Below are 55,024 nucleotides of genomic sequence, written 5' to 3'. Positions count from 1 at the left end.
ACCGCCCCAGAAAATGATGCCGGCGATAAAGCCGCCCAGCGTCAGAAAGCCCAGGCTGTAGTAGAGGCTCGGACGACGCAGAATGCCCCAGTAATCCTTGAGCAAGGCGAACAGTGCTTTCATGTTGCCTCCTCAGCGTTTCTGCGCGGCGTTGGCGTCGTCTTGCAGTATTTTGTCGATGGTCTCGAAGCGGTTGCCCACCAAAGGGACAGCCTCTGTTTGCGGCACGTGGCATTGGTTGCAGAAGTATCGGCGCGGTGACACCGCCGCCAGCGGCTGGCCGTCGCGGTCCATGTAGTGGGTGATGCTGATCATCGTCGCCTGCGTCCGCGCGCTGTTGGCCCGGCTGTGACAGGACAGACACTTGTTGCCGTTCATGTCGATCTGATAACCGCGAATGCTGTGGGGGATGGTGGGCGGCTGATCCGGGTAGTTGCGTTCGCGCTTGAGGTCCTTGTTTTCTTCGTTGGCGATGGGCGGGGCCGGCAGGATCTGGGTCAGTGTTCCGCCGGGCCGACGCCCGTCCGGCCCGGGCGCATCGAGCGGGTAGTTGACCTCGGCGGCGATCACCACGCCCATCGCAGCGAGCAGGAGCAACGGCAGGATTCGAAAAGGCATGACGGTTCTCCTCAGGCCACGCTGACCAACTCGATTCGGATCGCGCATTTTTTGTAGTCGGTCTGCTTGGAGATCGGGTCGGTGGCATCGAGCGTGACCTTGTTGATCAGCTTGTTGGCATCAAAGAACGGTACAAAAACCAGCCCTTGGGGCGGTTTGTTGCGGCCGCGGGTTTCGATGCGCGCACGGATTTCACCGCGTCGACTGATCAACTTCACTTCACTGCCTCGGCGTGCCTTCAAGGCTTTGGCATCTTCGGGGTGCATGTAGACGAGTGCGTCAGGCACCGCTTTGTAAAGCTCCTCGACCCGTTGGGTCATGGTGCCGGTATGCCAGTGTTCGAGAACGCGGCCGGTGCTTAGCCAGAACGGGTAATCGGCGTCCGGCGCTTCGGCCGGCGGCTCGTAGGGGAGGGCGAAAATGATCGCCTTCTTGTCCGGGTAGCCATAAAACTGTACTTCGCTGCCTTTCTCCACATAGGGGTCCAGTCCCTCGCGGTAGCGCCAGCGGGTTTCCTTGCCGTCGACCACCGGCCAGCGCAGCCCGCGTTCGCTGTGGTAGCGGTCGAATGCGGCAAGGTCATGCCCGTGGCCACGTCCAAATTGGGCGTACTCCTCGAACAACCCTTTTTGCAGGTAGAAGCCAAACGCCTTGGCCTCATCGTTTTTGTAGCCCGCTTCCATTTGCTCGACGGGAAACTGGTCAACCTGGCCATTCTTGAACAGCACGTCGAACAGGGTCTTGCCCTTGTGCTCGGGAGACTGGGCGAGCAATTCGGCGGGCCAGGTTTCATCGGTGGTGAAGCGTTTGGAAAACTCCACCAACTGCCACAGGTCCGACTTGGCGTCGCCCGGCGCAGTCACCAACTGATGCCAGAATTGCGTACGCCGTTCGGCATTGCCAAACGCGCCTTCCTTCTCAACCCACATGGCGCTGGGCAGGATCAGGTCGGCGGCTTGGGCGGACACGGTGGGATAGACATCAGACACAATCACGAAATTGTCCGGGTTACGCCAACCCGGCAGGACTTCCTGCATGATGTTCGGCCCGGCGTGCATGTTGTTGCTGGCCTGGGTCCAGTAGACGTTGAGCACGCCGTCCTTGAGCATCCGACTCTGTTCCACTGCGTGAAAACCAGGCTTGGGCTGAATGGTACCGGCGGGCAGTTTCCAGATAGTTTCCGCGGTGGCGCGATGTTTGGGATTGGTCACCACCAGGTCGGCAGGCAAGCGGTGGGAGAATGTCCCGACTTCGCGTGCCGTTCCACAGGCCGACGGCTGACCGGTCAACGAGAAAGGGCTGTTGCCTGGCTCGCTGATTTTGCCGGTGAGCAGATGGATGTTGTAGATCAGGTTATTGGCCCAGACGCCGCGCGTGTGCTGGTTGAAACCCATGGTCCAGAACGACACGACCTTGCGTTTGGGGTCGGCATACAATTCGGCCAGGCTCTTGAGCCGTTCAGCCGATACCCCGGTCTCCTTGGCCGTGCGTTCCAGTGTGTAGGGTTTGACGAACGCGGCGAATTGCTCGAAGTCGATGTCTGTCCAGGTGTTGGCCTTGTCGGCATTCTTCGCCTGTTTTTCCCGTGGATCATCCGGGCGCAGTCCGTAGCCGATGTCATCGGCCCCCTTGGCGAAGCGGGTGTGCTTGCTGACGAAATCCTGATTCACCGCACCGCTTTCAATGATGTGATTGGCGATGTAGTTGAGAATCAGCAGATCGGTTTGCGGCTTGAACACCATCGGGATGTCGGCCAGTTCAAAACTGCGGTGCTCGAAGGTCGACAGCACGGCGACTTTCACGTGCGGGTAACTCAGGCGCCGGTCGGTGACCCGGCTCCACAGAATCGGATGCATCTCGGCCATGTTCGAGCCCCAGAGCACGAAGGCGTCGGTGGCTTCGATGTCGTCATAGCAACCCATCGGTTCATCCATACCGAAGGTGCGCATAAAGCCCATGACCGCCGAGGCCATGCAATGTCGCGCATTGGGGTCGATATTGTTGCTGCGAAAGCCTGCTTTCATCAGCTTGTTGGCGGCGTAGCCTTCCCACACGGTCCATTGCCCGGAACCGAACATGCCGACCGATTCGGGGCCTTTGCTCTTCAAGGCTTCCTTGAATTTCAGTTCCATGATGTCAAAGGCCTTCTCCCAACTGATCGGCTGGAATTCGCCCTGCTTGTCGTACTGGCCGTTCGTCATGCGCAAAAGCGGCTGGGTCAGGCGATCAACGCCGTACATGATCTTCGACAGAAAATAGCCCTTCACACAGTTCAGCCCGCGATTGACCTCTGCCTTGACGTCGCCATGGGTGGCGACCACCCGGTTATCCTTGGTCGCGACCATCACGCTGCAACCTGTACCGCAGAAGCGGCAGGGCGCCTTGTTCCAGTCCAGGGTGACCATGTCGGCTTCGGTCACCAGGTTACTGGCGGAGGTCACAATCGGCAGTCCGGCGGCGGCAGCTGCAATGGCGGCGGCCTGCGCCTTGACGAATGCTCGGCGGGTCATGCTCATCCGATGTCTCCTTCGGGTTCGAGGAGTTCGTGGTAGATCAGCGCGGCGTTGAGTACGCCCGGCAGGTTGTTGATTTGTTCGATGCGTTGGAGGATCTGGCTTTCGTGCACGGCCTCAAGGACCACCACCAGTTTTCCGGCGGGACTTTCCTGATGCAACTCCACGCCCTCCAGCAGGCGCAGGTTGGCGTTGACTGCGTCGAAATATTCAGGCCGGGCAAGTACTACAAGGCTGGCAATATGCAGGGCTTCGTCCATGTGCACGCTCCAATAGGCCTGAAGAAAAGGCTATTAGTTGGGTGGTCCAGGTGGGCCGTACACCATCTGAAAAAACCAAACGATAAAGCCGTAGCCGCCGACGATTGCAACCGACAGCAGCGGAAAGAGGAAAACGACAAGAAAGAGGAACAGCCGGGTTTCCTTGCGACGCCCGGGTTTGCGTTCTTCAGCCGATGGCATTAAGCAATCTCCAGCCTGACTTGCACTCAGACTAGATCACGACGTTTTAACAAGTTTCCTGATGCATACGTTTAACGACCGACGGTGATTCATTCAGGTCTGAGTGTCATAAACGGTTGTAACGCCTTACATCATTATTTCCGAAGTTACAAATGCCCTGCGTTTTGGGCCAAATGATCGAAAATCACCGAGGCGGTCTATACTCGGGATCGATTTGCCAACCAACCTGGCAGGGGGCGGCAACTGCTTTCCGGGAATTGGCGCTTCACACTTCGTGCCTATCAAACCAAGGGAATTACCGCATTACTTATGGCCAATAAACTCACTTCCAAAACTGCGATCGTGACCGGGTCGGCCCAAGGGATTGGGGCAGCGATTGCGCGACTCTTCGCGCAGGAGGGGTGCTTTGTCTACATCACGGATATCAACGACGAACCCGGCAGAGTCTTTGCAGATTCACTCGGTGAACACGCCAGCTATCTGCACCTTGATGTGCGGCGCGAAGAGGACTGGCAGCGAGTGACGGCGCAAATCCTGAACGAGCGCGGCAGGCTGGATGTCTTGGTGAACAACGCGGGTATCACCGGATTTGAGCAAGGCTTCGTGCCTCACGACCCGGAGCATGCGCGTCTGGAGGACTGGCACGCCGTGCATCAAACCAATCTCGATGGTGTATTCCTCGGTTGCAAGTACGCCATTCGCTCCATGCGACAGCACGGGGCAGGCTCCATTATCAACATCTCTTCTCGATCAGGCCTGGTCGGCATCCCGGGCGCCGCGGCCTATGCGTCGTCAAAAGGCGCCGTGCGAAACCACACAAAGACGGTGGCGCTTTACTGCGCCGAGCAAGGTCTGAATGTTCGGTGCAACTCGATTCATCCAGCGGCCATCCTCACGCCCATGTGGGAGCCCATGTTGGGCACCGGCGAAGATCGTCAAGAGCGAATGGCCGCACTGGTTCGAGATACTCCGCTCAGAAGGTTCGGGATGCCCGAAGAGGTTGCGGCGCTGGCACTGCTACTCGCCTCGGATGATGCAACCTATATGACAGGCAGTGAGTTCAACATCGATGGCGGCCTCTTGGCTGGCACGGCTGCGACGCCCACCGTAGTGGATGACAGCGCCGACTAGTTCAAAGGGATCATGGACCGACGCTCGTCATACGCCGCGGTAAGCCGGTGATAACAATAAGCGCGACGCCACACAGTTATTGTGCGGAAGTCGTGCACTCAAACGCCAATTCGGCACATCGCCCGGGACTTGGCGCAGACAATCCGCATGAGCTGACATTGAACCGGGGCCGCGGTCCGGCGAAGAAACCGCGGCGGCCGATCCATCAGGCACGGAGCAGACCTTTCTGTTTGGCGACATGCGTGGCCATTGCGTCCATCAGATCCGGGGACAGGCAGTCGTAGGGCTCCAGACCGATTGAGCGCAGGCGCTCGCGGATAGCCTTCATTTGCGCGGGCGGTGTGCCGGTTTCGATGATGGAGGAAACGAACGCCGCGAAGCCCGGCGCCGCCCATCCGCGCTGGGGCGAGAGCTCGGTGTGGACGAAGTCCAGGCCATAGAACGCATGGTCCTTGTTCTCGATGCGCCCGAAGAGGTGGGCGTGACATTGCTTGCAGGCGTGGCGCTGGATGGTGGCGGATTCGTCAACAATCGCCAGTTTTTCTTCGTGGGCCGTGACGCTGACCTTATCCCGAGGTACCACGGCGATGACGGCGAAAGTCGCGTTTTGTGGTTTCCAGCATTTGCTGCAGCCGCACGCGTGGTTATGCAGCGTCTGTGCGTCGATCTTGACCTCGACCTTGTCGGTCGCACACAGGCATTGCAGGGTGCCACCGGTGAAATTATCGGCGGCGGGTTGGATACCGTTGTCCAGTGAAGGGTGAAGTTTCAAGGTGCTCATGCTGGCGTCTCCTTTTCAGGGTGTCCCCAGATAAGAATAGCGGTTGCGCGTTACGACAGGCGCGACTCGCGTGTCGCGCTGCTCAAGCCGACGGCCGTCACACCGATGCGCGAGAACACCAGCCACGCAAAAAGCAGCACGCTGCAGCCAATCAGGATTGAGGCAACGCCAATCCATGGCTCGACTGACGGGAAGCCCTTGAGCCGCAGCGTCAGAGCACCGAGCATCACCGGGACGCCAACGTTGTACGTCCAGAACTGTGCGGCAGCAACGCGCCCTTCGGTAATCGGCGCGAGCGTCGAAGAATCACTCGTCGCCACCGCCTGGGCCGCTCGGGCGCTGGTTCGTCAGGCATTGGCGGAGGAAGAAGAGTTGCACCGAAAGCGCAATGCTGCGAGCTTGCGGTCTTCGCCTTCAAAATGATTCGGCTGGCCGGAGTGATGTGAACCCGGGCGCTGCCATAGGCCAACCCATACGCAGGAAAGCTGCCTCTGGCACGGGCGCCTGTATCTCCTAAATGAGTGGCCTCTGTGTCTATCGAAAGTATCACTGGGTGGGTACGGTCCGAAGACACTCTTTCATTGATGAGGTAATCATGGATCTAACGGCTGTTCCCTTTGGTACGACCGATTGGTCGACTGTCGAGCGTGTCGAATACGCTGGGCAGACCGGTACCGCCTGGTGGCGAACCTGCCAGTTTGGTTCGACGCGTGTGCGGATGGTTGAGTACAGCCCCGGCTATCTGGCCGATCACTGGTGTTGGAGAGGTCATATCCTGCTGTGCCTGGAAGGCGAGTTGCACACGGAACTGGAGGATGGTCGCCAGTTCACGCTCACCACCGGGATGAGCTATCAGGTGGGCAACGACGCCGAGGGGCATAGATCTTTCAGTGCCACGGGGGCCAAGTTGTTCATTGTGGATTAACGCTGGGGTTGATTCTTGCGGATAGAAATCGGTGGTGCGGCCTGCCCATCAGAACAATGGGCAGGCCCGTGCAACTCAGCTTTTAGCGCAACGAGCGGAAGGCTGCGCGCAGTTCCTTGGCGAACAATTCAGGCTGTTCCCAGGCCGCGAAATGGCCGCCCTTGTCCACTTCGTTGAAGTAGATCAGGTTGGGATAGGCGCGTTCGGTCCAGGTTTTTGGCGCCTGGTAGATTTCGCCAGGGAACACGGTCACTGCGACAGGGATCTTGATCTCCTGGGTCTTCTGTTCCACGGCATTGAAGTTGTTGGTGTTGTTTTCCCAGTACAGGCGTGCGGACGAGATCGCGCTGTTGGTCAGCCAGTAGAGGGAAATACCGTCGAGTATCTCGTCCTTGGTCAGGGATTTTTCCGCATCGCCACCGCTGTAGGTCCACTGGTTGAATTTGTCGAACATCCACGCGGCCAGGCCGACGGGTGAGTCCGATAAGCCGTAGCCGACCGTTTGTGGTCGGGTGCTCATCATGGCGCCGTACGCCGCATTTTTGCCGAAGAAGGTTTTCAGCGACTCATAGGCCGCGGTCTCCTTGGCCGACAGACCAGCGGGAGGCGGGGTGCCGTCGTTGATCGCCTTGGCGACATCGGCAGGCACGGTGGCCGGCATGTTCACGTGAATCCCCAGCAAGCCGGGCGGTGCCTGACGTCCCATGGCGTCGGCGATCACCGATCCCCAGTCACCACCTTGCGACACGTAGCGCTGGTAGCCCAGGCGCTTGACCAGCACATCCCACGCCACGCCGATGCGGTCGGGACCCCAGCCGCCGTCGGTGGGTCTCTGGGAGAAACCGTAGCCGGGCATCGAGGGAATGATCACGTCAAAGGCATCTTCGGCACGACCGCCGTAGGCCGTCGGGTCGGTCAGCGGTCCGATGGCTTTGGTCAGTTCAAGGATCGAACCGGGCCAGCCATGGGTGAGCAGCAGTGGCAGGGCGTTCGGATGTCTGGATTTGACGTGGATGAACTGGATGTCGAGGCCGTCGATGTTGGTTACGAACATTGGCAAGGCATTGAGTTGTTTTTCAACGTTGCGCCAGTCGTATTGCGTGCCCCAGTAGCCCACGAGTTCCTGCAGCTTTGCCAATTGCACGCCTTGGGATTGATCGTTGACCGTTTCGCGGTCGGGCCAGCGGGTCGCCAATACACGTTTGCGCAGATCGGCCACCGCGTCTTCAGGGATGTTGACCTTGAAAGGACGGATGGCGCTGTCCTTCTCGACGGTGACGGCGGCCGCAGGCGTTGTAGCGGCCCGAGCGTAAGAGGGCGAGACGAGGGCGACCAGTGCCAAGGCACCAGCGGTTGCTGAAACAGCTAACAGGCAGCGACGGAACGCCGTAAACGATAGTGCTGACATGGTCGTACTCCAGGGGGATTGGGGCGATAAAACAAGGACTACATTGGATTTCCTTACGGCGACGGCGTGTCGCTCAAGGGTTTTCGAAAGCGATGGGATTCGGCCTGGTCCAGGAAGGCATTGGCTTGCTGCACGAAATCGTTGGCGTACTGGAACAATGCGCCGTGCCCCGAACTGGGATAGATCAGCAATTTGGCGTTCGGAATATGCTGTTGCAGCGTGTAGGAATTCTCGGTGGGCACCATCACGTCCTTGCTGCCGTTGACTACCAGGGTCGGCTGGGTAATCCGGCTCAATTGCGAAAATGTGCCGTCACCGGGAACGCTCCATTTGCCCAGCGCCGCCCCTTGGGCCGCGATGACCTTCATTGAACTGAGCTTGTCGAGGCCTTCTGTGCGCTGGTGACGCCGGTCCCAGAATTCCCGGGCAGCCTGCTGGCTTGCCGGCGCCGGATCGAAAAACAGATAAGCGGTCTCCTCCTGCGTGGCGATCGATTCGCGCAACGCGATCCCGGGAACCCGGGGATCATGTCCCGAGACCCCGCCGCGCGGCGACGTTCCCGCCAGGATCAGCCGGCGCACCAGTTGCGGATGGCGCAACGCAACTTCCTGCGCCACCATGCCGCCGATCGAGAAGCCAAGCACGTCGACCTGCGTCAACCCGCGGGCGCGGGCAAAGGCGGCGACGTGATCGGCCATGGCTTCAAACGAATCGGGTGTTTCGCCGCTGCTGAGGCCCACGCCGGCATTGTCGAACAGGTAGACCGGCCGTTGCTGTGCCAGGCCATCGGTCACTGCCGGGTCCCAGTAATCCATATTGCCGCGAAAGTGCTGGAGCAAGATGACCGGAACGCCGGCCTGCGCCCCGAACTGGCGGTAGGCGTAACGCACGCCGTCAGCTTCGACGAATTGATTGGGTGCGCTGTTGTGCGTGGCCGCCGGCACCGCAATGGCGCCGCTGACCGTGATAGCCAAGACAGCCCCGAGGGCCAGTCGCTGAAAGAGTTGCATGGTGTGCTCCTTACGCGACGGCTTCGGGATTCAGGTACGCCGCTTGCCCAGTCGACAGGCTGGCCTTTATGGCGCGTGTCCCTTGGTCGGCGAGCACTTCTTTCAGACCGGCTTCCACGCCGTCCAGCGACTGGATCACGACGTCGGATGGCTGAACTTTCGGCACGTCAAAACCGTGGGTCAGGTCGGTGTCGATGAAGCCCACATGCAGGCCTTGCACGCTAGTGCCCTGGCCATGGAGTTCGATGCGCAGCGAGTTGGTGAAGCTCCACGCTGCCGCTTTCGATGCCGCGTAGGCAGACAGGAACGGCGCGGCAACCCAGGTAGCGTCTGACAGTACGTTGACGATCGCACCGCCGCCGTTGGCTTTAAGCACCGGGGCGAAGGCCAGGCTGACGTGCATGACGCCGTAGTAATTGGTTTCGAAGATTTCGCGGGCCATTTCCACCAGGCCAGGTTCCAGCATGGAAGGCAGCAGGCGGGCGATGCCTGCATTGTTGACCAGCAGCGTCACGTCGCCCGCTTGGGCCACTGCCGCGGCGACCGATGCCGGGTCGCTGACGTCAAGACGAATGGCGATCACCCCCGGAATGTTGACGCCTTCAGGGTTGCGCACCCCGGCGTAGACCTTGCTCGCACCGCGGGCCACGAGCTCTTTTGCGAACGCGAGGCCAAGACCACGGTTGGCGCCGGTAACGAAGGCAACGGAATTTTTTATTTTCATGATCGTGTGCTCTGGTTGGATGAGGCTTTCGCCCTGTAAGATTGCGCTCGCAATCATTGAATTAATAATGGCGATCGCATTTATTAAAGTCAACACAAATATTCTGTTCGTAATAAAGCCTTACTGGCACTGGATTCTTGTTAATTGTGGACGCAATCATAGTGTGCAAGAATGAACGCGGAGGAACCTCATCATGAAAATCTCGAAAGAAAAATCAGAAGCCAATCGCGCCGCCCTGGTGGAGACCGCCAGTCGTCTGTTTCGCGAGAAAGGGATTGATGGTGTGGGCGTCGCCGAAATCAGTAAATCGGCCGGCTTGACCCACGGCGCGCTGTACGCGCACTTCCCATCCAAGGAGGCGTTGGCCGCCGAGGCACTGGCGTGGAGCCTGGAGCAGGGCAATGCCAAGCTCTATACGGGCACGGTGGATGGCGAGCCAGACCTGGAGCGTTTCCTGACCGACTATCTGGCAGTGGACAGCCTGGACAACTATGCCGAGCACTGCGCCATGGCGGCGTCCGCCAGCGAAATCGGCCGCCAGGATGCTGCAATCAGCGCGAAGTACACCGAGGGTTACATGGTGCTGGTGCGGGCGTTTGAGCGCCGGGTCGCCGCCAATAATCCCGGTGTCGACGCGCTGGCCACCGCCATGGGCATCGTCGCTGCAATGGTCGGCGCCCTCTCGGTTGCGCGCGCCACGGCGAAGGCACGGCCGGAGGTGTCGGCTCAGGTGCTGCGCGGCGTGCGACTCATGATCGATGCCGCGCTGAGTAAACCGGTGTAGCGGTCGCCAGGCTTGCCCGCAAGGGCACCTGGCGATTGGGTTTTACGACACAGGACTAACTTTGTGGGACCACCCGCGCTTCGCTACCGGCACCCTCGACATAGACGTTCATGCCTTTTATCAGTGCAGGGTTAATCGGCTGGGTCACCGACACCAATACGCCGCTGTTGGTGCGCACGATGATCTGCTGTGCGGCCTTTGGCTGATCGTATTGTTTCTTTTCCGCGTAGTTACCGCCCGCCGCACCTGCCAGCGCCCCGGCAATCATCGCCACATCCCGACCGGTGCCCCGGCCGATCAGGCTTCCGAGGCCGACACCGCCGAGGCCGCCTAATATGGCGCCCACGCCACTGTCGTGGTTGGTCTGCATCTGCGTCTGGGTAATCTGCTCGATTTTCCCCGAGCGAATTTCCATCTCGCCCGCGCCGCCGCTCCCGGCGTCGACCGCGACACAAGCGCACAGCGCCAGGCTCAACAACGTAATCATCAACCAGTAAGCGATAGTTTTCATGGTCAAACTCCAGCATTTTCGAGGAAGTTGATCTTGCAAACGCATCAATTCACGGTAGACGAAAAAGACTGGAGGGGCCTTTAAATTCAGCGTTGTTTCACCGCATGCGGGTAGAGCTCAGGAGGGAGTTCACCGATGCCTTTCAGGCGGGCTTCAAGAAATTCACGCAACACCCGCACCTTTGTCGAAAAACGCCGGTTGGGCAGGTAAGCCATGTAAATCTGGCTCCCGGTCAGCGAGTTAACAAACCTATAGTCAGGCAGGACAATTTGCAACTCGCCACTCAAGAGCAGATCACGCACCAGCCAGATTTCAAATTCGGCAATGCCCAGGCCGCCGCAGACCGCTTCCAGCAACAGCTCCGAATTATCCGACTGAAGGTTGCCCTTCGGGAAAATCGAATGCTTCACATCGTCTCTGGTGAAATACCAATGGGGGTCGCTGTCCGGGTGAACGTAGATCAGGCAGTTGTGCGCACTGAGTTCGGCCGGTGTTGTGGGATGGCCGCAGCGCGCAAGGTAGCCGGGTGTGGCGCAGAGCAGGGAATCGTTGCGGGAGATCGGATAGGCGATCAGGTTTTCCAGGTGGTTTTCGCCCTCATGGATATCGAGATCAAAACCGCCCACGATCATGTCGTTGTGGTTGTCGGTCAGCCGCAAATCCATCTGGATACCTGGGTACATCTGTAAGAAGGGCGCGATCAGTGGTGCGAGGAAACGCCTGCCGAAAGCCACGGGTGATGTCAGTTTCAGCGGGCCGCTGGGTGCAAGGTTGAGATCACTGACAACCCGCAATGTGTCGTCCAGGTCCGCAATCATCGACAGCGCCCGCGAGTGATAGATCTGACCCGCTTCCGTAAGCGCGACGATGTGGGTGGTGCGATGGAGAAGGGTGGTGTTCAGCGACTTTTCCAGCGTCGAGATCATTCGGGTCAGTGTCGAAGGGGAGACGTGCATCTCTCGGGCCGCCGCTGAAAAGGTGCCCAATTCCACCACTTTGACCAATGCCCGCATGACGCCCAGGTGATCAATTCGTCCAGTGTCGATAGTCATTTCAAAGTGAGTGCCTTTGCGTGGGGTGCAAAACCGAATTCTGTAACGCGATATTCCATCAGATTTTGTCGGAATATAGACTGAATTCGTTCGAAGTGCGCACGTCGTTCATGTCTTTCCGACCACGTCATCACCCCTACAGATGTTGATCTGCGGGGTGTTCATTGGAGTATCGAGATCATCATGGATTTTCCTGCACATGTTCCATTGGCCATTGCTACCCGCAACGAACACGTCGAACGCATCCACTGGGGATCAGTGGCTGTCGTCGACAGCGAAGGCGCGTTGTTGGCGTATGCCGGCGATCCCGCCGCCATGATGTTTTCCCGTTCTACCCTCAAGCCCTTCCAGGCTATTCCTTTTGTGCGGGACGGCGGTATCGAGCACTTCGGATTTTCCGAGGATCAAGTCGCCTTGATGTGCGCCAGTCACTCGGGGGAAGCCTCGCACGTGAGTACCGTCAGCAGCATGCTGACCAAGATCGAGCATGTCGCGACTGACCTGGGCTGTGGCTGCCATCTACCGGACTTCTACAGCGCAGACAATCTGCCTGCCGCCGGCTTCCACTTCGATCAACGCCATCACAACTGTTCCGGCAAACACACCGGCTTCCTGGCGTATTGCCGTCTTCATGGATTGCCCAGTCATTCCTATCTGGCACCGGAACACGCCTTGCAACGTGACATCCAGCGCGTCGTCGCCTCGCTGACTCGGGTTCCGGAACATCAGCTCTGGACGGGAATCGATGGCTGTAATGCCCCGAACCTTGGCATGCCGCTCTCACGGCTCGCTTTGTTGTGGGCGCGGCTGGCCAGCGGTGATGCCGGTTCCGATGCCAGCCTCAGCCCTGTTTTACAACGTCTGTTCGACGCCATGCGCCGCAATCCGGAAATGGTCTCCGGCACCGGTCGGGCCGACCTGGGGATCACGCTTGCCTCCAATGGCGACTGGGTCGCGAAAACCGGCGCCGATGGTGTGCAGACGGTGGGTATCCGTAGCCGAGGGCTCGGGGTGGCGGTCAAGGTCAGCGACGGTGATTTCCCCAGCGTGTTTGCCGTGACCCTTTCGGTGCTCAAACAGCTGGGTGTGCTGGAGGAAGGCAGCGACAGTCCGTTGTTGGCGCCATGGGCAGACCCTGCCTTGAAGAGTTGTACTGGCGCTCCGGTGGGCCAGCTGAAAGCCACGGTGCAATTGAAGTTCGTTTAGTCCGGGGTGCCTGCCGGGCACACGTCAGACCTCTAACGCAGATCACAAATCATGCAATCGACTCACGCTCAAACCCAGTCAACCCCGGCCCTCTCACTGCGCGGGGTTAATAAGTTCTTCGCCAGTCAGCAAGTCCTGTTCGATGTCGACCTGGAGGTTCAGCCCGGCGAAGTGGTGGTGATTATCGGACCGTCCGGCTCCGGCAAGTCGACCCTGTGCCGGTGCATCAACCGTCTGGAAACCATCACCAGTGGCGAGATCTTTTTGCACGGCGAGCGCCTGCCTGAAGAGGGTGGGGCACTGGCAAAGATGCGGGCGAAGGTCGGTATGGTTTTCCAGAGTTTCAATCTGTTTTCGCATCGGACCGCTTTGCAGAATGTCGCCATGGGGCCTCGAAAGGTTCTCGGAATGCGGCGTCAGGAGGCGGATGCGTGGGCGTTGCAACTGCTCGACCAGGTCGGGCTGGCGCACAAGGACAAGGCTTATCCCGCAGAACTGTCGGGCGGCCAGCAACAACGCGTTGCGCTGGCTCGTTCGCTGGCGATGAAGCCCAGTGTCATGTTGTTCGATGAACCGACCTCGGCGCTCGATCCGGAAATGGTTAATGAGGTGCTCAAGGTCATGGTCGATCTGGCCCGCTCTGGCATGACCATGGTGGTGGTCACCCATGAAATGGGTTTCGCCCGTTCCGCCGCCGACAGGATCATCTTCATGGACGCGGGCCGGATCGTCGAAAGTGCGCCCCCGGAAACCTTTTTCAGCGCCCCTCGCTCGGAGCGCGCCCGCGAGTTCCTGTCCAAAGTTCTCGCCCATTAATTCACTCAACTGAAAACACAATAACAAGAGAGATCAACTATGCGCTCAAATCGATTCGTCTCCTTCAGCGTCTCTGTTTTGGCTTCCTGCCTGCTCGCCGGGTTGGCATCGGCCTCGACGGTTGAGAAATTCCCGGCCGACTCGACCATGGCCAAGATTCAACAACGCGGCAAGCTGGTCGTCGGTACCTCGCTCAATACGCTGATGTTCTCCTCCCGCAACCCCATGACCGGACAAGTTGAAGGCTTCGAGGCTGATCTGGCGAGGATGCTGGCGAAGCAGCTCACCGGGTCCGAAGACAACATCGAGTGGATTAGCACCACGCCAGAGAACCGTATCCCTCTGGTCGAGAACAAACGGGTCGACCTGGTCATTTCCACCATGACGGTGACCGACGAACGCAAGAAAGTCATCGGCTTTGCCGGTCCGTACTACCTCGCCGGACAAGATTCCCTGGTGAGGGCGGACGATCATTCGATCAACAAAACTGCCGACCTGGACAGCAAGACGGTCTGCGTGCTGAACGGCACGACCGTTGAGCGAAACCTCAAACCGTTGGCGCCCAATGCCAAAATCGTGACCTTCAGCGATGCCTCCGCCTGCGTCGAGGGGCTGATCGACAAACGTTTCGACGCCTATGTCGACGACGGTGCGACGCTGGTCGGTGAGGCGATGCGACAACCCGGCAAGATGCGCGTGGTCGGTACGCCGTTCACCGAAGAGCCCTACGGAATCGCCGTGGTCAAGGAAGATGAGGCTTGGCGCAACTGGATCAACGATCAGTTGGGCAAGTCGATCCAGAGTGGCCAGTGGCAAAAACTGTATGGCAAGGATCTTGAGTCTGGCCTGGGCGCACCCCAAGTGCCAGTGATCGAACAGTAAGAGAGCCGGAAGGGGCGACCGTGATGTCTTATATCGAACGCTTTCTGGGGGGCATCGCGGTCAGCGTCGAGCTTACCCTGCTGTCCTTTGCCATCGCGATCGTTCTCGGACTGCTGTTGGCAATCATGAGGGTGAGCCCATGGCCACCCTTTCGCTGGTTCGCCAGCAGTTACGTTGAACTCATGCGGATGATGCCGCTGTTGGCGCTGTTACTGCTGTTCACCTTCGGATTGCCGAAGCTGGGTTTCATGTATTCGCTGTTCACTTCTACGGTCCTGGTGTTGGGGCTTTATAGCGCTGCCTGGATCTGTGAAGTGGTGCGGGCGGGCATCAACACCGTGTCGATCGGGCAGATCGAAGCCGCACGCAGCATCGGCATGCGCTTCGATCAGATTCTGGGCGAAGTTGTCTTGCCACAAGCGGTGCAGTCGGTAATCGCGCCGCTTGGCAATCTGTTCATCATTCAGATCAAGGCGTCGGCCATCGGCGCTGCGATCGGTGTCGCGGACATTACCTACACCGCACAGAAGATCAACTTCGACACAGCCTTGGCCGTGCCGACCTTCCTCGGCGCCATGGCCGCCTACATGCTGCTGACCCTTCCGGCGGGTCTGTTCTTTCGCTTCCTGGAGCAAAAAATGGCGGTGTTGCGATGAGTGCTACGAACCTCCTGTACGAACCGCCGGGTCCGATGGCCAGAAGGCGTAACCGGATCATCTCGGTGATTGGCGTCATCCTTCTGTTCGGGTGCCTGTTTGCCGTGGGGCACCGGCTCGACGCAAGTGGTCAGTTCGATGCCAATCGGTGGGAAATCTTCCTGCATCCGGGGACGCTGCGCTTCCTGTTTGACGGGCTGATGGCAACCTTGCTGGCTGCGACGATCAGCGTGGTGCTGGCCTTTGGTCTGGCATTGCCGCTGGCGCTTGCGCGGCTGTCGACCACGCTTTGGTTGCGCACGTTGGCGGCGGCCTACATCGGGTGTTTTCGTGCGGTGCCGCTGCTGCTGTTGATCCTTTTTACCGTCATTCTGCTGCCTTCGCTTGGGTTGAACTGGTCAGCCCTGGGTTACCTGATTTTCGGGATGGTGCTGCACCACAGCGCGATGACGGCAGAGATCGTCCGCGCCGGCATTCTCTCCCTGGGGCGCGGGCAGAAAGAAGCGGCACTGTCGATCGGCATGCGCGAACACCAGGCGATGATATGGATTGTGTTGCCGCAGGCGCTGAAACTCATGCTGCCAGCGTTGATCAGTGCGGTGCTGGCCATTGTTCAGGACACTTCGCTGGGGTACATCATTCCCTACGAAGAGTTGCTGCGTCGTTCACAGCAAATATCCAGCTTTGCCCCGCAATCACTGCTGCAATCGGCGTTTATCGTCACGGTCATGTATGGGTTTGTCAGCGCGCTGCTGTTGGCATTGCGCCGCTGGATCGAACGGCGGCAGGCCTATACCTCTCGCGCCGTTGTCCGGGAAGAGGGGGGGATGCCTGAAGTAAATCTGGTCGGGCCCCTGGGAAGTGTTCCAGGCATGCAAACGGCTTTGGGGCATGGGCCGGATCCGCTGCCGAGACGTGATCATTGAGTAAAGGGCGCGCGTAAAAAAGCCCGGCTGATGAGGCCGGGCTTTTCGTCGAGGACTTCGGTGAAACCATTCATTTATACAGCGCGGCTTTCGATCAGGCGGTCAGAGCCACCTTCAGCAACGCGGTTTTCGATCAGACGATCCGAGCCACCTTCGGCAACGCGGTTTTCGATCAGACGATCCGAACCACCTTCGGCAACGCGGTTTTCGATCAGACGGTCGGAGCCACCTTCAGCAACGCGGTTTTCGATCAGACGGTCGGAGCCACCTTCAGCAACGCGGTTTTCGATCAGACGGTCCGAACCACCTTCGGCAACGCGGTTTTCGATCAGACGGTCGGAACCACCTTCAGCAACGCGGTTTTCGATCAGACGATCCGAACCACCCTCAGCCACACGACTTTCGATCAGGCGATCCGAGCCGCCTTCAGCGACAACCGGGTGAGCAGAAGAAGCGGCGAAAGCGTTAACTGCAAAAACCGAGAAAGCGATGCTGAGAAGGATTTGGCGTTTCATGAGGGTGTGCTCCGGGGTGTAGTTGTTTGGTATGGAGCCGATCTTACGCCGCGGATTTTTTATGAGAACTTCATTGAGTCGATGGTGACTATCGACGCTGGTAATGAGTGCGAAAGCCCCGGCTTAGACGCTTCAGGCTTCGCTGATCTTGCTGACGCTCGTCAACTGGCCATTCCAGACCATCTCGTAATGCGCTGTTTGAATGATTGATAAAACCGGTCTCGGCGTCATCAGCGCCCAGCAGTAACTGCCCTGCATCCGCACGGAGTGGTAACGAATCCCGGGCCATCGCGCCTCTTTGACGGACCTCCCCAAGCGCCGCGACTCTGTGTAATCGTCAGGATCGTAAACAGGATCGGTCGGCGCAATGGCGGCAGCATCCCTCATAGCTGCGTCCACGAAAGAGCAGGACAACCCCCGGAACACAAACCGCTCATAGTTAAGGCCCGGCACATTCGACCAGTACAGACTCTGGTGATGCCGCACCTCGGCCAACGCCGTTTCCATGGAGTCCGCCAGATACAACACCCCGAAACTGCCATCGCTGAACCGCGATCCCGCCGGGTTGACGTGGGTAAAAGGCGCCGTCGCGTAAGAGCAGCCGGGAATGCCGAACGGGATCTGATCCCGCGCAATCAGCTCAAGATGACCCACTTCATTTTTCAGCCTGGGATTCGTCAACGCCTGAATCTGATACAGCACCTCAAACTCGTCCGCATCCGCCACGTCATCAAACATGGCGATCGGTGGAAACTTTGAATTGACCAGTCGGTAAGCCTGCAGCTGTTCGCCGGCCAGTTCTGCCAGTTCGCTCACCGTCACCATTGCGCACCACGCAGCACGTCAATGTGCTTGAACGTTTCATACAAGGAAATCATGTCGCCCTGAGCCATGATCTCCAGCGGGCTGCGCCCATTGAAAAACTCGTTATGGTTGGCCATCGACGGGAAACCGTAGACGTTTTCCGGGTTATCGAAGACCAGGCGCAGAGCGGCGTGGATATTGAGTACGAAACTGATGCGCTGCATCTGGTCTGAATCGAGCGTCACGGACCACGAGGGATCGCGCTGCCGGGCACGGGTGTAGGTGCTGCGGGAAATACGCAAGATGCGACAGGCCTGATCGCTGGAGGCGCGCCATTTTTCGAGGATGCCAACGGCGGCGCGCAGGCCGGTGACGCATTGGGTTTTGGTGAGTGCCTGCTCTCGGAGGGGGACTGCCATGGGTTATACCTCACTCTGATTCCTTGGACTCAAAACTATCTATATTGCATCTACAGATCAAGAGTGTTTCGACCAATGGAATACAAATTGGCCTCCACGAGACGAGAGTTCTCTGCACTCACCGCGAATGCGCTGGTGTGAATGCTGGTTCTGCATCATCGGCGCGGCCGTTCACTCCGTTAGATCATCAGGTGGTCTGACGGCGTCTCAAGCGGCCTGCTAGCCTTCAACGCATTCGGACCTTCAAAGGCGCGGCACATGCAGATGACTAAAGTCGGCGATAACGCTCTGGATCAACTCCGTGACGCGCTGCGTCAGGCGGCATTGCCCTGCGACGATGTCAGCGAACCCGGTCGGCAGTTTTACCGGTTCGAAGAGGATGGAAAGTGGGTGGCGTTTGGGGGCCTGGAGGGTGCTGCGCCCGACATGTTGCTGCGATCCGTCGTGGTGTGTGATGCGCGTCGTGGCGAAGGGCTGGGCAAGGCTGTGTTGCTTGCATTGGAACAGTGTGCCGCCTCCCAAGGCGTGCTCCGCCTGCATTTGTTGACCCAAGGGGCGGTCGGGTTTTTCTCGGCCAATGGTTATGAACGGTTCGATCGGCAGGCGGCCCCCGCGGCTATCTGCCAGACCGCCCAGTTCAACCAGTTATGCCCGGCGTCGGCGAGTTATTTACGAAAGACATTGGGGGTGTAAATCGGTCCCGTTGCGGCGATAACCCTTGGATTCAGTGGTCCGTTAAAAATCTGTCGATTTCTTCCACGGTACTGCGTGCCGTGCGCGTGACGCCGATCAGTGTCGCGGAAGCGGCGCCTGTCCAGTCGCCATAGCCCACCAGCCACAAACGCGGCTCTTGGATTGAATGCGTGCCTTCGACGGCCACGCGACCATCGGCGGTGCACACGCCCAGTGATTCCAGATAGCCGAGGGCAGGGTGGAAACCGGTGCACCAGATCACTGCGTCGACTGGCGTTTGCGAGCCATCGGCCCACACCACGCCGGTTTCGGTAAAGCGCAGGAACGGCCGAACCGCGTGCAATACGCCGCGCTCCCGGGCTTCGACGACTGGCGGCACCATCACGATATCGCCCAAACCACCGACCGGTTGTTCAATGACGGTGCCGGCGAGCTGAGCTTTCCAGCGTTCGGTGGCGCGCTCGAACAGTACTCGTCCATCGACGTCATCGGCGAGAAATTGGGGCGGCTGCGGGGTGACCCAGGTGGCGTCGGCCACTTGCGAGACTTCAGCGAGGATTTGCGCGCCGGAGTTGCCACCGCCCACCACCAGGACTTTTTTTCCGGCAAACGGCTTGGCGTCGACATAGTGAGCCGAATGCAATTGCTGGCCGGTAAAGGATTCACTGCCGGGGTAATGCGGCAGGAAGGGATGGCGCCAGGTGCCTGTCGCGCTGACCACTGTGCGGGCCAGCCAGCTACGGCTATCGGTCTTGATGTGCAGGCGCTTGTCCCGGCGTTCAATAGCGTTCACCCAATAGGGCCGAGCGGTAGGGAATTGGTAGCGTTGCTCATACTGGCGCAGGTAATCGAGTACGTTGTCGCGGCTGGGGTAGCCGTCCGTGACCGGCGGCATCATCCAGCCGGCGATGGAACTCCAGGTCGAGGGTGAAAACAGTCGCAGTGAGTTCCAGCCGTGCCGCCAGGCGCCACCCGGTCCGGCTTCGGCATCAATGATCACAAACGAACGCCCTGTTCGCCGCAGAAAGTAAGCCACGGCAAGTGCGGACTGGCCACCGCCGACAATCGCGACGTCCACTTCGGTGGGGGTAGAAGGCATGGCGAATCCTCAGGGGGCAAGAGTCACGCCAAGATACCCCATGCGGATCGGCTATTTGTTGATGTTGCGCAAGTGTTCGGTGCAGCGGCGGCTCCGGCATCGGAACATGGAACCCACACCGTCCAAAGCGTCTACAGTCAGAGGGCTGTCGCCTACTGAAGGAACGACCTGATGTTCAGATCCCACGCGTTGATTGCTGCTGTAACAAGTATTGCTCTGGCCTGCGGTTCGATAACTGCATTGGCCGATCCTGGTAATGGAAAAGGCCAGGGAAACGGCAAGGGAAACCCGCAAAACAGCCAGGTCCATGGCAACCAGGGTGGTCAGGCAGGCAAAGGCAAAAACACCGGCGGCGATTGGGATCATGGTCCGAGTATCAATCGCGGCAGCATTCTGGGGATCGTGGGTGGCTACCGGGACTACTGGAGCCCCGGTCCTGCTTTGCCTCCCGGCATTCAAAAGAACCTCGCTCGTGGCAAACCGCTTCCACCCGGCATTGCCAAAAAACTGGATGGCCGGTTAATCGGCAGATTGCCTCATTACGACGGGTACGAATGGCAACAGGCAGGGACCGATCTGATCCTGGTCGCGCTGGCCACCGGGCTCATCTATGAAGTACTGAACGGTGCTTTTGACTAGCACCTGCGTGGCGAATGTGATTGCCATCCACTCACAAAAGGCTGACTTTTTTCAGTTCCAACACACTGCGGATCAGAAGCTGTCTACCTTGCCTTCCGTCTGTCGTAGGGCTTGGAACTGAAACAGGGTTATCGCGTCCTATGGCACGCGATATCAACCTATGGAAGCCACCATGCTTTTAAAGAATAAAAGTCTTTTTGCTGTCATGTCCTGCGCCATGATGCTTGCAGCCGCTCCATTACTCCCTGCTGACCTGTCCGTCATGAACTCTGCCTATGCGAAAGAGGGTGGTGGTGGTGGTGGTGGTGGTGGGGGCAACGGAGGCGGTAACGGCGGTGGCAATGGTGGCGGTCACAGCGGTTCAGGTCACTCCGGCAACGCTGACAGTAATGGCCGTGGCAATGGACTGGCCAGCGATCATGCCGGCAAGGCTGTTCGAGACCGGGGTGAAAGCGGAAACCACTACGGCAATGATCGCGGAGAAAGTCGCGGTCATGGTTCTACGACTTCAGGCATCGCCCAATCCCGAGATACCCGCGGCGTCACCAAGGCCGGTGCCATTTCGACCTCGACCCCAGGCGATCACAACACCAAAGGGTTACGCAACGCTGCCACCTCAGGATCAAAAAAATCGCACTGATCGCGAGATTGAGCATCGGTGTGTGAACTGGCCAGGCGGTGCAATCGCATCGGCTTAAGTCAGCGACGCTGATGAAAAAAAACGGGCGCCTTCAGGGGGCCCGTTTTATTTGTTCCGCTGCTTGAGCGCCGAACAGACAGCCGCCGGTATAGCCTGGCAAGTCGGGATCCCGGACGCTTACCCTTGCCAGCGCTATTCCTCCACGCTGATACCCGATCCGCCTAACTCGCCCGGGACATCCTTCAACTTCGGCAATCCATCCTTGATCCGCAGCACCGTCTCCTGATAGTGCACGTGAACACCCGGCGAGTATTCGAGGTCCGGAATGACCGCGGCATACACATCGACCAGCCCCATCTCAGGGTGCTCAGTGAAGAGGTGTCCGCCGCATGTCTTGCACCACTTGCGGTAGCTACGCGGTGTCTTGTTGTAGGTGCCGATGTTGTCGGCGCCCCGAGTCACCTGCACCGCGTCGGGTTTCCACAGCGTGAAGGCGTTGACCGGTCCTGCTGACCAATGCCGACACGACTCGCAATGGCAATAGCCCATTCCGGCCGGCTCGCCGCTGACGGTGAACTCGACCGCGCCGCAAAAACAACTGCCCTGGTAAGACCGTTCAATGCTCATGGCGTGACTCCTTTATCAATGGCCAGGCAATGCCTGTCTTCACTCGTCGATGTAGCGCACCGTTGTCGCCGGCGTGCGCCGTACCTGCAGCTCGAAAATGTCCGGGCGCGCGTAATGCCCGGTGACGTCGAGCGCCCGCCGCGCCGGGGCCACGAGTGCAACGTCGATCTCCGCATACAAAATGCCGGCCTCCCGGTGCAGTGGACCGGCAACGATCCGCCCTTGCGGACTGACCACCACCGAGTCGCCGTCATTGATCCATTCGTCCGGATCGGCAAACAGTTGCGCACGCGCCGGAAAGTCCTCGGGAATGTCACTGCCGCACAGCGCGGAGCCACTGCCGATTACCCAGCAGCGGCCTTCGAGTGCAATGTGCCGCATCGTGCTGATCCAGCCTTCGCCGGTGTCGTACGTGGGCGCGACGTAGATTTCCACCCCTTGGGCATACAACGAATAGCGCGCCAGCGGCATGTAGTTTTCCCAGCAGATCAGCGCACCCACGCGGCCGACCGGGGTATCGACCGCACGCAACCCGGACGCATCGCCGAAGCCATGCACCATGCGTTCCGGATTGGTCGGCATCAGCTTGCGGTGGCGGTTTAGCACGGCGCCGTTCGCGCCGATAACGACTACGCTGTTATAGAGCGTTCCGCCTCCATTGCGCCGGTCGCATTCATTGATGCCGCACACGATCGTCACGGCGTGAACCCTGGCGGCCTCGCACAATTGGCTCAGGTCACCGTTGGTGATATCGACGGCGTTGGCCAGCAGTCGCGTGTGCAACTGGCCCATGACAACCCCGTCCTTTCCCGCCGCCAGGCGCCAGATCCACGACGGATAACCTGGAATGAACGATTCGGGCAAAACGATCAGCGAAGCTCCGGCCGCCGCAGCTTCTGCGACCGATTCCACGGCCCGGGCAATCGTCGCGCTGCGATCGAGCAGCACGGGCGGGCGCTGAATGATGGCTACCGTGATCATGGCGTTCTCCTTTGACTTTTGGCTTTCGAAGGCTTGAGCGTGCGCGTGGCGAAGGAGTCGGGCTAGTTCAAAAAGTGAAGCGTTGCAGTGGCGGAGGTCAGGCGATGGAAGAAGGCTACGGTCAGTTCTGCACGGTCGCCCGCGGTGCCGAAGCCCTGTGCGAGCGCTGGACACCCTTGGTGGTGCGCGAGCTGTTGTGCGGCAGCAAACGCTTCAACGAACTGCACCGCGGCGTCCCTCGGATGTCCACCAACCTGCTGGCACAACGGCTGCGGCATCTGGAAGAAATCGGCGTCATACACCGCACGGCCACCGGCAAAGTCTGGGAATACAGCCTGACCGAGGCGGGCGAAGAACTGCGCCCCATCATCATGGCGCTGGGGCACTGGGGGGCACGCTGGATCGGCAGCCGCCTGCGCGACGACCAACTCGACGCCGGCTTGCTGATGTGGGACGTGCGCAGGTTCGTGCGCATCGAAACCTTCCCGTCACGACCGGTGGTCATCCAGTTCACGTTCCGCGATGCGCGGCCCGGCGAGCAAGCGTGGTGGCTGGTGGTGGAGCAGGGCGTGGCGGATCTGTGCCGCGACGACCCGGGCCGCGAACTGACGCTTGTTGTGGATTCAAGCGTGCGGGCGTTGACCGAGGTGTGGGCAGGCGACCGCACACCGAAAGAGGTGCTTCAGTCGCAGGAGTTGCGTGTGGATGGCGCGGTGAAGGATGCGGAAAGCCTGTGGCGCTGGCTGGGTACGAGTGCGTTTGCGGGGACTCGGAGTGCGGCGGTGACTCGGTAAGTTGATGAAATACCCATCAGGGAGCAGGAGAGCGCATCCCGACGATGCGCCACTCGACTCAGAGCCAGTACTCCCAGAGTCGCGCCATCTGCTCTTTGGCTTTCACCGTGAGCGAGCGGCGCTGCCACTTTTCCAGCTTGATTTCGTTCGACTTCGCCAGATCAGCCATGAATGCCGCCTGCATCTTTTTTCCGAACCCGGTGCCCAGCACAACCACGTTGACTTCATCGTTGTGCAGAAAGCTGCGCCAGTCGAAGTTGGTGGAGCCGACACTCGACCACACGCCATCGATGACTGCCGTCTTGACGTGGAGCAGCGCGTCACGGCGTTCGTAAAGCTTGACGTTGGCCTTCAGAAGCTCGCTGTAGTAAGCGCGTCCGGCATGAAACACCAGCGACGAATCAGTGCTGCTGGGCAGCACCAGTTTGACGTCGACGCCACGTGCCGCCGCCTCCTTGAGTGCCGCCAGCAACTGGGGATCGGGCACAAAGTAGGCGTTCGCCAGCCATATCTCGGTCTGCGCGCTATGCAGCGCCGAAATCAGCGTCGCGTAGATCAGGCTGAACGGCTCATTTGGCGAGCTTCCGATGGCGCGCACCACCTCGGTGCCTTTGCGCTCTAGTGGCGGAAAGTAGTCGCGAGCGGCGAGCGGTTCACCTTTCTGGGTCGTCCATGTTTCGATGAACAGCTTCTGCAGATCCGCAACCACCGGCCCCTCGACGCGCAAGTCGGTATCGCGCCAGGGCAAATCACCAGTGGGGCGAGTCTTCGAGTGAGAGCTGAACGAGCCCCCCGAATAGACGCTGCTGATGTTGATCCCGCCAAGAAAGGCAATACGGCCGTCCACTATCAGCAGCTTTCGGTGGTCGCGCTGGTTCACGTCCCAGCCCGCTTTGGCTGTCGCCGGATTGACCGGGTTGTACTCCAGCACTTTAATGCCCGCTTCGGTCAATTGGGCGAAAAACGCTGAGGGTGTTCCAAGGGTTCCGACGCTGTCACGGATCAGATTGACCTGCACACCTTTGTGTTGCTGAGCGATCAGTGCGGCGGCGAAGCGCTGGCCGACTTCATCATCGTCGAAGATGTAGGTCTCCATATTGATGTGGTCGCGCGCACCTTCCACGGCTTTGATCATCGACTGGTAGGTGGAGGGGCCGTCCTGCAGCAAGTCGACCTTGTTTCCTTCCGTTAGCGGACTACCGACAACGGATTCTTCGATAGCGAGGTGCACATCAAAGATGTTGGTTTCTGCGCCTGTGGACTTGAGTCGGTCGAGAATGGCTTTGCTGCGCTCGGCTGACAGAGGTCCTTGGACCCCGTCTAGTTGCACTGGCGCAGAGGGCGCGCGAGCCATGTCGGGCACTATCCTCGGCAATGTACTGCAGGAAATCACCAGTGTCAGGAACACCGCCACGCACAGCACCAGAAGAATACATACACCCTTGCATCTGGTTGGAAGATTCATCAGGCCACCTCTTGGCGAGGACGGTGATAACGCTCTGTCGGGGCGTCTTGCAGACAACGCAAGGCGCCTTGATAGACGGCTTTCAGCGCTTGATCAGGGAAATCTTCGTGCCCTCGATGCTGACCCCAGCCATCAACCCCTGTTGGTCGAAAATGAACGCATAGGCATCGTCCTTCAGCGTCGAACTGGACAGATTCTTCGAGACCCCTTCATCAACGACAACAACAGTGGGGCCTACGCCGATTTCCCAGCCCTTGGTTTCGCGAACATAGTTCATGGCTTTGTCGGTCATGAGGAAAACCACATAGCCATAAGACTGGGCACCGGCCTGCAACCCCCATGACCCGGTGACGGAGTTGTAATAACCCTCAGCTGCCTTGCCTTTGAACAAAACGCCTTCGCCATAGCTGCCACCAAACACAAGGCCGGCCTTGATGATTTTCGGGAAAACAAGTATCGCTTTGGCGTTGTGCGACATGGTCTCGGCAAATGGATGAGTCTTGTAGAGCGTTTGCAACGCTTGCCGAGAGTCGGTATTCAGATCCTCGGCGGTTGCCGCACCGGCAGCGTTCAGGAAGCTCGCCGATGCCAGTGAGGCTGTCGCGAGGACCATGGATAGGAAGAACCGCATTGACTGAGTCATTTTCGTACTCCGATACGGGAGCATTGGATGTGAGCAGCAGTCTGCACCTGCCCCCGGCAGAATCCGAGCCTGCTGAAATAATCCGGCGCACCCTACAGTGTGTGAACGACTGGCTTCGTCGTTGAATGAAATAGGCTAGAGGCCTTTGATCATTGGCGATGCCATCAACAGCTTTGACCTCTGGGCGCGGGGCGGGTTCGTCGGTAAATACCGTGAGGTAGGGGAGGCCAGCCAGATGATTCTCGGATATTGCCCATGCTGCGTATGGGCGGGCCGTGGCTATTCAAGTTTTTCGGTTGGTAATGAATCGATGTGCACCAGGGGCGCCTGAAGCGCCAGCGACAAACTGTCTGCCAGGCTCCTGGCCTGCTGAGTCGCAGCCTCCCGCGCACGCAAATCAACGTCTTCCCCCAGGATGGTTTTCTCCACAATCACCGAATGCACGTCTGTGACGCCGATAAATTTCAGCCAGGCTTCCACGTAGGGTTTCTGGAAGTCGAAGCGCTCCGCTGGCGTGGTCGACTGCGCCGAAAAATCCAGGCCACGAGCGTACATCACCACGGCCAGTTTGTTGTGCAGCATGCCTTCCAGGCCGCGGTCCGGGTCAACGCTGAACAGGATGTCTTTCTGCGATACCAGGTCGATGAAATGCTTGAGTTTGTACGGGATGCTGAAATTCCATAGCGGTACAGACATCACGAGTACATCCGCTTGGTGCAGGTGCTCAGCCAGATCTTTCAAGGTGTTCCAGGCGTCCTGCTGCGCCGGGGTCAACGGCGTGCCATTGAGTCCGGCGTATTTGGCTTCCATCGCAAGATCATCGAATTCCGGCAGAGCCATGTTCCAGAGGTCGAGTGTGATGATTTCGGTGTCGGGAGTGTTTGCTTGATAGCGCGCAATGAAGCTGCGCGCGACTTCAAGAGAAGCCGAACGCTGCTTGCGTGGAGAACATTGAATATGGAGAAGCGTCTTCATGGCACACCTTGAATGATGGGTAGGCAGGGCAGGTGGGAGCATTGCAACATAGTTGTATTTGAAATATAAATCGTAAATTCATACTCGATTAATTACGTTTAAAACTATGTTCGATGCTCTATTGCTCAAGACATTTGTCACGGTCGTCGATGAAGACGGCTTCAGCCGTGCCGCCCAGAAGCTGCACCTTACTCAGTCGGCGGTCAGTGGCCACGTGCGGCGATTGGAGGAGCAGATTGGTAAACCCCTGTTGACGCGTACCACCCGTTCCCAGCAACTGACGGCCGATGGCGAGCGCCTGGTCGCTCATGCGCGCACGATCCTCGCGCTGAACCGTGATGCCTGGACAGACCTGACACGCACGCCGTTTCACGGACGGCTGCGGATCGGGGTGTCCGAAGATTTTGTCGAGTCTCGATTACTTCGCACTGTTCAGGCGTTCGCGGCGCAGTACCCCGGGATGGAAATCGAAGTGCAGGTGAACATTCCGGGTTCGTTACTGGGGCTGATGAAGCAAGGGCATCTGGAAGTGGTCATCGGTTCGCTGTGCGAAACCAGCGAAGCGGGGTTGCTACTGTGGCAAGAGCCGTTGGTATGGGCCTGGTCGGCGCAACCCGTCACCCGGTTACCCACGCCGTTGCCGCTGGCCCTGTTCCCCGAGCCGTGCCCTTATCGCGAGGCCGCGCTGACGAGGCTGGCGCAGGCGGGAATTGCCCAGCGCACGGCGATGTTGTGCAGCAGCACTGCCGGGTTGCGGGCGGCGGCACTGGCAGGCTTTGCGGTAGCGCCCATGCCACTCAGTCAGTTGGGGCAAGGACTGGCGGTGCTTGGGACTGGACAAGGCTTGCCGGAATTGCCGGATGCGCAATGTCGGTTGTTCACCTCGCCTGATGCGGATCAGGCGGTGGTGGCAGCGTTCACTCAGCTCATCGTGGGGTATTGCTCCACGCGTAGAGCTTGATTGTCCTGCCTGTCGGGAACATGGCTGAGTAAAATCAGAGCGTTAAAAAGCCCGGCTGATCAGGCCGGGCTTTTCGTTGAACACCGCGGTGAAGCCATTCATTTAAACAGCGCGGCTTTCGATCAGACGGTCCGAACCGCCTTCAGCAACGCGGTTCTCGATCAGACGGTCGGAACCACCTTCAGCAACGCGGTTTTCGATCAGACGGTCGGAACCACCTTCAGCAACGCGGTTTTCGATCAGACGGTCGGAACCACCTTCAGCGACGCGGTTCTCGATCAGACGGTCGGAACCACCTTCGGCGACGCGGTTTTCGATCAAACGATCCGAACCACCCTCAGCCACACGACTTTCAATCAGTCGATCCGAGCCGCCTTCAGCGACAACCGGGTGAGCAGAAGAAGCGGCGAAAGCGTTAACTGCAAAAACCGAGAAAGCGATGCTGAGAAGGAGTTGGCGTTTCATGATGGTGTGCTCCGGGGTGTAGTTGTTTGGTATGGAGCCGATCTTACGCCCCGGAGTTTTTAAGAGAACTTCATTGAGTTGATGGTGACTATCGATGGCGGCAATGGATGCGCCTTATGCCCAGGTTTGCCCGAGCCTCCCCAAATCGGCCTTTTGCAGATCCTCCGCGCTCAGCACAATTCGGAACTTGCAGTTGGCATTGAAGTTAAGAAAAAAGGGCTCGGCCAAAGCGGGGATGTCGGAGGGCTCTTTCACGTCGACCAGAAAGATCCCGCCGCGCATGCCATCTTGCTCAGTAAAATACGCCGCCTCCGGCTTGATGCTTGCCAGAATGCGCTCAATCACTTCGCCCACCCTCCCGGCTTTGACAAGGGAGTTGAAGGGTTCATTAGGGCATTCGACCATCAGCAACATCTTCATCATTCAATCCTCGGCTCAACCTGCAACCCTATAGACAGGCATTTGCGCCTGACGCCCGTGCCGCCGGCCTTCAATGCCACAGTCCTCGCAGCTCGTTCTATCAAGAATAGCGAAGCGTGTGCCGGTCCTCGGGCAGGGTTACCGGTGGTCATGAAGCCGCGCTTCGAGAGGTGAGAAGTCCTGAGGGTCGGCCTTGCTGCGCGGCTCGGGGGACGAACCGCTAAACGCTCAATTCGACTGCTTAGGCGGGTAGTTGCCGCGCAAGCCCCCGGACTTGTTGCCGGTTTTGCTGGGCAGGTTTGGCACGACCGGACGGGATCGGGGTTGAGGGTTGGAGCGGCTGCGGGGTTGGGGTTGTTTGCTCATTGTGCGCCTCCTGATTTTTCAGTAATCGCGAAACGGCCTCCTGATAAAGCTTAGCTGCTTGGCGTAATGGGCTGCATGGTCTGGCGCTCGGGGAATATTCCGGGAGCGACCAAAAATGGGCAGTGACCAACCACAAACAAAACGGGCGCCTGACAAGGCGCCCGTTTTCATTTACTCCGCCGCCTGCGCTCGCAAGCGCCGGCCGATCACATCCATCAAGTCACAGCCATCGCGTAATGGAATGGCCAGCAGTTTGGAAAAGTCCGTCAACACTACCGTGTCGCAACCGAGCTCGGCGCGGAAGGCGATGTTTTCCAGCACCTGCGTGACGGTGCGGATGCGGTAATCGGCCATGGCTTGCAGGACGTCGAGTGGAGCTTGGGTGTCGATGAGCAGGGAGGCCGGGATCAGGTCGATTCCGGTGAGGGGCATGTATCTTTCCATAGGTGAAACTCCGATCAAGACAAAGGTTGACTGCACCTCAATCGTCGCCAAACGAGTGGGTGACAGCTGTACGCAGGTTGGCGAACCGGGATCGGAAAACCGGCAGACCCGAAGGTCTCCCGCGCACAGCTGCCATAAAGACAGCTTTGCGAGCGTGCAACAGCGTCTGCAAGAAAGCACAGAGCTTTTGCACCCGATACTCAGGTCGCCAAACCTGGTCGCCATTGGGGCGACGGGGCGGACTATAAGCTTCTTGGGTCTAGACAGGCAAGGTAGAGGACTCTTATGTTTGTGTAGGAATAGAGATGAGTGAATTGTCGTCCAATCGCAAGCGTTGATAGATTGAAAGGTGGTGGTAAATAGGCATGTCCGTTCGGAAAGGGCGCAGGTGACAGATTAATTTTAAATTTGGGCATGACCGAAATAAGGCAGTCGCCTTGATGCCCACGCTTCGGGTACTGGTGCTTTCCCCCCCCGATTCCTCGGAGCACGACCTAGACTGTCTCTAGGCAAATCAAAAATTTGTATCAAGCTTTTTACCAGTTCGCATTGCCCGAGTAGCTATTGAATGAATTTCGACGACTATGAGCGTGACGGAAGAGCGGCGTACACCGCTTTAGCGACGACCATTGCAACAATCCTTTCAGCTGCGATTGAAGCTGAAGGGGGCTACCGTCTTCAGCAGGTGAAAGAGCGTGCCAAGCAATGTGGTTCGCTGCTTAAGAAGCTGGAGCAGCGGGGTATCACAGCGACTGAAAATCTTGAGAGTGACATTAAAGATCTCGCGGGATGTCGTACTGTTTTCTATACCAACAGCGACGTTACGCGATTCATCAATTCCGGCATCATTCACCAAAATTTTGACGTCTTAGAAACAAAGATTCATCAGCCAGGACGGCAAGTCGATGATGCTGCTGAGTTGTACACCTCCAATCATTACCTCGTTAGCCTTACGCAGGATCGGATCAGCCTCCCCGAGTATTCGCGCTTTGCTGGTATGCGATGTGAGATTCAGATCCAGACTATTCTCAACCATGCGTGGGCGGAAATGGCGCATGACACAATTTATAAGGCCCCAACCCTCAACAGTTTCGGCGTAAAAGAGTTTGAGGGTATCAAGAGTCGGATGCAAAAAGTCGCTCGAAAATACCTAGTACCAGCAGGCTATGAGTTTCAAAAAATTGCCACTGACTTCCAGCGCCTGATTGACGGGAAAACTCTCTTTGATGGGGATGCCTTGGAGGCCATAGTACAAGCTGCCGATAACAACATCCGGGCTGAAGCCATTGAGAGGTTCGCTGAAAATGTTCTTCCATTCTATGATGATTTGATAGAAGTCTATGCTGACATCGTTTCGAAATTACTCCTTGCTGCGGATAGCTCTAGGGTCACCCTGCCGACCTCCATCGAAACACCTTATGGAGCATTACCCGCTAAGACCCATAGCGACATTCTTGAAGCAGTTGCAAACATCTTCGAATGCTACCGGTACCTAGATGTGGAATTGACGTTCAATGCGCTGTGCAGGCTTTACTCCACAGCTGAAAGTGATGAAGAGCGAAAACCCCTACTCAAGCTGGGTGAAGAGCTTGCTCGGCATGATATGGAAGTATGGAAACGGCATGGGGCGGCCGCACAAACTATCTTGATTGGTCGTATTGAGAGCCTTGGACAGGATTCGCTGGAGTTATTAAAACCGTTACTCATAAAAATGCTTGATCAAATATTGGGTGTAGAGATAAGCGGCACCACGAGCAATTTCGAGGGATTGGTTTTGCATCGAGGAACTGTCGTTGCTTCCGGCGAACTCCGTGCAACGCGAGCAAAAGCAATCGAAATACTGAAAAATTTGTTCACGTTAGCCGGTAATGAAGTAGAACGTCGTACCATCCTGCTGGCTTTGCAAACCGCAACTCACAGTCCGCGTGGCGCAGGTTTTACAAAGGAACTCGCAGAGATTTTGCTTGAGAATACTAAGGCAGTCCTTGAGTTCGAGACCTCGATTGTCTCCACACTAAGCTATCAGCTGTTGCAGGCGACGGAGGAAAGGGCTCTACGCTGCTTTTGGATGAACTCAGAACTACCTTCCTATTTGGCTGATGACGTAGATCTGGAAGCCGCACGTATACTGGTCCAAGCGGCTGCTCTCGCGTTTCGAGACGTGGCGAACGCCGATCCGGATTTTGTAATCTATAAAACTTTGGTGGGATTCAATTCAGTATTTCCTCCCGCTTGGAAAGACAAAGAATTTCACTATGAAGAAGCGGAGGTTTATAGGGTCGAGCAAGTGGATAGACTTCATCAGACAGTCGATGAAGGCAGTGCAGATGTCTGGTATGACAGGGTCAACCGCTTCTCACAAACAGAGTCTAACGATGCCGCTACCTTCCCAGTATTCGGAAAATTTCTTGAGCAAATGGCTGAGTACAAACCAGCGATTGTCCTCAAATTTATTGATCGCACCGAGGGAGCGCTCCAAAATTTTCTGCCAGGAATGCTCTTGGGACTTACGCGTAGCGTGGAGCGTTTAGTTGCACTATTCCGAATCGACCTATGGCTAGAGGAGGGTAAGTATATAAGTGATGTCGCTTGGTATCTGAGATTTACCGATCAATTTGACGAAGCCCTTCTATGTCGCACCCTCGACAGTGCGATAGCTAATAGTGACCTGCACGCCTTGCGGAATGTTCTGATCGCAGCGGTTACTCAGTTCCCCAAAAAACCTGGGAATTTGATTGAGAAGGTATTCCTACCGGCGCTCGACGTTCTTGTCACAGAAGAAGACTTTAGTTGGGTTCGGATGCAGTGGTTTTCTTGGCTTAGGAATCCATTAATTGAGGCGCTTGACGAGGAACAGTCCTGCGTTGTGCTCAAGGGATTGGTTCGTTATCCCGAGCTCGCATATGGCGCCGAGTATATTGCAGCATCGATTGCGAAACGTTGGCCCGCACACGTTGCTGCTTTTATCGGCGAGCGACAAGTGTTCGCGCAAACTGACGAAGCACCGCCTAGATATGATGCCGTTCCTTTTTCAGTATATGAGCTTCGGTTGCCGCTTGCGGCAGCCCCTGGTGTCATGTTGGAGGCTGCGCAGACCTGGTTTAATCGGTCACCTCAACATTTTCCCTACGATGGTGGAAAGTTGCTCTCGTCAGTATTTCCAGAAATTTCAGATGGATTTGAGGAGAAACTGAAAGCGCTAATCGCGAGTGGTAATGAGCCTAATATGGCATTTGTACTTGGAGTGCTTTCAGCTTATGAGGGACGGCCCTGTGTGTACGAATTAGTGCGAATGGTCGTAGCATCGCTCGCTCCGGAAAGCGTGTTGTTGCGAGAAGCTAAAGCTGTTCTGAATGAGTCGGGAATGGTATCTGGTGCGTTCGGCTTTGCTGAGCTTTACGTCGAGCGAAAGGCATTGCTAGGTAGCTGGCTTGAAGACCCTAGCGAACTAGTGCGAAGTTTTGCCGCCGAATTGATCAGCATCCTTGATCAGAGGATCGCGGCAGAAAACCGTTCAGCAGAAGCATCAATAGCTCTGCGGAAACTTGAGTGGGGGGAGGAACTCGACGGCGAGAATGTCGGTTGAAAAGACTGTTGTGAACGCCTCTCGCAAGGCCGCCTGCTGATGTCGGTTGTGCAGGTGCAGGCAAGTTTGAGCGCCTAGCACGTATACAATACTACCTAGATGGGACCTTGAAAACGGCAAAAGGGACAGGTTTAGTCGAGATGAAGGCGTGACCAAAATAAGTCGATCCCCTTTGATTCTCACAACAGTTATGGTTTCACTGCGTGGCTATCATTGCTGTGGGGAGCATCAGTTGGTTTCTTCTCCGGAACCACAAAACTCACCTCCGTACTGGTCAGGATCTTATGACTCGGATCAGCCACCTCAAGAAGCACCTTGTGAGTACCCGGCGTCAGCCCAACCAAAATAATCGGGTCTTCACTGGTGTGCGCCCAAGTACCTTTCCAGTCGTCGACGGTCACGTGAAGGTGACCGAGCCGTGGTGATACTTCAACAGCCGTTTTGCCAAAGACCGGCATGATCCGGGCGTGCTCGGTTCGATACTGGATGATGACGACTCCGCGGGCGAGCGGCGCGGGGAGCGGCGGGTAGGCAATGAGTTTTGGCCCCGTCTCAGACTCCAATGGGAGTATGGCCGGTGGGGAATGGGTGTCTGCTTCCCCTTGACCCCACGCGGTTATGCAAAAGAGGGCACCCAAAGCAAGGGTGGATAGATTTCTGAGAGCGAGGGGCATGGGGTTTTTCTCCCGCGTGATCTCATTCAAGGCTAGATCAAGCCGAGCCGTTGTCTATGCCAAAGCGGCCACGCTCTGCAAAATAGCCGAGAGGGGAGGGACAGAAAATCGGTGTTGGATACGAGCCTTTAAATGACTTTGATCGGCCAAAAACAGCCAGCGGATGGAGCGACGCAAAATGAGAGCTAAGCTTCCTTCTACTGTCGGGCTTATTGAGCAGATTGGGCTTTGCGGCCATGGCGTATAACCGCCTTCAGCGGTCACCACGCCGTTACAACATTCTGCCCGATTTTCAGCGTTAGCCCTTCACAACAGCCTCGGAGGGGAGCCAATGAAACGTTTCGTCATGCTCATCGCGATCTCTTTGCTGACCACTGCTTGTCAGAGCACAAATGATAATGGCGTTACCCGACTGGACAATTGTGTCTGCTATAAATCGCCCGAGGGGCAACATTTGCAAGCATCGGAAATGGCTTGGAAAGACCCCGAAACGTTGCAGAAACAGTTCTCACATTGCATTTGCCGAGCCTTGGTTGACCTGAAGAAGGTCGATGATCCCAGTAAACTTTTCGTACCCGGAACCGAGATAAGAACGGAACTGAAATAAAACAGGTGTACCGGAACCGTCCGGGCTCAACGCCCATATTCAATGTAAGGGCCCAAGTCGAAACCTTGCGTATCCCAGTTGATTCGATAAACCACTTCTTTCCCTGTCTTGATCTTGGCCGCAACGGTTTTGATCGCGGCACCCGCACATAACCCCGACTCGGCGAGCCCGGTGCCGAGATTCACTTCACCGGCAGGCAAAACGAAAGAGGCCTTCTGACCGGGACCTATCTTGGCTGCGCGCTGACCCTCAATGTAGAACATGGCGTCACACCCCGAACCGACAAACCCGTCATCACGGAGAACGGTCAGGCGTCCCGGATCTTTCGTGCCCTGGCTTTTGAACGCGTACATCTTGTCGGCCGGCACTGGCCGAGCTTCAGACACCCGCATAGGTGATGTTGCGCACCCGCCCAAGGCCAGTAAGAGCGTTGCTGTTGCGATCATCCTTCGCATGATTTTCCCTCCTGAAACAGGGCGAATGTATCGGTACCGTAATCACTGGGCGCTGGCATCGTTTTCGTGGTCATCTGCAAATGTCATGAGCACCTCCAGATCGAGCACATCCAGTTTTATCTGGGCGATAAATGCGGAGAAGGCCAGGTTGGCGGCGAGTAGACGCAGGTCGCTGGCCCAGGCCGGTAGATGGGTGGGGCCCTGGAGCCAGCCGGACTCGAATAGAGGTGCCAGGCGTACGGTATCAGCCAGACTGAGGCGTCCCGCAAACAAATGACCCACCAGTTCCGGTCGATTGTCGCGGATCGCGATGCGCAGCAGCGTATGGACACCCAGCAAACCGGTCAGGTAAGCGGCATCCTTGGTAAACGCCGAACCACCCCGCAGGTCGGCGCCACGGAAGATCCGCTGGGTCGAGCGGAAGGACTCCTCTTGCGACTGGCCGGCGGCAAGAAAACCCTCGAAGACCTGGATGAAATCGGCGCCGTCCAACGCTTGCTGGACCGCCAGCACGCGCAGGGCCAGGCGGCGCAATCGGCTGATGTCCATACTGCCCGTGAACAGTTCTGCCAGGGTGGCAATGCCTTCCTGGGTTTGAGTCGTGCGGGGCGCTCCCAAACCCAGGCTTTTGAGGTTGGGCTGGAGCGCGCCGTTTTGTGCGGTCGCGACATGCACGAAGGCCTCATGCTGCAATAGCTGATTCTTGTCCAGTTCAGAGAACAGTGCGCCGCTACGCAGACGAATGCGGCTTGCCCCGGCGATCGCCTTGGCAGCAAGGCTCGGGTCGAGCACGACCGTGACCCGGCCCTCGCCGAAGAAACGGTCCAGCTCCGGCTGCATCCAGGCGGCGAAGGCCTCAGCCGGGATCTCCGCCTGAGTCGGTGGAATCCGGGCACCCCCCAGCAGGGCGTCGGTGGTCGTGAGAAAGAAACGGGCCGCGTCCAGCATGCTGAGGTTCTGGTTCGGATAATAGAAATCCGGGCGCCGGTACAACGCGGATGAATATTGAGTGAAGGCGGGCGTGCCAATCGCACCGAGCATGCGTCCAGCGGTGGCATAGCTGCGCGCTGTCATGGCGAGGTAGTTTCCGGCTGGATGCCCCTGATCGCAACGGCCAATAAAAGCTTCCAGAGCAGCGATGTCGGCGCTGTGCTCGCGCGGGTGCTGCTCGACTTTGGGCAATGCGGCTTTCCCTGCGCGCCACTGCGCCAGGAAGATTTCCTCGACGCCATCCGGCCAGGACAGGGCATCCAGTACGCGGATCTTGCGCGCCAAACCGGGTAGCGCGGCATCAAGTTCAGACAGCGGGGCGCTGCTCATGGAGTCTCTCTTGAAAGACGAGGTTCATTCGAAAAAGCTTAGCCGTTGCGACGCGTTGCGTTGGCCCGGCGTTGTGCCGTTCACGAGCGACCTCCACTTCGCAAAACCCGCAAGGCAACCGATCAATGGCAGAATCCCCCTCAACTTGATCGTTTTGGAGACCACCATGCTTCGTGCGTTTGAACGAAGACTCGACCCTTTTCCTCCTGACGAGGTACCACCGCCACCCGACGGCCTGGCTCGCTTCCTGTGGGCCTGCACCCGGGGCGCCCGCGGTTACATCCTTGCGCTGGCGCTGATCAGTGCCGGTGTGTCGATTTACGAAGCCTGGCTGTTTTCCTTCCTCGGGCAGGTCGTGGACCTGCTCTCGACGTGGCAGGCAGGCGGTGAAGCGGCAGAACAGGAAAGCCGCGTGTTGTGGGGCATGGGCATCGTCATGGTGACCAGTGTCGGGCTGGTGGCGTTGCGCACCATGGTGCAGCACCAGATATTGGCGATTAACTTGCCGTTGCGGCTGCGCTGGGATTTCCATCGGCTGATGCTGCGGCAAAGCCTTTCGTTTTTTTCCGATGAGTTCTCCGGCCGCGTCACTACCAAGGTGATGCAGACGGCGCTGGCGGTGCGTGACGTGCTGTTCACGCTTATCGAGATCGCTCCCGGGATCGGGGTGTATTTCATTGCGATCATTGCACTGGCCGGCGGCTTCGCGCTGAAACTGATGCTGCCGTTCGTGGCCTGGGTCGTGTTGTTCGGTCTGGCCATGCTGTACTTCGTGCCCCGTCTGGGGAAAGTCGGGCAGGAACAGGCCAATGCGCGGTCGATGATGACCGGGCGTATCTCAGACGCCTACACGAACATCACGACGGTGAAGCTGTTCTCTCACTCCAATCGTGAAGCGCATTTCGCGCGTGCAGCGATGGAGGATTTCAAGCAAACCGGCTTTCGCCAGATGCGTCTGGTCAGCCAGTTCGAGATCGTCAACCAGGCCTTGGTGGTGGCGTTGATCATGGCAGCCGGGGGTTATGCCCTGTGGCTATGGCACCAGGGTGACGTCGGCGCAGGTGCCGTAGCGGCCATCACCGCCATGGCGTTGCGTATCAACGGCATGTCGCACTGGATCATGTGGCAAATGACCTCGCTGTTCGAGAGCATCGGCACCGTACAGGATGGCATGGCCACTTTCACCCGTGGCCCAAAGGTAAAAGACGCGCCGGGTGCAGGCGTACTGGTAACCTCCGGCGGCGCGGTAACCTTCGACAACGTGAGCTTCAACTACAGTGGCGAACGCCAGGTGCTCGATGGCCTGAAACTGAGCATCCGCGCGGGCGAAAAAATCGGCCTGGTTGGCCGCTCCGGCGCCGGTAAATCCACGCTGATCAACTTGCTGCTGCGCTTCTATGACGTCGACAGCGGGGAGATTCGCATCGACGGCCAAAACATTGCACACGTGACGCAAGACAGCCTGCGCGGCGCCATCGGCATGGTCACGCAGGATACTTCCCTGTTGCACCGTTCCATTCGCGACAACATCGCCTACGGCCGTCCCGATGCAACCGACGCGCAAATCCGCAGCGCTGCGGCCAGTGCCCAGGCCGACGGGTTCATCAGCCAACTGAGCGACCGGCAAGGCCATACCGGCTACGACACCCTTGTGGGTGAGCGCGGCATCAAGCTGTCGGGCGGTCAGCGCCAACGCGTCGCGATTGCCCGGGTGATGCTGAAGAACGCCCCGATCCTGCTGCTTGACGAGGCCACCAGCGCGCTGGACTCGGAAGTTGAAGTGGCCATTCAGGAAAGCCTCGATGAAATGATGCAGGGCAAAACCGTGATCGCGATCGCCCACCGGCTGTCCACGATTGCGGCCATGGACCGGCTCATCGTCATGGATGACGGGCGCATCATCGAACAGGGCACTCACACCGAATTGCTTGGGAAGAACGGCGTCTATGCGCGGCTTTGGCACCATCAAAGCGGAGGGTTCCTGGGTGAGGATAAAGGAGTGGTCGAGGCCATGGATCAGGTGTGAGGGGGTAGGGGGCGCAGCCGGAGTCGGGTGTACCAAAATATCAGCCTGGATCTAAGGTATGTTTTTCGGTGGCGCGTACTCCGGGACTTAGAGGTGCGAATGTATCTGCTTGGTTTTTTGGAAGTGCCGCCTGGCCGCTTCTGGCCGATGCTGCCTGTTGTGATGGGCAAAGCTGAGTATCGATGCCAACGCTTTCACAGCGATTGGAGGCTGGTTTTGATGGTCGTGACCACACGGTTACGGCCTTCGTGTTTAGCGTGATACAGGCGTTGATCGGCCGTACGCAGAATGACCTCGATGGTGTCGCCGTCGCGGCCAGATTGCGATACACCGATGCTCACTGTGACCACGGTTGACCGCTGCAGGCCATGAAAAGAATTATTTGCAACGCTGCTTCGCAGACGCTCAGCGATTACATGCGCGCCTTCTAGTGACGTCTGAGGTAGCAATATCATGAATTCTTCGCCGCCCACTCGGGCTACGCCGTCATACGGCCGGATCGAATCGAGGCATGTTTCCACGAAACTCTTCAGGATGTCATCGCCAACCTGATGTCCGAAGCGATCGTTGATGGACTTGAAATTATCCAGATCGAGCGCCAATACGGAGAACGGCTCACCGCCTCGCTTGGTCCGGTTAATTTCGACTTCGACCCGCTCCATGAACCGACGCCGATTATCAGCGCCAGTCAGTGGATCGGTCGCCGCAAGGTGCCCGAGTTCTTGATTGGTGCGCTGGAGTTCCTGCAGGGCACTCTCGGTATAGGCCATTGCTTCGGCAAGACGGACCATCAACTCCTCTTGGCTGTAAATCTTCGAGAACGACCGCGTGGTGAGGAATGCTTGCACGACCCCATAGCTCAACATGAAGAATCCACCGGCGAAAATCGCATGAGCGAGCCACCACATGTGGTTCCACGGACGTGCAAGGATAAAAGCAAGCGATGACAGCGCGAACGCGGTGACCGAGATGACAAAGATCATCATCAGCGGCGAGCGGATACGGCGCAGCAGGAGCATTATCACGGTCAATGTGGAAAGAACGAGGGCTCCCCCTTCCATCGAGAGGCGCACTGCGAGGTTACCGGCGATCGGCGAGCTCGCGACGTACGCCACTGCCACGTCAACCAACAGGAACAGTCCTATCCAGGTCAGCCACTGGCGGGCTTTCATTCGCTGGTCCGCGGCATCGGGTGGGCGGTGGTACGACAGCATTCCGACTAACAGCAGAACCGACATGACCAGTCGAGAGGCGGGTCCATACAGCAGGAAGAGCCAGATATTGTGGTGGGCAAGCCCGGTGAACGCACCATGCAACGCGTAGATCACTACAAAACCGAGAAAACCAAGCGTCATCCATCGCAGCAGCGGATCTCCCGATGATTGATAGCAGCGCCACGTGACGTAAGTAACAAACAAGCCTGCCGAGGTGGCTGCCGTTATCGCAAATATATGGAACAGGTGGTTCTCGAAGATAAGGGTGGGGTCTTGAAAGAAGTATAAGTAGCCAATCAAATAGGCCGGAACAAAAGCAAACCCTGCGAGCAACAAGTAGGCGTAAACCTTCACCACGAAGCGAATGGCTTCAGGTGGCTCGCCGGTGGCGATGAGATTGCTCATGGTTCCCTCCAATTTGACTCCATTTAGCCAACACCGGTCCGATGTTGGAGCCGCTTACAAGCCAACGGCCCCTCGCATCATTACGCGAATATGGGATGAGCCGATCTATTGCATTTCAATATTAGACGCGTTACCAATTTCTGCTGCCAAAGCAGGTGAAAATGTTCAAGCGAACGCCATTCACCGACAACGAATTTCTCATTGTTCGCATTGGCCAAGGGTTAGCTGTCCTTCCTCAAAACCAGGTGGACACCATGCCTGGGCTCGCGGAGTCAGCTAGAAGGCTTTGCCGGACGCATACAGTTATTGCCCCAGTCTCCCTCGACACAGGAAGATGTCCGATGGGGTAGCTTTGGTCCGATTTCGGTCAGTCGTAAGAGACAGGAGGTGGCCGAAAACTGACATCGTCCATACTCTCCAAAACTTCGAAATCGGAGCGCGTTGGTGTCAGCTTCCTAGCGTAGACTTTGCACACCGCCAGCCCCACCCGAGACGGACCCTCAATGCAAACCCCTACCACCAATCACCCCCTCTGGAAAACCTACCTCCTTTTCCTCGCCCCGATGGTCCTCTCCAATTTCCTTCAATCCATGTCGGGCACCATCAACAGCATCTACATCGGCCAAATGCTCGGCGTCCAGGCCTTGGCGGCCGTCTCGGGCATGTTCCCCATCGTCTTCTTCTTCATCGCCCTGGTCATCGGCCTCGGCGCGGGGGCGGGCGTGCTCATTGGCCAAGCCTGGGGCGCGCGTGAACCGCATCTGGTGAAAACCATCGCCGGCACGACGTTGCTGCTGGGCGCAATGATCGGTCTGGTCGCGGCGATATTGGGCAGCGTCTTCGCCAGACCCGCCCTGCAAGGCCTCGGCACGCCGGCCGACGTGCTCGACGACGCCGTGTCCTACGCCCACGTGATGATGTGGATCATGCCGTCGCTGCTGGTCTACGTGCTCTTCACTCAACTGCTGCGCGGGGTGAGCGATACGGTGTCGCCACTGATCGCGTTGATGGTGTCGACGTGCATCGGGTTGGCGCTGACACCGGCGTTGATTCGGGGTTGGTTCGGGCTGCCGATGATGGGGATTCAGAGTGCGGCGTATGCCGGGTTGGCGGGGAATTTGTCGGCGATGGGGTGGTTGGCGTGGCGGTTGATTCGCAAGGGGCATCCGTTGGCGCCGGATCGCGAGATGTTTGCGGCGATGCGTCTGGACCTGGTGATTCTCGGCAAGGTATTGCGCATTGGCTTGCCGACCGGGTTGCAGATGGTGGTGTTGTCGGTGTCGGAGCTGGTGATTCTGGCGCTGGTGAATCAGCACGGTTCGCAGGCGACGGCGGCGTATGGGGCGGTGACGCAGATCGTCAATTACGTGCAGTTTCCGGCGCTGTCGATTGCGATCACGGCGTCGATTCTTGGCGCTCAGGCGATCGGGGCAGGGCGCCTTGAACGCATGGGGCCGATTCTGCGCACGGGGCTGTTGATCAATGTGTGCCTGACCGGTGGCCTGGTGGTGTTGGGTTATCTGTTGTCGCACTGGTTGCTGGGGTTGTTCCTCACGGAGGATTCTACCCGGGCGATGGCGGAGCATCTGTTGCACATCATGCTCTGGAGTCTGTTGGTGTTTGGCTTCCAGGCGATTGTCGGTGGCATCATGCGCGCCAGTGGTTCGGTGCTGGTGCCGATGGCGATTTCGATTGTTTGTGTGGTCGGGGTGCAGTTGCCGGTGGCGTATGTGCTGGACGGGAAGTTCGGGTTGCAGGGTGTGTGGATGGCGTTTCCGGTGGCGTATCTGGGGATGCTGGTGTTGCAGACGGCGTATTACAAAATGGTCTGGCAGCATCAGAAGATTGAAAGGTTGGTATAGGGTGGGGACCACAGCGATCTGTCCTGATTGATGCCCGGACCTGCGACGCAAGTTGCGCCTGTAAACAGGTCTTCATCTTCCTCGGCGAGTGAAATGGTAAAAGTATGACTGTTTCAGTGGCAGAAGGTCCTGAATGCGAGCAGCTCGTTATTACACGTTTCGTAAGTAACCTAACAACTAATGGATCCAATAAACACTGTTGGAAATTCCTGTAATTCACCAGCCCAGTTGTCATGGGGCTGACAGAGAAGTTGATGCGTTAGTACCGGCGTGTAAGGCGTTCACAATAACCGCCGTTTGTCGGTGGGCTGCTCAAAAAATGAACATTCCAGGATCCCAGGCCTCTGATCCTGCAGCACGTCACCCAAGACCTGCTCCTGCAGCCGCAGAAAAGAAGTGGAAAATCAACCTCGGTGCATTGAATGCAAATGGGGATTTTTTTACCTGAAATTCAGGAGGCAACAAATAAGCCGGTCATTGATTTGCCAGGCGAATCAATGGGCTAAGCAGTGCCAAGTCTATGAGTTGGCATATCTTATAAAAGTAAGATCGCGCAGGGTTTCGAAGAGTTGAATGCCCTGTTTAATATCGATCTGTACTATCGAATAAGGTGGAGAAAGTACCGTGGCGATAAATACAATTATGAGCCTGCTCGAAAATAAAGAGTGCATGGAATTTTTGCGATTGGGCGTTATTTACGTTCATTTAGTAGCGTGTTGTGTGGCCATTGGTTTGGTATTGACCAGTGATGTTGCGATGGTCAGAGACTTGTTAAAACGAAAAACATTCACAGAGCATGATAATGCTCACATGGAAAGTCTTCAGAAGTCTGTCATCGCTGCATTGATAGCGTTGTGGGTGACGGGTGCCGCTATCATCGGTATTGATTACCTGGAAAAAGGTATGAATTACTTTATGAATCCCAAGCTTCACGCCAAAGTCATTATTGTCGTGTTGCTGAGTTACAACGGCCTCATGTTGCATCGCCTGGTATTGCCCGCGCTGCAAAAGGCCGGCTCGTTGCTCAATCTCGGCTTCAGCGCACGGATGATGGCGCTGTTCTGCGGCTCGCTGTCGGCCGTGTCCTGGATGTATGCGGCCATGCTGGGTGTCGGTCGCCCGTTGGCCTGGAAGTACTCTCTCTCCGAACTGTTGATGGCGTATCCGGTACTGATTGCACTGGGTTTCCTGACGATGCTGGCATTGACTCAGCGTCTGAAAATGCAGGACTCCATCGTTACTTCTCCGCGGACAGTAGCGACTGCACGGTAGGCCGATTCACTGTGTAAAACTTGCGGGCTTGTCCCGAGCCTTAAAAGCGCGACGTTCTTAGTGCAGGTGATCATAAAATCCTGCATCAAGGAGGTCGCTTTGTTTTGGGTCAGAAGGCTGAACTTGATGCAATCCGCTGTCCGGCCGACAATCCTGAGTGAACCTGAGATGCGAACCGACAGGCGTCATCGCCTAGGGAGGTTTTCCAATGGATTCCTCATCGCCCACCATCCTGCAAGACCGGGCCGCGGCCGGTCGGCGTCTGGTGGAACCTTTACTCAAATACGCGCATCGCCCTGACGTCATCGTTCTCGCGTTACCCCGTGGCGGAGTGCCGGTGGCTTATGAAGTGGCCGTTGCGCTGGAGGTTCGCCTCGACCTGATGCTGGTGCGCAAGCTGGGCGTTCCTTCCCATGAAGAGTTCGCGATGGGCGCGATTGCCAGCGGCGGCATCCAGATCCTCAATGAACACGCGCTGCGGGTTCACCCGATTGACAAGGCCTTGTTCGACGTCGTGGTTGCCCGGGAAACCCGGGAGCTGTTGCGCCGTGAGCAGGCTTACCGGGGAACGCGGGCGCCGGTGCAGCTCAAGGATCAGGTGGTGATCCTGATCGACGACGGCCTGGCGACAGGCGCCTCGATGATGGCGGCGGTCCACGCGGTGCGGGTGCATGCGCCGGCTCGCATTGTCGTCGCGGTGCCGGTGGCGCCGATCGAGACGGCAGAGGCGCTGCGCAGTGAAGTGGATGAGCTGATTTGCCCACTGATCCCGGAGTGGCTGATGTCGATCGGCCGGTGGTACATGGATTTTTCCCAGACTTCGGATGCAGAGGTCATCAAGTTGTTGCAGCGGGCGTGGCAGAGAACATCCTGAAGCGGAGCTAAAAGCATGGGTAACAATGGGCCACTGGGCGGCCCATCTTTATGAGCGATGAATTAATAATCGCCAGCCCAAACCTTCGGCCTGCGCGAGTGCCACGGCAACGCTTGCTCCAACTGACCAGCCAACCGCAATAACACATCCTCCGCCCCGAACCGCGAAGCGAATTGCAGTCCGATGGGCAAGCCGTGTTGCTGTGAAATGCCCAACGGCAGCGATATCGCCGGCGTCCCCGCCACGTTGAACACCGGCGTAAAAGGCGAGTGCTCGAACACCCGCGCCGTCCATTGCAAACCGTCCATTGCTTCGGCGCCACGGCTGTAAGTGTCGAGCGCCTGAGGCAGGTGCGGCAGCGTCGGCGTCAGCAGCACGTCAAAGTCATCGAACCAATTCGCCACGCTGCGCGAGATGAGATTGCGAACCTCCAGCGCACCGGCGAATTCCACTGCGCGGGCCTGTTGGCCGTAGACGTAGCAGGCGAGGGTGGCAGGTTCCAGAGTGGTCAGGTCGATGGGCCGTTGGGTGGCAGCGGACAACCCGTCAATCCAGCGCACGAGGGTGGCACACCAGATGTGGGCGTTGGCTTCGACGAAGGATTCCCACGATGTGCCGAGTGGAGCTTTTACGCGTTCAACGTGGTGGCCGAGGGTTTCCAGTTCGCGGGCGACGGCGTGGGTGGCGTCGGCAATGTCCGGGTCCAGCGCAGCGCCGTTCCAAGGCGCGTCGAGGAGCCCGATGCGCAACCGTCCCGGATCACGGCCTACTTGAGCCAGAAAGCCCTCGGCCGGTGCGGCAGTGTGGTAAGGATCGCCCGGCGAGTAACCCTGGACAATGTCCATCAACGCCGCGCTGTCGCGCACGGTTCTCGACAACCCCAACTGCACACCGAAACCGGCGAACACTTCATCCAGCGCCGGGCCGTTTGAAGTGCGGCCACGGGTCGGCTTGAGCCCGACCAAGCCGTTGAAAGCCGCCGGTACGCGGATCGAGCCTGCGGCATCCGTGGCGTGGGCAATCGGCACGATACCGGCGGCCACTGCGGCGCCCGAACCACCACTCGATCCTCCTGCTGACAGTCGGGTGTCCCACGGGTTACGGGTCGGGCCTTGCAGTACGGATTCGGTCTCGGTACTGAATGCCATTTCCGGTGTGGTGGTGCGTCCCACCGTGGCGAGCCCGGCGGCGTTGAAACGCTGCATCAAGAACGAGTCCGCGTCGGCAACCAGACCTTGCGCCAGGCGGCTGCCCAACTCAACGCGGCGCCCGGCGGAGGTGATCGCCAGATCCTTGATCAGGAAGGGTACGCCGGCCAAGGGCCCCGTGCCTTCGGTAACCGTCGTCGACCAGGTTTCGATGACGGCGTTGATCAGTGGATTGACCTGTTGCACGGCTTCAATCGCCAGGTCGGCGAGTTCCGCAGCAGTGACCTCACCGCTCCTGACCAGTTTGGCCAGACCGATACCGTCGTAAGTGGCGTATTCATTCAAATTCATGAGAGGGCCTCCAGTTGAGAGACCCGATCATAGGTTTCATCGGTAGCGGTGATTAGCCCATAAACACGGTATGGAATGTGCCGTTAGTGGCACAATGCGCTATCTCAACGTGCTCCGCAGGCTGTTCGATGATCAGAGATTTGAACGACACGCTGGTGTTTGTGCGGGTGGTGCGCCTGGGCAGTTTCACCGCCGCCGCCCATGCCCTGCAGATTCCCAAGACCACCGTCAGCCGCCGGGTACGCGAATTGGAGCAGGCCATCGGCGTGCAGCTGCTGCGTCGCACCACGCGCCAGTTGAGCCTCACCGAGGCCGGGGCGGTTTACTTCGAGCAGTGCAAAGACATCGCCACCACATTGGAGCACGCCGAACTGGCGGTGCATCAATTGCGCGATGACCCGCGCGGCTGGTTGCGGGTGACGGTGCCGTACTCGTTCGGGGTCAGTTGGTTCTCGCCGTTGGTGGCCGGGTTTCGTCAGGCCTATCCGGACATCAAACTGGAGATCCTCGCTTCTCATGTACCGCTGGATCTGGTCGGCAAAGAGATAGACGTGGCGTTGCGTCTTGGCGCCTTGCCGGACTCCAGCCTGATCGCGAGGCGGCTGGCCAGTTACCCGACAGGCGTCTTTGCGGCGCCCGACTACATCAAGCGCCACGACCAACCGGCAACGCCGGACGAACTGAACGAACACCGCACGCTGGTGTTGCATCAGGCCCGGCGCGATGTGGGTTATGTCTGGCCGTTGCGCAAGGCTGGCGCAAAGTTGCGTAATTACCGGGTCGAGCCGTCGATCATCGCCAACGATCCGGCCCTGCTGAAAGATGCGTTGTGTGCCGGTGAGGGGCTGAGCCTGGGAATGGAGCAAAGCATGCAGGCTGACGTCGAGGCGGGGCGGTTATGCCGGGTGCTACCGGAGTGGATCGGACCGCCACAGGATTTGAATGCCGTCACGGCTCGGGAGCATTTGCCGTCGCCGAAGGTCACGGCGTTTATCGGATTTTTGAAGGCGCGGATGGGACAGGGTTCAGCGCTGGACAGAGTGATGGCTAATTAGTAGCCTCGGGCCGCCGATGTTGTCGGCAACCTGGTGGAGCAGTTGGTCATATATGCGTTTTGTTGCACTTGAATGTGATGTCGATCGGCTGGTGCTTGAGTCGTTGCTGATCGCCATATATGAGCCGGGTGGAAACATTAAACCTAAAGCGAAAAACATCGGATCGCTGTTCCCTCTGTAACTGGGTCAGGAAGCTTCATCAAAAAGGGTATTCACACGGGATCAGGGACGGCAATCGACCATGACTGCACGAGACAAACAAGGCAGAGAGCTTTACCGACATTTTGATGAGACCGATAAACTGCTTTATGTCGGTATCTCTCTGAGTACCGCCTCGCGGCTATCGCAGCACCGACGATCCTCCCAGTGGGCGGATGACATTGCCTATATCAAAATTGAACGGTTCCCCACTCAGGCGTTGGCTGCCGAAGCGGAAAAGCAAGCAATCATCCGCGAGAACCCGATCTGGAATGTGGTGCATAAGCCTGTCCAGGTAACTGCGGGTATGCCGGCAAGTCGGGAAAACTCCAGGAAGTCCAGGCAAACAACTTATCCCTTCGATGTTTCCAATGTGGCGCGGTGTCTGCGTGAAACAACCGCATTGGTTGCCCGTACGGTGGGTTTTGCCGGCCATATTTGCCTGGAAAAATTTCCCGGGACCCATTCGTTTGTCAGCGTGATTCTGGAGATGAAAGAAGCAGTCTTGTCTGAAGAATTGCGACTGGATCAACTCTTCAATGCCGAATCACCTGAACCCGCGCCGGGGCGACGATTCAGATTGATCACACAAACCACGCATCATGAGCCTGGCACTGTCGTAGACAAGTGTGATTTCACCCTTATTACGCCTCAGTGGCTGTCTAAATTGTGTGAGGAGTGCCTGGGGCGGCGCGACGATTTTGATCAGGTGTTCGAACGGGATATCCAGCCGGCGATTGCCGAATTCGCGCGGCTGTTCGAGACATTCAATACCCATTCCGATCGCCGCTGATAAAGTGGCTGTTGGTGTTTTGGCGGAGGACAGGGAAGTGTTCGAAGAAATCCGAAACGAACTGGTCGGCGGAGAAAGCATGCCGGCGTTTCTAAAGGCAGGATTCAAAGCAATGGACGAAGTGTTCCTCGAAAGGCTCTTCAAAAACATCGAAAGTTACTTTCAGGTCAGCTGATTACTGATACTCGGGTTGCTCTGTCGGTTGCAGGAATCAGCTACACGATCCAATGGTCAAGGAAAGCGTTAAATGGCACTCAGGGTAATGGTGATCGGTGGCTACGGAAACTTCGGCAGCATCGTTTGCAGGCATTTAGTCGCGATGCCGGGCGTCGAGTTGGTGATCTCGGGCCGCGATTCCAGCAAGTTGCAACGCAAGGTCGATGAGCTGAAAACCCAGTCCGGCCGGCTCAGCGAGAGCTGGTGCGGCGATGCCATGGGCGCTGCGTTCGGTTCCACACTGAGCGCGATGGGCATTCAGTGGGTCGTGCACACCGGTGGCCCGTTCCAGGGGCAATCCTATGCGGTCGCACAAAGCTGCATCGACGCGGGCGTGAATTACTGCGATCTGGCTGACTGCCGCACCTTCGTCAACGGCATTGATGTGCTCGACGCCAACGCAAAACTGGCAGGCGTGACGATTCTCAGTGGCTGCAGTTCGGTGCCGACGCTGTCGTCGGCGCTTATCGACCAATACCGTTATCGCTTCAAACGCATCGACTCGATCGAGCATGGTATTTCTTCCTCGGCCAAGATGCCCGGCCTCTCGACCGTCGAAGGCGTGCTGGCCTACGCGGGCAAACCGATCAAGCAGCTCAAGAATGGTCAGGTGCACGAAGTCTCGGGCTGGCAGGACCTGACCCTGCGCAAGATGCCGCAACTTGGGAACCGGGTTCTGTCCAATGTCGATGTGCCGGACATGGATATTTTCGCCAGCCGCTACGGCGCCCATACCTTAAGTTTCAAGGCGGGCTCGGGGCTGAAACTCGGTGGCGTGGCCAACTACGTGCTCGCTGAGGCGCTAAGAGTCGGGCTGGTGCGTGACTCGGCGGCGTGGGCGGCAAGGCTGCATCGCTGGGGGACGTGGTTTGAGCGATTCGGCGATGGACTGAGTGCGATGTACATCGATGTCGAAGGGCAGGGCGTTGATGGGCAGCCGCTGTCCATGACTGTGCAACTGACGGCGCACAACGACAAGGGCCCCGAAATCCCGAGCTGCGCGGCTGTCGCCCTGGCGGCAAAACTGGTCGCGGGTTACGCGCCGGCATCCGGCGCCCGTCCTTGCGTGGGTGAAATCAACGTTGACGAGTACATGGCCGCGATCAACGATCCGGCCAATCTGCAGCTGTCCGTGCGCTTTTCTGACGAGCAGGGCTGAGCATGCTCTATCTGTGCCTGAAGTACCTGCACGTCATTGCCGCGATTTTCCTGTTCGGCTTCGGCATGGGCTCCTACCTTTATTTGATCGCCGCCAGTCGCACGGCCAACCCGCAAGTGATCGCGCATGTGGCCAGAATGGTGGTGCGCTTCGACACCTGGATCACCACACCGGCAGGCTTTATTCAGATCGCCACGGGTTACTTGCTGATGAAAGTGTCCGGGCTGCCCATGAGCACCGAATGGATCCTGACCTCGTTGATTATTTTCCTGTGTGTGGGCTCGCTGTGGCTGCCGGTGCTGGTGCTGCAAAAGCGGTTGCACGGGATGGCGTTGAGTGCGGTCGAGACCGGTGAAGGGCTCGACGCGCAATACAGGTCGGTCTACCAGAAATGGTTCTGGATGGGCGTAGCGGGTTTTGCGGGGATGTTTGTGATCGTGATGATGATGGTCACGAAGATGACGCCGATGCAGATGGTTGCTGCGGTGGTCTAGCGCATGACCGCCTAGTGGGTTTCAAGCCAGTCCTGAAACCGCGTCGCACCGACGATGGGGTTGGCGCCCGGTGTCAGCGACTGGTCATTGATCGGCGCACCAAAGTAAGGAACCGTGTCGTCCACCACGGTCTGGCGCGGGTCCTTTGTATGCTTCAAGTAATCGCTCGCGAACTCGATGAGGGGGCGGTTTTCAGGGCCAGCCACCTCGACGGTCTGATTGGCCGGCGCTTTCAGCGCGATGTCCGTCAGTGCCGCCGCCACATCGTCCGAGGCCACCGGTTGCAGCGCGGAGGACGTCAAGTGAATGGTGTCGCCTTCCTCGCGCCCGGAGTGAGCAATGGCATGGATGAACTCGAAGAACTGGGTGGCCCGCAGGATGGTGTAAGGAATGCCTGACTTCTTGATGAGTTTTTCCTGAGCCATCTTCGCCCGGAAATAACCACTGTCGAGCATCCGCTCGGTGCCGACCACCGACAGGGCGACATGGTGTTTGACCCCGTCGATCTTCTCCGCCGCGATCAGGTTGTGCCCGGCGGTTTCGAAGAAATGCAACGCCGCGTGGTCCTCGAACGAGGGCGAGTTCGACACGTCGACCACCACGTCCGCGCCTTTCAACGCCACCGTCAGGCCTTCACCGCTGATGACATTGACGCCGGTGCTCGGCGACGCCGCCAGGGCTACATGCCCCAGGTCCCGCAGGTTCTGGCAGAGCTTGCTGCCAATCAGCCCGGTGCCACCGATGACGACGATTTTCATGTCCAGTCTCCCGATGCGGTGAGTGCTTGATTCATTAAACACCTGCGCGGGTGGCAGCATCGGGCGCTGAGTCGCGTTGGCCGACAGGTGGTCGGAAGTCCCGGTGTGAAGTGGAATAAACAAAGGTTCTTTGCTTTAGTCCACCTATCGCTGGCCTGCGTGGGCCACGACCGGAGCGCCCCATGAATTTTCGATCCCCGTCGTTTTCCGTACTGGCTGCTGCGCTTGCCTTCGGCTTTTTCCTCTGTGCCGAAGCGGCCGAATACACGCAAGTGAATGAAACCGCCAGTACGATCTCATTCACCTACAAACAGTTCAGCTCACGGGTGTATGGCACGTTTGGCAAGTTCAAGGCCACGCTTGATTTCGACACGGCCAACCCTGAAGCGGGCCACGCTGCGCTCACCATCCAGCTCGACAGCATCGATGCCGGCAGCGAAGACGCCAACACCGAATTGCAAAAGCCTGCCTGGTTCGACACGCAGACGTACCCCGAGGCGACGTTTGAATCGACCGGCGTGAAAGCGCTGGGTGACCACCGCTATTCGATCGCCGGCAAACTCACGCTCAGGGGCGTCACCCGTGAGGTGGCCGTTCCGGTCCTGCTGAAAGAGGAGAATGCCATCGGTATTTTTGACGGCCAGCTGACGCTCAAGCGTAGTGACTTCAAGGTTGGCGAGGGTGAATGGGCTGATAGCGTCGTTTCCGACGCCATCAATATCCGGTTCCGGATGGTTGCGCCGCAGCGTTAATCAAGCGAGCCCAGGCGATAAGGCCGATCCTGTCGTACACGACTGGCTTGATCGTCCGCAGTCTGCACTAACTACAAGCATCCGCCACCGCCTTCTCGGCGCGTTCAATTTCCTGCTTGATGTCCGTGGTGATCCGCTGTTCCTTGAACTTTTGTTCGAGAAATTGCTGGCTCCCCTGGTTTTTCAATTCCGCGTCGGTGGCGGCGTCCTGCGCCTGCAGCTCGGCGGCGTGTGCGTCTATGACCGCTTCAACCTCGGCATCATTCTTCGCGTTATCCAGGGAACTGACCAATTTGCCGACTTCCGCCTTTTCGGCCTCGGCATAAGCATCGACAGACAGCCCGGCAGCCATCGCCCGCGCGCGAATTTCCACCGTTTCCTTGTGCTCTTGCGCGGCCTTGCACACCGCATCCCGGCGTGCGCGCTCGCTAGCGTCCCACTCTATAAATCCATAAGTCGTCACACCGATCATGGTCAGGGTAATGACGGCGCTGATAAATTGGGCTCTCACATTGTGCAACCTCAACAGTCAAGGGGCTCCCCCCCGTATTTATAATTATCGCCCGATTCCATTGGAGGCCTCAAAAGCGTAGCAGGACGAACGCGTTGTACGTTGACGATGGAATGTCATTTGGCTTGATGACTGCGGAACGTGGGAGGCGCACTTGTGTGCTATTACTTTTCTGACGATTGTCACTGAGGGCTTCAGGGGCGCATTAGGGTGAATGTGCAGGTACCCATGAGTCGTAAATGTTTGTTTGCCTGAGTGGCAGGGTGCCACAATCGCTTTTTTTGTCGCAGCATCATGATCAGGCGGATCAAATGGGTGGCCCAGGATTTCGGCACGACCAGGATACTTTCATCGCCGCGCAGGTGCGCAGTGATCGATTGCATCAGCTATTCCACCAGTCATTCCCTGCGATTTTCGGCAGTTTTCTCGCTGCGATCATGTTGTGCGGCCTGTGCTGGGAGCGTTTCGACCACAGCGTCATTTTCACGTGGATAGGGCTGCTGACGGCGTCGTCGTTGCTGCGCATCCTGATGTTCGTCGCCTGGTTTCGCTGCCCGGAAAGTGAGCGCACCCCGGAACGCTGGGAGAGGAGATACTGGTTCACGCTGATGTTGTCCGCCGGTATCTGGGGGGCGGGCGCTTTAGCAGTCATGCCGGCAAACGACCTGTTGGCCCAGGCGTTGGTCATGCTTTTTGCCGTCGGCATGTCGGTCAGCGCGGTGTCGTGTTACTCGTCCTATCGGTACATGACGTTGGCGTCCATTGGCCTGGTCCTGTTGCCGTGTACCTTCTGGCTGCTGTTCCAACCGTCCGCGCTGCAAATCGGCATGGCGCTGGCCGTTATTGTGTTCGCCTCATTCGTGGCCAGCGCGACACGCAAACTGTCCGAAGCACTGGAAACCGCCTTCCAGCTCACCCGCGAAATGGAACGCGCCCATCGCATTTCCACTTACGCCGCGCAAACCGACGAACTCACCGGCCTGAAAAACCGCCGCGCCTTCTTCCAGCATGCCCAGCAATTGTTCCATGACTGCAAACACAACCGCCTACCGCTGTGCGCGGTGATGCTGGACATGGATCACTTCAAGCACATCAATGACACCTACGGCCATCAGGTCGGCGATCAGGTGTTGCGGCAAATGGGCGTGATCATCAACCGGTCGTTTCGCGATACCGATGTCTTCGGCAGGCTGGGGGGCGAGGAGTTCGCGATTCTACTTCCCGATACGTCCATTGAAATTGCCCTCAACATCGCCGAGCAACTGATCCAGTCGATCGGTGGATTGATGACCGGGCCGGTTCACCGCATATCGGCGAGTCTGGGGGTTGCAGCGATGGAGAGTGGCGACAACGATCTGCAAAGTTTGCTCAATAACGCAGATAAAGCGCTGTATAGGGCCAAGGCGCGGGGGCGTAATCAGGTGGCTGTTTCGGAGTAGGGGGCAGAAAGGTTTTTCGGCCCGGCTTGAAAGCGTCACGCGATACAACAAGCGCTGAACAACCTGTGGCGAAGCAGCTTGCTCCCGCTGGGCTGCGAAGCGGCCTCCTGCGTTTCAGACAGACTTTAGGCACAACAGGTCTTTGTGCAAAGCGAGTGTTACGATTCTGGCGTTTGCACCAGGCAGCCGGGCAGGAATGTATCGTCGTGAAGCCAAGTTTCGAAAAAATCCCCGTCCCCACCGATGCATCGTGGTCGATGCTGAACCGGCACTTGCCCGACGAAATTCCGTTCGAGTGGCACCATCACCCGGAGTACGAGCTGACCCTGACGCTCAACAGCCGCGGACATCGCTATGTGAGCAATGACGTGCGGCTGTATGACGACGGTGATCTGGTGCTGTTGGGGCCGAATGTGCCACACAGCTGGTGCTCGGGTGAGTTGATCGATCCGGCCCGGCCACATGTTGCGCTGGTGATCTGGTTTTCCCAGGCGTGGGCCGATTCGCTGGTTAACCTGTTCCCGGAGATGGGCTCGTTACAAGCGCTGCTGGCCGCCGCGCAGTGCGCCGTGCGCTTCAGCGATCAGGCGTCAAAGGCGCTGCGGCCGGTGATTGAGGCGATGGTGGAGCAGCAAGGACCCGAGCGTCTGGTTTCCCTGCTTTATGTCTTGACGCAGCTGTCCCGGGACACGGCCGCCGAGCGAATTATCAGCGACCCGGTGACTGAAGCTGAAGCCGCGAGTGGGGCGGGTGAGGATGCGCGTCTGCAACGGGTGCTCGACCACCTGCACGTTCACTACTGCGAGCCACTGACGATCCGCGAATTGGCGGGCATCGCGTGCATCAGCGTCTCGGCATTCCATCGAATGTTCCGGCGGCATACGCACTGTACGGCGCTGGACTACATCGCGCGTCTGCGCATCGGACGGACGTGCGCGATGTTGCTACAAGGCAACACGCCCATTTCGTTGATTGGCGAGACGGTGGGGTATTCATCGCTGGCACTCTTCAACCGACAGTTCAAGGCGCAAAAAGGCCTGACGCCGAGCGCGTATCGCACGTTTCACGGGCGTCATTTTCGGTAGTGCGTTGCAGACGCCACAATCGTATCAGCGAACGCTTCTAATCCGGCTGAGTCGAGCAAGCTGTCAGTGGTGTAGTGACCTGGCTTTTAACAACCATCACCAGGTCGCCACGATGAGCAACTATCACAGCTTCGAAAGCGCAGTCCTCCCAGAGCATTACAAAGACAACATCGTCCGGATGAAGCAGGCCTTGCGCAGGCAAATTGGCGATGTGGAATCGCTGTTTGCCGAAGTCAGCGCGTTCATCGAAACCGAACTCGCCTCGATCAGGGACCAGCAAGCCATGACGGGCAGCGCATGGCCCATTCTGGATTACCAGGCCATCGCCGAAGGCGCGGTAACGGACGATGAATTGGCGGCGATCAAACGTCGCGGGTGCGTGGTCATCAGAGGCCACTTTGCTGCCGGGCAAGTGGCCGAATGGGACAAAGGCTTGCTCGATTACCTGGATGACAATGCCTTCGATGCGATCTATCGAGGGCCGGTCGACCAGTTCTTCGGCAACCTTGACGCCTCGCGCCCGGAGATTTTCCCCATCTATTGGTCGCGCTCGCAAATGCAGTTGCGCCAGCACGAGCGCATGGCGACGGCGCAATCCTTTCTGAACCGGCTCTGGAAAACCCACTCCGAAGGCCGGCAATGGTTTGATCCGGATGTGAATGCCTTGTACCCCGATCGGGTTCGCCGCCGCCCGCCGGGCACCACCTCCAAAGGACTGGGCCCACACACGGATTCCGGGGCGCTGGAGCGCTGGTTGCATCCGGCTTACTTGAAGGTGTTCGACAAGATCTACAACAACGACTTCAAATCCTACGATCCCTGGGACGCTGCCTACCGCACCGAAGTCGACGAATACGCGTATCAGGACACCGTAAAGTGTTCGGCCTTCCGCACCTTTCAAGGCTGGACCGCGCTTTCCGATATGAACGCCGATCAAGGCGTGCTCCATACGCTGCCTATCCCCAAAGCCATGGCGTACCTGCTTTTACGGCCGCTGCTCAAGGATGTTCCGGAGGACGAGCTTTGCGGCGTCGCGCCGGGGAAAGTGTTGCCCGTCTCGAAGCAATGGCATCCCTTGCTGGTCGATGGCATGAGCCCGATCCCGGATATCCGGGCGGGCGACTCGGTGTGGTGGCACTGCGACGTGATTCACAGCGTCGCGCCGGTCGAGAAACAGCAGGGCTGGGGCAATGTGATGTATGTCCCCGCGGCCCCGATGTGCCCGAAAAATCAGCGATACGCCGAAGCGGTTTTCGACGCCTTTGCCGTCGGCGCCTCGCCGAGTGATTTCCCCAGGGAAGATTATGAGCGGCACTGGAAAGGCCGGTTTGGTGTCGATGAGTTGAATGGCATTGGCTGCAAGGGCCTGTGTCGATAAGAGCCACCCGGTAATCGCCGGCCTTGCCAAAACCAGCG

The 55,024-nt window shown here is 58.1% G+C and carries 58 protein-coding genes and 2 pseudogenes (1 of these 60 only partly in view); 28 read left to right on the top strand and 32 right to left on the bottom strand.

Going from position 1 to position 55,024, the window contains the following annotated elements; genetic code table 11:
- The 5 genes in view from ACA072_RS17065 to napE are tightly spaced (at most 33 nt apart) and all read right to left on the bottom strand, a layout consistent with a single transcriptional unit that may run on beyond the window.
- Positions 1-123, bottom strand: partial view of a cytochrome c3 family protein gene (locus ACA072_RS17065; RefSeq protein WP_497619235.1) — the 5' end (the start) only. The gene continues 474 nt to the left of window position 1, outside the view; only the first 123 of its 597 coding nucleotides appear in the window; it begins with the start codon at positions 121-123; its stop codon lies beyond the left edge, outside the window.
- A gap of 9 nt (positions 124-132) precedes the next feature.
- The gene (locus tag ACA072_RS17060) at positions 133-618 is read right to left on the bottom strand and encodes a nitrate reductase cytochrome c-type subunit (protein ID WP_497619233.1); all 486 of its coding nucleotides are present in this window, start codon (positions 616-618) and stop codon (positions 133-135) included.
- A gap of 11 nt (positions 619-629) precedes the next feature.
- Positions 630-3,134 carry a nitrate reductase catalytic subunit NapA gene (gene napA, locus ACA072_RS17055; RefSeq protein ID WP_497619231.1) on the bottom strand — a complete coding sequence of 835 codons (2,505 nt, stop codon included), beginning with the start codon at positions 3,132-3,134 and terminating at the stop codon, positions 630-632.
- Entirely contained in the window at positions 3,131-3,391 is a 261-nt protein-coding gene (locus tag ACA072_RS17050) for a chaperone NapD (RefSeq protein WP_497619229.1), read from the bottom strand. The genes napA and ACA072_RS17050 overlap by 4 nt, the downstream gene beginning before the upstream one ends.
- A gap of 33 nt (positions 3,392-3,424) precedes the next feature.
- On the bottom strand, positions 3,425-3,592 hold the full coding sequence (gene napE / locus ACA072_RS17045) for a periplasmic nitrate reductase, NapE protein (protein ID WP_497619227.1): 168 nt from the start codon (positions 3,590-3,592) through the stop codon (positions 3,425-3,427).
- A 309-nt stretch (positions 3,593-3,901) separates the two neighbouring features.
- On the opposite strand from napE, the gene ACA072_RS17040 reads away from it, so the two are divergent.
- Positions 3,902-4,723, top strand: coding sequence for an SDR family oxidoreductase (locus ACA072_RS17040; protein ID WP_497619225.1), 822 nt, complete (start codon positions 3,902-3,904; stop codon positions 4,721-4,723).
- A 205-nt stretch (positions 4,724-4,928) separates the two neighbouring features.
- Here ACA072_RS17040 and gfa read toward each other — a convergent pair whose 3' ends face one another.
- Entirely contained in the window at positions 4,929-5,504 is a 576-nt protein-coding gene (gene gfa, locus ACA072_RS17035; RefSeq protein WP_497619223.1) for an S-(hydroxymethyl)glutathione synthase, read from the bottom strand.
- 50 nt (positions 5,505-5,554) lie between these two features.
- A pseudogene (locus ACA072_RS17030) lies at positions 5,555-5,791 on the bottom strand (hypothetical protein); the annotation flags it as partial.
- A gap of 308 nt (positions 5,792-6,099) precedes the next feature.
- Between ACA072_RS17030 and ACA072_RS17025 the strand changes: the two are divergent.
- Positions 6,100-6,429: a DHCW motif cupin fold protein gene (locus ACA072_RS17025; RefSeq protein ID WP_497619222.1), complete on the top strand. Its 330-nt coding sequence runs from the start codon at positions 6,100-6,102 to the stop codon at positions 6,427-6,429.
- An 82-nt stretch (positions 6,430-6,511) separates the two neighbouring features.
- Here the strand turns inward: ACA072_RS17025 and ACA072_RS17020 are convergent, their stop codons facing one another.
- Genes ACA072_RS17020 through ACA072_RS17010 form a run of 3 tightly spaced genes read right to left on the bottom strand, consistent with a single transcriptional unit; the run spans position 6,512 to position 9,571 of the window.
- Positions 6,512-7,837 (bottom strand): epoxide hydrolase family protein, encoded by a 1,326-nt coding sequence (locus ACA072_RS17020; protein ID WP_497619220.1) that lies wholly within the window; start codon positions 7,835-7,837, stop codon positions 6,512-6,514.
- Positions 7,838-7,890: 53 nt separating this feature from the next.
- Positions 7,891-8,847: an alpha/beta fold hydrolase gene (locus ACA072_RS17015; RefSeq protein ID WP_497619218.1), complete on the bottom strand. Its 957-nt coding sequence runs from the start codon at positions 8,845-8,847 to the stop codon at positions 7,891-7,893.
- 10 nt (positions 8,848-8,857) lie between these two features.
- A complete protein-coding gene (locus ACA072_RS17010; RefSeq protein WP_497619216.1) occupies positions 8,858-9,571 on the bottom strand; it encodes an SDR family oxidoreductase in 714 nt (237 codons plus the stop codon).
- Between the two features lie 193 nt (positions 9,572-9,764).
- Between ACA072_RS17010 and ACA072_RS17005 the strand changes: the two genes are divergently transcribed.
- Positions 9,765-10,355, top strand: a complete 591-nt coding sequence (locus ACA072_RS17005) for a TetR/AcrR family transcriptional regulator (protein WP_497619214.1) — start codon at positions 9,765-9,767, stop codon at positions 10,353-10,355.
- Positions 10,356-10,410: 55 nt separating this feature from the next.
- Here the strand turns inward: ACA072_RS17005 and ACA072_RS17000 are convergent, their stop codons facing one another.
- Entirely contained in the window at positions 10,411-10,866 is a 456-nt protein-coding gene (locus ACA072_RS17000) for a glycine zipper 2TM domain-containing protein (protein WP_497619212.1), read from the bottom strand.
- Between the two features lie 86 nt (positions 10,867-10,952).
- Positions 10,953-11,879, bottom strand: a complete 927-nt coding sequence (locus ACA072_RS16995; protein ID WP_497625001.1) for a LysR family transcriptional regulator — start codon at positions 11,877-11,879, stop codon at positions 10,953-10,955.
- A 222-nt stretch (positions 11,880-12,101) separates the two neighbouring features.
- On the opposite strand from ACA072_RS16995, the gene ACA072_RS16990 reads away from it, so the two are divergent.
- Genes ACA072_RS16990 through ACA072_RS16970 form a run of 5 tightly spaced genes read left to right on the top strand, consistent with a single transcriptional unit; the run spans position 12,102 to position 16,404 of the window.
- Entirely contained in the window at positions 12,102-13,124 is a 1,023-nt protein-coding gene (locus ACA072_RS16990) for an asparaginase (RefSeq protein ID WP_497619210.1), read from the top strand.
- Between the two features lie 51 nt (positions 13,125-13,175).
- A complete protein-coding gene (locus ACA072_RS16985) occupies positions 13,176-13,940 on the top strand; it encodes an amino acid ABC transporter ATP-binding protein (RefSeq protein ID WP_497619208.1) in 765 nt (254 codons plus the stop codon).
- A gap of 39 nt (positions 13,941-13,979) precedes the next feature.
- Positions 13,980-14,822 (top strand): glutamate ABC transporter substrate-binding protein, encoded by an 843-nt coding sequence (locus tag ACA072_RS16980; RefSeq protein WP_497619206.1) that lies wholly within the window; start codon positions 13,980-13,982, stop codon positions 14,820-14,822.
- A 23-nt stretch (positions 14,823-14,845) separates the two neighbouring features.
- On the top strand, positions 14,846-15,478 hold the full coding sequence (locus ACA072_RS16975; protein ID WP_497619204.1) for an amino acid ABC transporter permease: 633 nt from the start codon (positions 14,846-14,848) through the stop codon (positions 15,476-15,478).
- Positions 15,475-16,404 (top strand): amino acid ABC transporter permease, encoded by a 930-nt coding sequence (locus ACA072_RS16970; RefSeq protein WP_497619202.1) that lies wholly within the window; start codon positions 15,475-15,477, stop codon positions 16,402-16,404. Before ACA072_RS16975 ends, ACA072_RS16970 begins: the two co-directional genes overlap by 4 nt.
- Positions 16,405-16,478: 74 nt before the next feature.
- On the opposite strand, the gene ACA072_RS16965 is transcribed toward ACA072_RS16970, so the two are convergent.
- From ACA072_RS16965 to ACA072_RS16955, 3 genes are all read right to left on the bottom strand, one after another.
- Entirely contained in the window at positions 16,479-16,919 is a 441-nt protein-coding gene (locus tag ACA072_RS16965) for a hypothetical protein (protein ID WP_052909712.1), read from the bottom strand.
- Between the two features lie 132 nt (positions 16,920-17,051).
- Positions 17,052-17,744, bottom strand: a complete 693-nt coding sequence (locus ACA072_RS16960; protein ID WP_497619200.1) for an RES family NAD+ phosphorylase — start codon at positions 17,742-17,744, stop codon at positions 17,052-17,054.
- Positions 17,738-18,142: an antitoxin Xre-like helix-turn-helix domain-containing protein gene (locus ACA072_RS16955; protein WP_497619198.1), complete on the bottom strand. Its 405-nt coding sequence runs from the start codon at positions 18,140-18,142 to the stop codon at positions 17,738-17,740. The genes ACA072_RS16960 and ACA072_RS16955 overlap by 7 nt, the downstream gene beginning before the upstream one ends.
- Positions 18,143-18,400: 258 nt before the next feature.
- Between ACA072_RS16955 and arsN2 the strand changes: the two genes are divergently transcribed.
- Positions 18,401-18,835, top strand: a complete 435-nt coding sequence (gene arsN2 / locus ACA072_RS16950; RefSeq protein ID WP_497619196.1) for an arsenic resistance N-acetyltransferase ArsN2 — start codon at positions 18,401-18,403, stop codon at positions 18,833-18,835.
- 31 nt (positions 18,836-18,866) lie between these two features.
- Here arsN2 and ACA072_RS16945 read toward each other — a convergent pair whose 3' ends face one another.
- Positions 18,867-19,934, bottom strand: coding sequence for an ArsO family NAD(P)H-dependent flavin-containing monooxygenase (locus ACA072_RS16945; protein ID WP_497619194.1), 1,068 nt, complete (start codon positions 19,932-19,934; stop codon positions 18,867-18,869).
- Between the two features lie 171 nt (positions 19,935-20,105).
- On the opposite strand from ACA072_RS16945, the gene ACA072_RS16940 reads away from it, so the two are divergent.
- Positions 20,106-20,573 carry an anti-virulence regulator CigR family protein gene (locus ACA072_RS16940; protein ID WP_497619192.1) on the top strand — a complete coding sequence of 156 codons (468 nt, stop codon included), beginning with the start codon at positions 20,106-20,108 and terminating at the stop codon, positions 20,571-20,573.
- Between the two features lie 205 nt (positions 20,574-20,778).
- Positions 20,779-20,931, top strand: a pseudogene (locus ACA072_RS16935) (hypothetical protein); the annotation flags it as partial.
- Between the two features lie 474 nt (positions 20,932-21,405).
- Here the strand turns inward: ACA072_RS16935 and ACA072_RS16930 are convergent.
- A complete protein-coding gene (locus ACA072_RS16930) occupies positions 21,406-21,840 on the bottom strand; it encodes a GFA family protein (RefSeq protein WP_497619190.1) in 435 nt (144 codons plus the stop codon).
- 39 nt (positions 21,841-21,879) lie between these two features.
- The gene (locus tag ACA072_RS16925; RefSeq protein ID WP_497619188.1) at positions 21,880-22,821 is read right to left on the bottom strand and encodes a carbon-nitrogen hydrolase family protein; all 942 of its coding nucleotides are present in this window, start codon (positions 22,819-22,821) and stop codon (positions 21,880-21,882) included.
- Positions 22,822-22,925: 104 nt separating this feature from the next.
- On the opposite strand from ACA072_RS16925, the gene ACA072_RS16920 reads away from it, so the two are divergent.
- The gene (locus ACA072_RS16920) at positions 22,926-23,615 is read left to right on the top strand and encodes a winged helix-turn-helix transcriptional regulator (RefSeq protein ID WP_497619187.1); all 690 of its coding nucleotides are present in this window, start codon (positions 22,926-22,928) and stop codon (positions 23,613-23,615) included.
- A gap of 58 nt (positions 23,616-23,673) precedes the next feature.
- On the opposite strand, the gene cls is transcribed toward ACA072_RS16920, so the two are convergent.
- The 3 genes from cls to ACA072_RS16905 form a co-directional block, all read right to left on the bottom strand.
- Positions 23,674-25,080 carry a cardiolipin synthase gene (gene cls, locus ACA072_RS16915; RefSeq protein ID WP_497619185.1) on the bottom strand — a complete coding sequence of 469 codons (1,407 nt, stop codon included), beginning with the start codon at positions 25,078-25,080 and terminating at the stop codon, positions 23,674-23,676.
- Positions 25,081-25,162: 82 nt separating this feature from the next.
- Positions 25,163-25,723, bottom strand: coding sequence for a lipid-binding SYLF domain-containing protein (locus ACA072_RS16910; protein ID WP_497619183.1), 561 nt, complete (start codon positions 25,721-25,723; stop codon positions 25,163-25,165).
- A gap of 279 nt (positions 25,724-26,002) precedes the next feature.
- Positions 26,003-26,698 (bottom strand): FMN-dependent NADH-azoreductase, encoded by a 696-nt coding sequence (locus tag ACA072_RS16905; protein ID WP_497619181.1) that lies wholly within the window; start codon positions 26,696-26,698, stop codon positions 26,003-26,005.
- A 106-nt stretch (positions 26,699-26,804) separates the two neighbouring features.
- Here ACA072_RS16905 and ACA072_RS16900 point away from each other — a divergent pair, with 106 nt between their 5' ends.
- On the top strand, positions 26,805-27,659 hold the full coding sequence (locus ACA072_RS16900; RefSeq protein ID WP_497619179.1) for a LysR substrate-binding domain-containing protein: 855 nt from the start codon (positions 26,805-26,807) through the stop codon (positions 27,657-27,659).
- 102 nt (positions 27,660-27,761) lie between these two features.
- Here ACA072_RS16900 and ACA072_RS16895 read toward each other — a convergent pair whose 3' ends face one another.
- The 4 genes from ACA072_RS16895 to ACA072_RS16880 all read right to left on the bottom strand — a co-directional run bounded on the left by ACA072_RS16895 (position 27,762) and on the right by ACA072_RS16880 (position 29,354).
- Positions 27,762-28,124 carry a hypothetical protein gene (locus ACA072_RS16895; protein ID WP_497447828.1) on the bottom strand — a complete coding sequence of 121 codons (363 nt, stop codon included), beginning with the start codon at positions 28,122-28,124 and terminating at the stop codon, positions 27,762-27,764.
- A 114-nt stretch (positions 28,125-28,238) separates the two neighbouring features.
- Entirely contained in the window at positions 28,239-28,544 is a 306-nt protein-coding gene (locus ACA072_RS16890) for a panthothenate synthetase (RefSeq protein WP_497625000.1), read from the bottom strand.
- A gap of 228 nt (positions 28,545-28,772) precedes the next feature.
- Entirely contained in the window at positions 28,773-28,910 is a 138-nt protein-coding gene (locus ACA072_RS16885) for a hypothetical protein (protein ID WP_461954580.1), read from the bottom strand.
- Positions 28,911-29,081: 171 nt separating this feature from the next.
- Entirely contained in the window at positions 29,082-29,354 is a 273-nt protein-coding gene (locus ACA072_RS16880) for a hypothetical protein (RefSeq protein ID WP_042932149.1), read from the bottom strand.
- Between the two features lie 568 nt (positions 29,355-29,922).
- On the opposite strand from ACA072_RS16880, the gene ACA072_RS16875 reads away from it, so the two are divergent.
- Positions 29,923-32,940, top strand: coding sequence for a RelA/SpoT-related domain-containing protein (locus ACA072_RS16875; RefSeq protein WP_497619178.1), 3,018 nt, complete (start codon positions 29,923-29,925; stop codon positions 32,938-32,940).
- 188 nt (positions 32,941-33,128) lie between these two features.
- On the opposite strand, the gene ACA072_RS16870 is transcribed toward ACA072_RS16875, so the two are convergent.
- Positions 33,129-33,614, bottom strand: a complete 486-nt coding sequence (locus ACA072_RS16870; protein WP_497624999.1) for a DUF6130 family protein — start codon at positions 33,612-33,614, stop codon at positions 33,129-33,131.
- A 331-nt stretch (positions 33,615-33,945) separates the two neighbouring features.
- On the opposite strand from ACA072_RS16870, the gene ACA072_RS16865 reads away from it, so the two are divergent.
- Positions 33,946-34,221, top strand: a complete 276-nt coding sequence (locus ACA072_RS16865; RefSeq protein ID WP_131062666.1) for an META domain-containing protein — start codon at positions 33,946-33,948, stop codon at positions 34,219-34,221.
- Positions 34,222-34,247: 26 nt separating this feature from the next.
- On the opposite strand, the gene ACA072_RS16860 is transcribed toward ACA072_RS16865, so the two are convergent.
- Positions 34,248-34,676: a hypothetical protein gene (locus tag ACA072_RS16860; protein ID WP_497619177.1), complete on the bottom strand. Its 429-nt coding sequence runs from the start codon at positions 34,674-34,676 to the stop codon at positions 34,248-34,250.
- 42 nt (positions 34,677-34,718) lie between these two features.
- Positions 34,719-35,996, bottom strand: a complete 1,278-nt coding sequence (locus ACA072_RS16855; RefSeq protein ID WP_497619175.1) for a peptidase MATCAP family protein — start codon at positions 35,994-35,996, stop codon at positions 34,719-34,721.
- 166 nt (positions 35,997-36,162) lie between these two features.
- Between ACA072_RS16855 and ACA072_RS16850 the strand changes: the two genes are divergently transcribed.
- Positions 36,163-38,022 carry an ABC transporter ATP-binding protein gene (locus ACA072_RS16850; protein WP_497619174.1) on the top strand — a complete coding sequence of 620 codons (1,860 nt, stop codon included), beginning with the start codon at positions 36,163-36,165 and terminating at the stop codon, positions 38,020-38,022.
- A 194-nt stretch (positions 38,023-38,216) separates the two neighbouring features.
- Here the strand turns inward: ACA072_RS16850 and ACA072_RS16845 are convergent, their stop codons facing one another.
- On the bottom strand, positions 38,217-39,641 hold the full coding sequence (locus tag ACA072_RS16845) for a GGDEF domain-containing protein (RefSeq protein ID WP_497619172.1): 1,425 nt from the start codon (positions 39,639-39,641) through the stop codon (positions 38,217-38,219).
- A gap of 503 nt (positions 39,642-40,144) precedes the next feature.
- Between ACA072_RS16845 and ACA072_RS16840 the strand changes: the two genes are divergently transcribed.
- The 3 genes from ACA072_RS16840 to ACA072_RS16830 all read left to right on the top strand — a co-directional run bounded on the left by ACA072_RS16840 (position 40,145) and on the right by ACA072_RS16830 (position 43,649).
- The gene (locus ACA072_RS16840) at positions 40,145-41,503 is read left to right on the top strand and encodes an MATE family efflux transporter (RefSeq protein WP_497619170.1); all 1,359 of its coding nucleotides are present in this window, start codon (positions 40,145-40,147) and stop codon (positions 41,501-41,503) included.
- Positions 41,504-42,127: 624 nt separating this feature from the next.
- The gene (locus ACA072_RS16835) at positions 42,128-42,775 is read left to right on the top strand and encodes a hypothetical protein (protein ID WP_497619168.1); all 648 of its coding nucleotides are present in this window, start codon (positions 42,128-42,130) and stop codon (positions 42,773-42,775) included.
- A gap of 208 nt (positions 42,776-42,983) precedes the next feature.
- Entirely contained in the window at positions 42,984-43,649 is a 666-nt protein-coding gene (locus ACA072_RS16830; RefSeq protein ID WP_497619166.1) for a phosphoribosyltransferase, read from the top strand.
- Positions 43,650-43,711: 62 nt separating this feature from the next.
- On the opposite strand, the gene ACA072_RS16825 is transcribed toward ACA072_RS16830, so the two are convergent.
- Complete coding sequence (locus tag ACA072_RS16825; protein ID WP_497619164.1) at positions 43,712-45,148, bottom strand: amidase; 1,437 nt, start codon at positions 45,146-45,148, stop codon at positions 43,712-43,714.
- Between the two features lie 128 nt (positions 45,149-45,276).
- On the opposite strand from ACA072_RS16825, the gene ACA072_RS16820 reads away from it, so the two are divergent.
- From ACA072_RS16820 to ACA072_RS16800, 5 genes are all read left to right on the top strand, one after another.
- Positions 45,277-46,203: a LysR family transcriptional regulator gene (locus ACA072_RS16820; protein WP_497619162.1), complete on the top strand. Its 927-nt coding sequence runs from the start codon at positions 45,277-45,279 to the stop codon at positions 46,201-46,203.
- Positions 46,204-46,444: 241 nt separating this feature from the next.
- Positions 46,445-47,194, top strand: a complete 750-nt coding sequence (locus ACA072_RS16815; RefSeq protein WP_497619160.1) for a GIY-YIG nuclease family protein — start codon at positions 46,445-46,447, stop codon at positions 47,192-47,194.
- A gap of 37 nt (positions 47,195-47,231) precedes the next feature.
- Positions 47,232-47,369, top strand: coding sequence for a hypothetical protein (locus ACA072_RS16810; RefSeq protein WP_497619158.1), 138 nt, complete (start codon positions 47,232-47,234; stop codon positions 47,367-47,369).
- Between the two features lie 72 nt (positions 47,370-47,441).
- Entirely contained in the window at positions 47,442-48,569 is a 1,128-nt protein-coding gene (locus ACA072_RS16805) for a saccharopine dehydrogenase NADP-binding domain-containing protein (protein WP_497619156.1), read from the top strand.
- Positions 48,570-48,571: 2 nt separating this feature from the next.
- Positions 48,572-49,063 (top strand): DUF2269 family protein, encoded by a 492-nt coding sequence (locus ACA072_RS16800; protein WP_497619154.1) that lies wholly within the window; start codon positions 48,572-48,574, stop codon positions 49,061-49,063.
- Positions 49,064-49,074: 11 nt separating this feature from the next.
- Here the strand turns inward: ACA072_RS16800 and ACA072_RS16795 are convergent, their stop codons facing one another.
- Entirely contained in the window at positions 49,075-49,821 is a 747-nt protein-coding gene (locus ACA072_RS16795) for an SDR family oxidoreductase (RefSeq protein ID WP_497619152.1), read from the bottom strand.
- A gap of 182 nt (positions 49,822-50,003) precedes the next feature.
- Between ACA072_RS16795 and ACA072_RS16790 the strand changes: the two genes are divergently transcribed.
- The gene (locus tag ACA072_RS16790) at positions 50,004-50,573 is read left to right on the top strand and encodes a YceI family protein (protein ID WP_497619151.1); all 570 of its coding nucleotides are present in this window, start codon (positions 50,004-50,006) and stop codon (positions 50,571-50,573) included.
- 67 nt (positions 50,574-50,640) lie between these two features.
- Here ACA072_RS16790 and ACA072_RS16785 read toward each other — a convergent pair whose 3' ends face one another.
- Positions 50,641-51,099, bottom strand: a complete 459-nt coding sequence (locus tag ACA072_RS16785; RefSeq protein ID WP_497619149.1) for a hypothetical protein — start codon at positions 51,097-51,099, stop codon at positions 50,641-50,643.
- A gap of 296 nt (positions 51,100-51,395) precedes the next feature.
- Here ACA072_RS16785 and ACA072_RS16780 point away from each other — a divergent pair, with 296 nt between their 5' ends.
- The 3 genes from ACA072_RS16780 to ACA072_RS16770 all read left to right on the top strand — a co-directional run bounded on the left by ACA072_RS16780 (position 51,396) and on the right by ACA072_RS16770 (position 54,986).
- Positions 51,396-52,523: a GGDEF domain-containing protein gene (locus tag ACA072_RS16780; RefSeq protein ID WP_497619147.1), complete on the top strand. Its 1,128-nt coding sequence runs from the start codon at positions 51,396-51,398 to the stop codon at positions 52,521-52,523.
- A gap of 206 nt (positions 52,524-52,729) precedes the next feature.
- Positions 52,730-53,608 (top strand): helix-turn-helix domain-containing protein, encoded by an 879-nt coding sequence (locus ACA072_RS16775; RefSeq protein WP_497619145.1) that lies wholly within the window; start codon positions 52,730-52,732, stop codon positions 53,606-53,608.
- A gap of 112 nt (positions 53,609-53,720) precedes the next feature.
- A complete protein-coding gene (locus ACA072_RS16770) occupies positions 53,721-54,986 on the top strand; it encodes a YbiU family protein (protein ID WP_497619143.1) in 1,266 nt (421 codons plus the stop codon).
- Positions 54,987-55,024: the final 38 nt, after the last annotated feature.

This window comes from Pseudomonas sp. LBUM1656, assembly GCF_059716065.1.
The sequence above is the reverse complement of the archived record's forward strand: the minus strand, read 5'-3'. Positions and strand labels throughout refer to the sequence as shown.

Bases quoted from the DNA above. Each gene is read 5' to 3' on its own strand.
- ACA072_RS17060 (WP_497619233.1), bottom strand. From the start codon at position 618: ATGCCTTTTCGAATCCTGCCGTTGCTCCTGCTCGCTGCGATGGGCGTG.
- napA (WP_497619231.1), bottom strand. From the start codon at position 3,134: ATGAGCATGACCCGCCGAGCATTCGTCAAGGCGCAGGCCGCCGCCATT.
- ACA072_RS17050 (WP_497619229.1), bottom strand. From the start codon at position 3,391: ATGGACGAAGCCCTGCATATTGCCAGCCTTGTAGTACTTGCCCGGCCT.
- napE (WP_497619227.1), bottom strand. From the start codon at position 3,592: ATGCCATCGGCTGAAGAACGCAAACCCGGGCGTCGCAAGGAAACCCGG.
- ACA072_RS17040 (WP_497619225.1), top strand. From the start codon at position 3,902: ATGGCCAATAAACTCACTTCCAAAACTGCGATCGTGACCGGGTCGGCC.
- gfa (WP_497619223.1), bottom strand. From the start codon at position 5,504: ATGAGCACCTTGAAACTTCACCCTTCACTGGACAACGGTATCCAACCC.
- ACA072_RS17025 (WP_497619222.1), top strand. From the start codon at position 6,100: ATGGATCTAACGGCTGTTCCCTTTGGTACGACCGATTGGTCGACTGTC.
- ACA072_RS17020 (WP_497619220.1), bottom strand. From the start codon at position 7,837: ATGTCAGCACTATCGTTTACGGCGTTCCGTCGCTGCCTGTTAGCTGTT.
- ACA072_RS17015 (WP_497619218.1), bottom strand. From the start codon at position 8,847: ATGCAACTCTTTCAGCGACTGGCCCTCGGGGCTGTCTTGGCTATCACG.
- ACA072_RS17010 (WP_497619216.1), bottom strand. From the start codon at position 9,571: ATGAAAATAAAAAATTCCGTTGCCTTCGTTACCGGCGCCAACCGTGGT.
- ACA072_RS17005 (WP_497619214.1), top strand. From the start codon at position 9,765: ATGAAAATCTCGAAAGAAAAATCAGAAGCCAATCGCGCCGCCCTGGTG.
- ACA072_RS17000 (WP_497619212.1), bottom strand. From the start codon at position 10,866: ATGAAAACTATCGCTTACTGGTTGATGATTACGTTGTTGAGCCTGGCG.
- ACA072_RS16995 (WP_497625001.1), bottom strand. From the start codon at position 11,879: ATGCGGGCATTGGTCAAAGTGGTGGAATTGGGCACCTTTTCAGCGGCG.
- ACA072_RS16990 (WP_497619210.1), top strand. From the start codon at position 12,102: ATGGATTTTCCTGCACATGTTCCATTGGCCATTGCTACCCGCAACGAA.
- ACA072_RS16985 (WP_497619208.1), top strand. From the start codon at position 13,176: ATGCAATCGACTCACGCTCAAACCCAGTCAACCCCGGCCCTCTCACTG.
- ACA072_RS16980 (WP_497619206.1), top strand. From the start codon at position 13,980: ATGCGCTCAAATCGATTCGTCTCCTTCAGCGTCTCTGTTTTGGCTTCC.
- ACA072_RS16975 (WP_497619204.1), top strand. From the start codon at position 14,846: ATGTCTTATATCGAACGCTTTCTGGGGGGCATCGCGGTCAGCGTCGAG.
- ACA072_RS16970 (WP_497619202.1), top strand. From the start codon at position 15,475: ATGAGTGCTACGAACCTCCTGTACGAACCGCCGGGTCCGATGGCCAGA.
- ACA072_RS16965 (WP_052909712.1), bottom strand. From the start codon at position 16,919: ATGAAACGCCAAATCCTTCTCAGCATCGCTTTCTCGGTTTTTGCAGTT.
- ACA072_RS16960 (WP_497619200.1), bottom strand. From the start codon at position 17,744: ATGGTGACGGTGAGCGAACTGGCAGAACTGGCCGGCGAACAGCTGCAG.
- ACA072_RS16955 (WP_497619198.1), bottom strand. From the start codon at position 18,142: ATGGCAGTCCCCCTCCGAGAGCAGGCACTCACCAAAACCCAATGCGTC.
- arsN2 (WP_497619196.1), top strand. From the start codon at position 18,401: ATGCAGATGACTAAAGTCGGCGATAACGCTCTGGATCAACTCCGTGAC.
- ACA072_RS16945 (WP_497619194.1), bottom strand. From the start codon at position 19,934: ATGCCTTCTACCCCCACCGAAGTGGACGTCGCGATTGTCGGCGGTGGC.
- ACA072_RS16940 (WP_497619192.1), top strand. From the start codon at position 20,106: ATGTTCAGATCCCACGCGTTGATTGCTGCTGTAACAAGTATTGCTCTG.
- ACA072_RS16930 (WP_497619190.1), bottom strand. From the start codon at position 21,840: ATGAGCATTGAACGGTCTTACCAGGGCAGTTGTTTTTGCGGCGCGGTC.
- ACA072_RS16925 (WP_497619188.1), bottom strand. From the start codon at position 22,821: ATGATCACGGTAGCCATCATTCAGCGCCCGCCCGTGCTGCTCGATCGC.
- ACA072_RS16920 (WP_497619187.1), top strand. From the start codon at position 22,926: ATGGAAGAAGGCTACGGTCAGTTCTGCACGGTCGCCCGCGGTGCCGAA.
- cls (WP_497619185.1), bottom strand. From the start codon at position 25,080: ATGAATCTTCCAACCAGATGCAAGGGTGTATGTATTCTTCTGGTGCTG.
- ACA072_RS16910 (WP_497619183.1), bottom strand. From the start codon at position 25,723: ATGACTCAGTCAATGCGGTTCTTCCTATCCATGGTCCTCGCGACAGCC.
- ACA072_RS16905 (WP_497619181.1), bottom strand. From the start codon at position 26,698: ATGAAGACGCTTCTCCATATTCAATGTTCTCCACGCAAGCAGCGTTCG.
- ACA072_RS16900 (WP_497619179.1), top strand. From the start codon at position 26,805: ATGTTCGATGCTCTATTGCTCAAGACATTTGTCACGGTCGTCGATGAA.
- ACA072_RS16895 (WP_497447828.1), bottom strand. From the start codon at position 28,124: ATGAAACGCCAACTCCTTCTCAGCATCGCTTTCTCGGTTTTTGCAGTT.
- ACA072_RS16890 (WP_497625000.1), bottom strand. From the start codon at position 28,544: ATGAAGATGTTGCTGATGGTCGAATGCCCTAATGAACCCTTCAACTCC.
- ACA072_RS16885 (WP_461954580.1), bottom strand. From the start codon at position 28,910: ATGAGCAAACAACCCCAACCCCGCAGCCGCTCCAACCCTCAACCCCGA.
- ACA072_RS16880 (WP_042932149.1), bottom strand. From the start codon at position 29,354: ATGGAAAGATACATGCCCCTCACCGGAATCGACCTGATCCCGGCCTCC.
- ACA072_RS16875 (WP_497619178.1), top strand. From the start codon at position 29,923: ATGAATTTCGACGACTATGAGCGTGACGGAAGAGCGGCGTACACCGCT.
- ACA072_RS16870 (WP_497624999.1), bottom strand. From the start codon at position 33,614: ATGCCCCTCGCTCTCAGAAATCTATCCACCCTTGCTTTGGGTGCCCTC.
- ACA072_RS16865 (WP_131062666.1), top strand. From the start codon at position 33,946: ATGAAACGTTTCGTCATGCTCATCGCGATCTCTTTGCTGACCACTGCT.
- ACA072_RS16860 (WP_497619177.1), bottom strand. From the start codon at position 34,676: ATGCGAAGGATGATCGCAACAGCAACGCTCTTACTGGCCTTGGGCGGG.
- ACA072_RS16855 (WP_497619175.1), bottom strand. From the start codon at position 35,996: ATGAGCAGCGCCCCGCTGTCTGAACTTGATGCCGCGCTACCCGGTTTG.
- ACA072_RS16850 (WP_497619174.1), top strand. From the start codon at position 36,163: ATGCTTCGTGCGTTTGAACGAAGACTCGACCCTTTTCCTCCTGACGAG.
- ACA072_RS16845 (WP_497619172.1), bottom strand. From the start codon at position 39,641: ATGAGCAATCTCATCGCCACCGGCGAGCCACCTGAAGCCATTCGCTTC.
- ACA072_RS16840 (WP_497619170.1), top strand. From the start codon at position 40,145: ATGCAAACCCCTACCACCAATCACCCCCTCTGGAAAACCTACCTCCTT.
- ACA072_RS16830 (WP_497619166.1), top strand. From the start codon at position 42,984: ATGGATTCCTCATCGCCCACCATCCTGCAAGACCGGGCCGCGGCCGGT.
- ACA072_RS16825 (WP_497619164.1), bottom strand. From the start codon at position 45,148: ATGAATTTGAATGAATACGCCACTTACGACGGTATCGGTCTGGCCAAA.
- ACA072_RS16820 (WP_497619162.1), top strand. From the start codon at position 45,277: ATGATCAGAGATTTGAACGACACGCTGGTGTTTGTGCGGGTGGTGCGC.
- ACA072_RS16815 (WP_497619160.1), top strand. From the start codon at position 46,445: ATGACTGCACGAGACAAACAAGGCAGAGAGCTTTACCGACATTTTGAT.
- ACA072_RS16805 (WP_497619156.1), top strand. From the start codon at position 47,442: ATGGCACTCAGGGTAATGGTGATCGGTGGCTACGGAAACTTCGGCAGC.
- ACA072_RS16800 (WP_497619154.1), top strand. From the start codon at position 48,572: ATGCTCTATCTGTGCCTGAAGTACCTGCACGTCATTGCCGCGATTTTC.
- ACA072_RS16795 (WP_497619152.1), bottom strand. From the start codon at position 49,821: ATGAAAATCGTCGTCATCGGTGGCACCGGGCTGATTGGCAGCAAGCTC.
- ACA072_RS16790 (WP_497619151.1), top strand. From the start codon at position 50,004: ATGAATTTTCGATCCCCGTCGTTTTCCGTACTGGCTGCTGCGCTTGCC.
- ACA072_RS16780 (WP_497619147.1), top strand. From the start codon at position 51,396: ATGGGTGGCCCAGGATTTCGGCACGACCAGGATACTTTCATCGCCGCG.
- ACA072_RS16770 (WP_497619143.1), top strand. From the start codon at position 53,721: ATGAGCAACTATCACAGCTTCGAAAGCGCAGTCCTCCCAGAGCATTAC.